Origin of the sequence: Marinobacter manganoxydans MnI7-9 (assembly GCF_000235625.1) — a bacterium.
Taxonomy (GTDB): domain Bacteria; phylum Pseudomonadota; class Gammaproteobacteria; order Pseudomonadales; family Oleiphilaceae; genus Marinobacter; species Marinobacter manganoxydans.
On record NZ_AGTR01000026.1, the window covers coordinates 112,177 to 169,847 of the forward strand.

The following is a 57,671-nucleotide window of genomic DNA, read 5'->3' on the forward strand; positions in this document are numbered from 1 at the left end:
ACGCCCGTAAATACATCCATGTAGGGCTCGGTCGCGCCATCCCTGGCGCTCCACGGTTTTGGGAGGCTCATCCCTCCATACTCCCCATGCGCTGCGGATATTGGCCACACTCTGGGGAGCGGGTTGGAGCAGCGTTTTCAAAACCGTAGAGGGCCAGGGATGGCCCGATTCGAGCCCACATGGACGTGCTTGTCGGCGTGTTTTGAAAACGCTGTTCCAACTCGGGACCTTCGGCCAAATTGAAAATCAGGAACGAATGCATGGATTCAAACGCATTAAAAGCTTTTCTGACCATTGTCGATCAGGGCTCCTTCTCAGAAGCCGCGGAAATCCTGCACCTGACACAGCCGGCCATCTCGAAACGTTTGGCTGCCCTGGAAAACCAGCTTGGCACCAGCCTGATCGATCGTAGCCACCGCCAGATTCGTCTGACTGATGCCGGCAGTCGTTTGCTTCCCCATGCACGTCGGATCCTCGATGAAATTCACAACGCCCGGGTGGCGTTGTCGCCGGACTCTGGACAAGTCCAGGGCGAGCTGCAAATCATCGCCAGCCATCACATCGGTCTGCATCATTTGCCAAATTGGCTACGACGGTTCAAACGGGAATACCCTCAGGTGTCCATCAACCTGCAGTTCATGGAATCCGATGCCGCCTACGAGCAGATGCGTAAACGTAATGCGGAGCTGGCATTCGTGACGCTGAGTGACAGCATGGAACCGAGCTTTCATGTGTTTGCCCAATGGCCGGACCAGATGGTGTTTGTGGTGGGCGCCGAGCACCCCCTGGCGTCACTCGAAAATCCGAGGCTTACAGACCTAGCAGACCACCCGGCACTATTGCCCGACACCAGCACCGCAACCTATCGGGTTGTGAGCCGGTTGTTTCTGGAGGCGAATCTGCACCTGAACCCGCAAATGCCAACCAACTACCTGGAAACCATCAAGATGATGACCAGTGTGGGCCTGGGCTGGAGTGTGCTGCCCCTGCGCATGATTGACGACAGCCTTAGGGTACTGGATGTGGGCAAGCCAGTTTCTCGTGTCCTCGGGGGGATCGGGTTATCCGGGCGGCAGCTCAGCAACGCGGCCAAAGCGTTACTCACCATCGTGCAGGAAGAGGAAAGCGCCTGAGGTTTAACCCTCGCCATGGGCTGGCGGCGGCCGAAGGCCTCGCCAGGTGATCACGATTGCGACGGCCATGGCGGCCGCACCACCCCAGAAAGCCGCCGAGGTACTGAACCCATCCACCAGGAACCCCGACAACCAGGCCCCAAGCGCACCGCCAGCACCGAAGGTGAGGCCGCTGTAGAGGGCCTGCCCCTGCCCGTGATGGTGCTTGCCAAAAAAGCCCTGGATGTACTGGACAGAGATTGCATGCAGCGCACCGTAAGATGCTGCATGCAGCAGCTGGGCGAACAGCAGGACGAGGACAACATCCGTCAGCTCCGCGATCAGTACCCATCGAATCATGGTGAGCGTAAGCGCGCCGATCGCAATCTGGCGAACCGTGAAATTGCGCGTTAACCGGTGCATCACCAGAAACAGTGCGATCTCCGCAAAAACACCCAGCGACCACAGCAAACCAATCGACAGCTTGCCGTACCCGTGCTGCTCCAGATGGATACTGAAGAACGTGTAATAAGCTCCGTGCGAAACCTGCAGCAGGAAATTCATCAGAAAAAACGTCACCACTGCCGGGTGCGTGACGATGGCCTTTAAACTGCCTTTCGGAGCCGGCGCCTTTCGCTCACCCCGCTCCGCAGGCACCAGAAATGCGGATACGGCAATGCCCGCAAACACCGGAAGCAACAACCACGGGAGATTCTGAATCGGCACCAGTTCCAGCAAACCGCCGACCAGCGCAACCGCTCCGATGAACCCCACCGAACCCCAGAGCCGAACCCGCCCGTATTTCTCTTTCTGCTCGCCCAGGGTTCGAAGCGTGATCACCTCATACAGCGGCAAGATCGCATTCCAGAAAAACGTGAACGCCAGCATGACCAGCAGCAGGCCATAGAACCCCGGCTCCATGAACACACCGGCAAAAAACAGCGAACCGGTAATGGCACCGAACCGCACCAAACGCACACGCTGGCCGGTTCTGTCCCCTAGCCAGCCCCAGACGCTGGGAGCAACGATTTTGGTGAGCTGAATGGTCGCCATGAGCGTGGCGATCTGGAGGTAGGAAAAGCCCTGGCCCTCAAGGTAGAGGGACCAATACGGCAAGAGCCCGCCAAGGAGGGCGAAGAACCAGAAATAGAGGTTAGAGAGGCGCCAGTAGATAGAAATACCCCGCAAGTCCGGCTGTTTTGGCGGGACTCACTGCCCAAAAATGTGGAGCGCCAAGGATGGCGCGACCAAGCCCTACAGGGAAGTATTCACGGGCGTTTTTTGGGCAGTGAGTGCCGCCGAAGCAGCTTCACCAAGCCTGACAAACAAAATCAGAGCTGCCCAATCACCGGCGTAGAAACAGAAACATCCGCATTCTGCCCACGATGCCGCAGGTAATGGTCCATCAACACAATGGCCATCATCGCCTCCGCAATCGGCGTCGCCCGGATACCGACACATGGATCGTGCCGCCCGGTGGTAATAACTTCACAGGGATCGCCGTTCACATCAATACTGCGACCCGACAAGCGCAAACTCGACGTGGGCTTCAATGCGATACTGGCCACGATCGGTTGCCCTGAGGAAATACCTCCAAGCACACCACCGGCATTATTCGAAAGGAACCCTTCCGGCGTCATCTCGTCACGATGCTCGGTGCCCTTCTGGTCGACGCAGTCAAAACCGGCGCCAATCTCGACGCCCTTCACCGCATTGATGCTCATCAGTGCATGAGCCAGATCCGCATCCAAGCGGTCAAAGATCGGCTCGCCGAGACCCGGTGGCACGCCTTCGGCAACCACGTTGATCCGGGCACCGATGGAATCACCCTCCTTGCGCAGGGCATCCATATAAGCTTCCATTTCGGGAACCTTGTCCGCATCCGGGCAGAAGAACGGGTTCTGGTGAACCTGATCCCAATCCAGTTTCTCGGCCTTGATGGGCCCCAGTTGCGACAGATAGCCGCGAATCCTGATACCCAGGCGCTGTTCTAGGAACTTTCTCGCAACAGCACCCGCAGCAACCCGCATAGCGGTCTCACGGGCAGACGAACGACCACCGCCGCGATAGTCGCGAACACCATACTTGTGCATGTAGGTGTAATCAGCGTGAGCCGGCCGAAACTGCTCGGAGATCTTTGAGTAATCCTTGGACCGCTGATCGGTGTTTTCAATCAGCAGGCCAATCGGCGTTCCGGTGGTCTTACCCTCGAAAACGCCTGACAGGATTCTCACCTCGTCGGCCTCACGACGCTGGGTTGTGTGCCGGGATGTGCCTGGCTTTCGGCGATCCAGGTCCCGCTGCATGTCCGCTTCCGAAAGCTCAAGTCCCGGAGGGCAGCCATCAATAATGCACCCCAGAGCAGGCCCGTGGCTCTCGCCGAATGAGGTAACCGTAAACAGTTTTCCGAAAGAGTTTCCCGACATAATTCAGTATCTTGTTCAGCTTTTATGAGAATTCAGTTTAACTGGAAGCCTGCCACTGACGCAGGTCCGTCTCGGTGATCAGAAAGACGCCATCGCCCCCATTCTCGAACTCCAGCCAGGTCAGTGGCAGATCCGGATACGCCTCATCCATTGCAACCCAGCTGTTACCGACTTCCACGACCAGTAGTCCACGAGGAGTAAGATGTTCGGCCGCTTTGGCAATGATTCTGTGAGCGATGTCGAGCCCGTCTTTACCGGCGGCAAGGCCCAGCTCAGGTTCGTGGCGGTACTCATCCGGCATGCTGGAGAGATCGTCTGCATCCACATAGGGCGGGTTGCTAACGATCACGTCGTAGCGACCTTCAATATTGTCAAAGACATCGGATTGTACGGTACGGACCCGCTCGCGGACTCCGTGCAGGTCGATATTGGATTCAGCCACTTCAAGTGCATCCGGAGAAATGTCCGACAGATCGACTTCCGCCTCGCCGAAAACAGATGCCGCACCAATGCCAATACACCCGCTCCCGGTGCAAAGATCAAGGATGCGTTCCACCGGCTTGTCTCCGAGCCACGGCTGAAAGCCATTCTCGATCAATTCACCAATGGGGGAGCGCGGTACCAACACCCGTTCGTCAACATGAAAGGGCATGCCCATAAACCAGGCTTCACCGAGCAGATACGCCAGAGGTACGCGCTCATCCACGCGCCGGGCGATTCTTTCCAGTACCAGCTCCCGCTCTTCCCGCGTTAGACGGGCATCCAGGAACAGAGTGTTGTTTTCAAGGGGAAGGTGCAGGCTACGCATAACCAGCTGAACAGCTTCATCCCAGACATTGTCCGTGCCATGCCCGAAAAACAGCGGCGAAGCAGCAAACCGGGAGGAGGCGTAGCGGAGGTAATCCCGAACGCTGTGAAGGTCGTCAATAGGGCTGGTCACTAACGTACATCCTGTGCAAGAGCGTGTTAGCGCGGGATTATACGCTGTTTACCCGCTCGACTGCAGCCCGCCCCCGCCAACAAATTGTTCAGATAGCCAGAGGTCCGGAGCTGTTCCGGCTTTCTTCAAAGCGATCCAGCGCAGCAGCCATCCGCTCACGGCCCAGCTGAATCAATTCCGGGGCCTTGTGATAATCGTAGCTCCGACAGGCATTCTTCGGGATATTCACCAGCAAATCCGGCGGGTAGCCCGCGATCTTGTACTGCACAAGCGCACTCTGCATGGTCTCGATGGTGAGGTTCATCACATCGAATTTGCCGATCCCGAGCTTGTCCCAGTCGATGGTTTCGTGCTCTTCCTGGCTCTTCTTGTAAGCCGGCTTCTTCTCCGTCTGCTTTTGATGCTCTTTCTTGTGCACTGCCCGGCTGATCTTTTCTTCCGGGCTGTCACCGTTGTCCGGCTTCCGGGCAGTCAGGGATTTCAGGGCATCCCAGTCAAACCAGCGCGAGGCCTTCTCACGGATGGTATCCACCCACTCGTCCATATCCGTGTTTTCAGCCTCGCCCGGAGTAAACGCAGCGTCCGGAATCCGTCGACGGCGGTCATCCTCGCCACTGAGATTGACCGCAACGATGATGTCAGCGTGGGAGGAAATGGTCGGGATGATTGGCAAAGGATTGAGCAAGGCACCGTCCACGAGGACTCTGCCATTGAGAACGAGAGGTGTGACAACACTTGGAATCGCCACCGAAGCGCGGATAGCCTGATCCAGAGGCCCTTCCTGAAACCAGATTTCCTTGTGGGCGAGCAGATCTGTCGCCACGGCCGTAAAGGCAATGGGCAGGTTTTCGATCCGGGTATCTCCCAGCATTTCCCTTACAACCGAAAAAATCTTCTCGCCTCGAATAGCGCCCACGGAATTGAACGTTACATCCAGGAGCTTGAGGACATCGAACTGGCCCAGACCGGTAACCCAGTCCTTGTAGTCCTGCATCTTGCCGGCTCCGAACATACCGCCGATCAGGGCCCCCATGGAACAGCCGGAGATAGCAACGATGTCGTAGCCACGCTCCACCAGAACTTCGATGGCGCCGATGTGGGCATACCCTCTGGCACCACCACTTCCCAGCGTCAGAGCCACGGTCTTGCGCGGTTTGTTCCGGTCTTTGCCTTTTTCCGGGTTTGCCGGAGCACGGGTAGCGGAGACATCAGAGCTGCTCAGGACCTTCGAGACGTTGTCCTGCGGATCTTTCTCTGAGGGCTTGTCCTTTGGATCCTGATCGTCATCCTTTGATGTGCCCATAATCATTACCTCGAGATCACCACCACTTCTACCCGGTCGCCCTGCCTGTCTGGATCACTGAAGACACCTGCCGGCCCCACAACGATTATCTCCTGTTGAGCCCGGGAGACACCCGTTTTGGACAGGACCTCCGACAACGATTCGGTAGCCAGGCGGGCACGCTCCATCGCATCACTGAAGGACTCATCAGTCTCCAATACAGAATAGCCCACCAGTGCAACCACCGTACCCTCTTCACGGGCCAGATCATTCACCCGCCTACGATCCGTTGCCTGCCAGTCGAACCGGTAGGTTACACCGCCTTGCCAGGGAACAATAATCGGCCCTTCAACGCGGTTGGCCATGGTGCCAAAGCCGGGAATGGTCGCGCCGGATTCGACCCGCAGGTGCTCCACCCACACATACTCCCGAAGGTTGCCGCGAGTCACCGTGTAAATGAGGGTCAGCCAACGGGCGCCGTCCTCGGCAACGGTGCCCGCCACCAGATAATCCTGGGTTGCATCACGGCCATAGAGAACCGCCTGATTAAAGATCTGGTTCGCCCATACGTTGCTTCTTCCACAACGGATACTGGAGCACTCGAACAGAATCTGGGCGTTTCTCTCGCGCAATAGAGCGAGGTAGTGGTCCCGCGCTTCCTCGCGACTTGAGTCTCGGGCAATCCGGTACAGGCGCCCTTCCCCAGTCACGGGCAAGCGGGCCAGCGTTTCGGAGCGAATCTCGTTATTGACTTCCCGCACGGGGCTGAACAATACCAGGTGTCCCGACGACTGAATCGAGACCGTATCTTCAAGCGTCGACTGTTGGTAGGCCTCGGGCATATCATCAGGAGCAGACTGCACACCGGAAGACAGTGCCAATAATCCGAGGATCGGAACCAAGAAACGTGTGAACAGTAATTTCAGCAAGCGATTACTCATTTTCCAGGAATTGTTTGATAGCTGTTGCCGCCGGCCCGGTCTCGCCATCCAGATGGCAATGGTGACCTCCCGGCACGTTTACGATCTGGAGGTTGGCGATAGCGTCAGCGCGTTTATCCAGATCCTTTCTGTACGAAAGAAGTCCTGCATCGGCTCTGACAAAAAGCACACGGGTTTCGATAGCAGACAGCGAAGCCAGCACCTGCTCTTCGGTCATCATCAATGGAGACGGGTGCCGTAACCTGGGATCGGTCTGCCAGACGTAGCCCTCTCCCTCGGGTTTCATATTGCGCGGAATGAGTGTCAGCGCGGCCTCGGGGCTGAGCGGGCTCAGCCCGCCCTCCCGTGCTTTGGCGGCCGTGGCGATATCCGGATAGACAACCTGGCGGCCAGAGCCGGCAATGCGTTTTTTCACAGCTTTCCGGAGCTGGGGAATGGTTTCCTTAACCGGACGGCTCAGTGCGCCCAGGCTGTCGATCATGACAAGGTTTCGAATTCGCTCCGGAAAGGCGGCCGCGTAGAGCGCTCCGACAATCCCCCCAAGCGAGTGCCCGACCAGGTTGATCCTGCCATCCGGTGTTTCCTGGAAATAGCGTTCAACCAGCTCGGCAAGATCCGCCACATAGTCCATCAAGAGGTAACTCTGCCCCTCTGGCCGGTGCCCGGAATGGCCATGCCCGGCGAAGTCCAGCGCGTAGACGGGCCCGAGTCGCGCCAGCTCCGGTGCGAGCTTCACAAAGGTAAGGCTGTTATCGAGCCAACCATGCAGCATTATGATCGGTGTATTATCTTGGGCATCAGTAGCGGCAGGCCAGCTAAGGCCGGCCAGGGTGATGTGCCGGAGTTTCCAATCGGACTCGCGGAACGACCGGGCGGGGTTTTCAATGCTCCCGTCCTTCACCTGGTTTCCGGGGGTGTCCGTGGGAAACGACATGTCGCTCATCCAGGCTCCGCCTTCACATTGTATGGGTGGGGCGATCGGAGCTCAGCGAGCCTGCCAGGTAGGATTCAATCTTGGTTCGGGCGGTCTCATCATCACCGTTGAACTGGACACCGATACCCGCGGCGCGGTTGCCCTGGGCACCTTTCGGCGTTATCCAGATTACCTTGCCGGCGACCGGAATTTTTTCAGGCTCGTCCATCAGGTTGAGAAGCAGGAAGACTTCGTCGCCCAACTGATATTGTTTCTGGGTCGGGATGAACAGACCGCCCTGGCGAATATACGGCATGTATGCCGCGTAGAGCACTGCTTTATCCTTGATTGTCAGGGTGAGTATGCCACTGCGCGCACCAAAACCTGGCCCCATAACTGACACCTTTCTCTTAGATCGTTTTGAACGGTTATCGGGATCCGAAAATCCCTTTCATTCCGGAATCATAGCAGTTGTTGCCCCCAAAGACGCAATTCTGCCGGGATATCCACTAGGCAGCAGGGCGTTTCACCGGCATCAGCTTTTGCCAGGCGATCAGAAGACGACTGGCTTCCAGCTCGGGGCTGGCGTTGTAGACACCCGCTGCGCGTGATTCCTTTACCATATCGAGCAACTCATGGGCCCGCCAGCCGGGCGTCGTTTTGGCAAGAAATCCGAGCATATCGGCCGCATCGGCGTCCCGAGCACTGCCCCCGACTATCAAGCGTGCCAGATCAGCCGCCCAGGTTTCGAACAACCAAAGCGTATCTTCCAGGCCCATGGACTTGAACGCCCTGGCGGCCTCACCGACCGGAATCCTGGACTTCATGAAATCCTTGAAGCGGTCGAGGGCCGTGTCCCGCAAACCGATGAAATCACCTGTTGCGTAGTCCAGTGCCAATCTGGGTGCATTACCCGCCAGCATCAAAGCTTTGGCCAGAACATCTGCAGAGGGTTGTGTATCTTCGGGAAGATTCTTTACCCGAGTGAGGAGCCACTGGTTCGCTTCGCTGTTACCGGGCACCGGAACCGTCAATGTCTGGCACCGGGACCGGATGGTAGGAAGCACCGGGCGACCGCTCTCCTGCAACAGAATCAAGGTTACGTCGGGCAGCGGCTCTTCAAGTGTTTTCAGCAATGCGTTCGCCGCATTGATGTTCAACTGATCCGCCCGGTCAATAATCGCCACTTTATGGTGGGCAACCTGCGGAGACGCCACCGCAAACGACGACAGAGCCCTGACCTGATCCACCTTGACCATACGGGACTTTTCCGGCGCATAAATCCGGATATCCGGGTGGCTGGCGGCGGCCAGAAGTTCACATTGTTTACAGCGGCCACAGGCAATTGGCTGGCCCGCTTCCCGGCCCAATGGCTGATCGCACAGTAGCAGCCCACCGACAGCCTCTGCCCAGGACCGCTTACCCACACCACACTCACCAACGAGTATGAGAGCGTGTGGTAGTCGGTCTTCTGCGACCCGGCTCTGAACCGTTTGCCAGGCACGGCGCAGCCAGGGCATATCTTGGGCAATATCAGTCACTGGATCTTCCTGTGCGGGTTCCGGATCTGCGCAGTTGGCGCTTCATGGTTGCAAGCAAGCGGCGCATTCGCTTCAACTGCTCAACGCCCTCGTCGTCTTTACCAGCGCTATAGTAATGGCTGTTCACCATCCGGGCAAAAAGCCTGGCAGAATCCCCTGCAGCCGGTTCAGCTTTTGCCAGCCTTGATGCAAGAACCGACGGCGTTTCACCATGCCGGACAGGCACGCCTGCACTCGCGCACAGACGGTGCCACGTATCCACGACCCTCCGGAACGCGTCTCGCCTTTCTCCACGTCGCATCTGCAACGCGGAAATGAGTCCAGCGATTAGCAAACCGGCACCAACGATACCCGCCGTCATGTATCCCAATTCACGCATGCCGAAACCACCGGGCAACCTGGACATCAGATCCATCTGGCTCTGGCCCTGGTAACCCACTACCCAGCGCTGCCACTGGTAGTTGATACGATCAAGCTGAAGGCTTGCCCACTGCACCAGGGCGACATCGGCGTAACGCTGAGGCGAGGCCCAGTTATCCTCCAGAAAGGATCCCTCTTCGGCAACGGCGTCCCGAAGACCGGACTCGATCCTGTCCGGCGCAATGGCCGCCGTAGGATCGATCCTTACCCACCCTCGCCCATCGATATAGGCTTCTACCCACGCATGGGCATCATACTGGCGCACAATCAGGTAATCGCCCCCCGCTCCGGTTTCGCCACCCTGGTAGCCGACCACAACCCGCGAGGGAATACCGGCAGCCCGTAAAACGAAGGTGGTTGCACCCGCGTAGTGGGCGCAGAAACCGCGTTTTGCATCAAACAACAGGGAATCAATGCCATCATCGGGCATGGCCGGTGGCCGCAGGGTGTAGAAGTATTCCTGCTCACGGAATCGTTGCAACAGAGCACGAATCACCTGCTCGTCGCCCATACTTCGACGAAGCTCCCGGGCCAACTCCCGGGCTCTCGGATTGCCTTCCCGGGGCAACTGAAGGTAACGCCGCAACTCGGCGGGGCTTTGTGTCTCAGCCGTCGAAGCCTCTCCCTCCAGGGCCAGCCGGTAACGGACCGGGCTGTCGGCAGGACGTCGAAATCTGAAAAGATCGGCACTGTCTTCAAATACGTTGTCCGAGACCGCCCTGGAGTTCTCAAGTGCGAACGCCCAGCGCTGATCGGTTGGCTCCAGAAGAACGTCATACTGGTTCGATTCCAGCTCTCCTATGCCCCCATCAATCGCAACCCGACCAAGAGGGCGAAAACCCTCGCGCTGGCCCTGGCGCCAGGTCTCCCCATCCAGATAATCGAGAATCAGACCCCGCCAGTACCGGTCGCGGTAGGCAGGCATCTCGCCTCCGAACGTTACCCGGAAGGCTCGCTCACTGCTCTGGGCAAGATTGGAAATATCGCCGGGTCGCATGGTGTCGCTGATGCCCGTACGAGCCTCACCCGATACCAGCGGCACGCTCCACAAAGGCGACATCCGCGGGAAAAACACAAACAACAGAACCACAATCGGCAGTGTCTTCAGAAACATCCCACCCAGCCTGCGCCAGCCAGAGGTCATTCCCCCGGGTAATTCCGGCGCATTCAGCACCTGTAACCCCACCAGCAATAGCGCTATGCCGGCGAAATTCACCAGGGCCCAGAGAATCTCCTGATGGAACAGAAAATTGACCGTTGCCAGATAGACAAGGATAAAAAACAGAACATAGAAGTCCCTGACTGACCGGGTCTCCAGCCATTTGAGACCCACCGCGAGAACAAAAAACGAGGCGGCAGTGTCCACCGTAAACCGCCCCTGAACCGTTGCGACATAAACACCAATCAGCACCAGCATGATCCCGGTGCGTAACAAGCGGCCGGGAAGCCTTACCCGCCCGTACTGCGCCAGCCATCGCCACGCGGCCAACACGGCACAGGCGGCGATCAGCCACAGGGGCAGACGGTCCCACTGGGGCGACAGTAACAGGGCAAAACTGGCAATCAGCCAGAGCAAAGCCCGGGAAGGCAGATTAGTCGTTGTCCCTTCATCCGACTCATTGCCTCTAAGGCGGTCCATCAAACTCAAGCCTGCCCCTCCGTAACCCACTGGGAGGTTGTCTCTCTTTGTTTCTTTCGCGTTCCATGGGGCTCAGCCATCGCATCCCGCGGCCGCTCCTCACCCCAGGTTGCCAATACCCGGAGGCACCGGGCCGCATGGGCCGGTCCGGAATCAGGCTCGATGATCTGCCCCGGAAGATTCAATCCAAACCGCACACCACTGCGGCCTCGTTCGTTTACCAGATACGCCAGGTAACTCAGCCGCAATTCATAATCCGCGCCCGGATAGGCATTAAAATCCAGCCAGTAGGGACTACCCTGCTCACCCTCCCAGTCGGCAACCACCATCTGCCCGGTTCGGGCAAACCGCTTCCAAAGCACCCGCTGGCTCAGATCACCTTCCCGCCAGGGCCGGATATCGGCATGATCGTTCCCTTCAACGGACCGTACCTCTGCAGACTCCTCGCCGTCCTCAACGGTGCTGAACGCCTCCGGCGCGGGCACCTGCCTGGGGAAGACAACACCGGCGGACACCGGCCGGATCCAGGACCAGGCCTTCAGCAAGCCAAACGGAAACCGGGTTTCTATACGGATCCTGTCCGGGCGCAGGTATCCCCGGTGAGCGGAATGAACTGGCAGGCTGACGTCCTGCGCCTGCCCGCAATGGACATGCACCGGGGCATGGCCCGATTCCTCACAGGAAAGCAGGATGGCAATGGCATCGTCCCGGCCCGCCCTGAGCCGGAACCGGAAGGGAATATCATCGCCGGCAAAGCCCTCTCCCGGCTGGATCAGGGTGAGTTCAACACCAGACAGATTCCGATGGGTCTGGTGCATGGCGCCGACAAAAACGGCACCCAGGAGGAACGTGCCCAGATAAATCAGGCTGTTCTGATAATTGATGCCGGTTAACAGCATGATGACCAACAAGAGGCCAAACACGACCCCTGCGCCGGTGGGCAGAATGAAGATGTTTTTCTGACTGAAGGTCTGGAGATCGGACCGCGGAATCCGTCGGTTAATCCAGCGACGAAATCGGTTTCTGAACGGATTTTTCATAGTGTCACTGAGGCCCTGCAACGCCAAAAAAGTTCATGGTATTCGACCATGATTTTGCTGTGATTAGTAACAGTACCGAAAAATCAAAGATTCTGATCACAATCCCGGATCTTCAAGCTTGAATTCCTGTCCTACAAACCGAATACTCGACTCAGGGAGCGTATTTTTTAAACAACAAGGGTCCAGATTATGAAACGCCGACACCTGCTCACCAGCGCCATCAGCAGTCTGGTTGTTGCTTTACCTGCCTATGCTGGCGTTCAGACTATGACCTCAGACGAAATGGTGGAAACCTATGTGAAGGATTCCGCCGTTATTGTTGTACCCAAAGAGCGGAAGAAATCCGACGCCGACCGGCAACGCATCCTGCGCTCCCTCACCATTTCCCCCGGCGAACCGGTGCTGACCGAAGCGGAAGAAGAAGCCTACCGGGACGCCCTGCAACGATACGTTGATGAAGGCAAGACCGATGCGCTGGAAAACGCCGAAGAGGAATTTCTACGGCGCGCCCTGCTCCTGCCCCAGGAAGAAATCGCCCGGGCACAGCCGCCGGCCGAGTTTACGCCAACGATTCCACCGATAATCTTCGGACAGCAGGCACAGATTCCGGAAGAGCCTTTTACACAGACGTTTCTTAACGATCAACTGGGGATTGGGTTCGATGGGCAGAATGTGAATTTCAGCATTGGTAACCCGCCGGGGATTGACCAGATCCAGGTTCCACAAGCAATTAATGAAGGGCCGGTTACCTTGACGCCAAGGCCTGGTGGTGGGTTTGATCTTTCTATTGCGGTGCCGGATCAGTAACGAAGAATTCGTTGGTTCGATTTGAAAACGGCAGCCAGGATTGGCTGCCGTTTTTTTATTGGCCCGAGTTTTCTTCTAGCCAATAAAAACGCCCCGCAGAGCGGGGCGTATCACCAATCTCTTGGCGTCAGGTAAGATTACTTACCGTAAACAGCAAGCGTGGTGTCAGAGATATGCAGGTTATCAATACCAATGGTACCGATATTAGTTCCACCGATACGAGTCTCTTGGATGTTTACGTCCATCAGAACATCGTCGACGTCTACCCGCAAGACATCTGAACGGGTTCCATCGAGATTGTCACCTTTGTATATATCAAGGCGGGCAACCGCGAACGATTTGTTGGCGCCGTTATTGCCAGAAGCTAGCGCCGCAAGGGTGCCCTCAAGTACCGGATCTTCGCCGTTCGGATCGTTCAGAAGGGCTGAAATTTCGGCGTCAGTGTAGGTTTGACCACCAGCGTTCGCACCTTTAATGCTCAGGCCGGTAATACCCACTGCCAGGAAATCCACTTCGAAGTCCATCTGCTCGACAGTAAATGCTGCATCCAGATTCAAGGTGCCCGTGTTAGGGCCAGCTGCAACATCGGTGGTATCAACCCGAATATCCAGAGCGCCTAACAAACCCCACGCTTTCATTCCTGAAATCAGTGTGGTGTTTTCCGTCGCAGAAGAAGCATCCACATTGTCACGTAAGCTCATCTCACCAACCTGCATACCCCAGTCGATGGGCGCACCAGTGTTTGAGCCAACATGAATAACTGCGTCGCCATCTGCGGCAACATCAATATCGATCTTCAGGTCATCCAGCAGATTGCTTTGAGTTGCCAAACCCGGCACAGCAACGGGGTCACCAGTGTTTGGGTCTGTAGCAATCAGACCACTAGCGTTCGCACCGCCGATTTCGATGTCAGAGACCGCGAATGTACCTTCATCGGTGTAGGTGAACTCTCCGATGGAAACGCGGGTTTCCAATTCGATAGTTACACCTGCCTGACCAGTTACGTTCCCCATTGCGCTATCATCCAACGCCTTGAGGTCTGCATTTGCTGCGAAAGGGGCAGCAGCGACTGCTGTAGCAAGAGCAAGTTTCTTCAGGCCTTTCATTATTATCTCCTTGAGTAAACTCTTTTTGATTGTTTTCCGAGTTTTATTTTTGTGAAGTTCTGTAACCTCACACCTCCATTTAAGATTGTTTTACAGTCGGAGTCCGTGAATGAACGCACAGTTCCGGAACACTAAGCTACAGCTTGCGCCTGACACTCAGGCACCCTTTTTCTTCTGGTCATAAAAGATCTGAAATGACTTTTCCTGCGACATAGCAGCTCCAAATGAGACATCCCCTTCGTCTAACTCAAGAGGAATCAATTTCAAGCCTGAGATGCCCAGTCGATGTTCATGCTCTACTACTACAACCCTCTGCTTCTCACCTTCTTTGGTTATGGTGCCTGGATAAACAATTAACGCGGCATCAATTTTATTGTGCCGGGCTAAAGACCGCAGGCTAGCCCTGAAAACTTGCAGCTTCGCTGAAGGAGGTGCACTCTCCGCTGCCTCATCGAGCCTCACTTTTTTGAGTTTCCGATCTTTTAAAACCATCCATGCACCCGGCCCGAAAATCCCCGAATTCTCTACTTCTTCCTCTACAACGGACATTGAGGCTTTCAGCATTGAAGTGAGATCTTTTTCCGCCGTTAACATGGCTGCAGCCAGCTCCTTTTTTGTGAGCTTGCCGTCAGATAAAACACTGGAACCTTCACTCTGGTGTTCCTGAGAGGTCGCTGTCGCGGAGAAGCAGACAAGTGAAAGAATCAAAAAAAGGACCTTTAAATAACCAAATCGCAAGGTATTCATAGAAACTCCATGTGCAAAGGACTGCCCTTGCCTCTCGGGACAAGCGCTTCCATTTAGTTTTTTTATACTGGGGACGCCCTACCAACTCGGATAGAATGCCGATCAACCGTATAATCAGCAGTTGAATAAAGCGTTAGTTAATTAGATCAGCGCATCCATAAAAGTCACAACGCCGATTTTGTGTGCTGTTTATCATTTTTTGAACATTCCGGAGGAACCTTGAACCCGGCAACCATGCGTGAACTCAATCAGGAGGGCTACCATCGCCTGCTAAGCTATGCCTGCCGGGAAGCGGATTTCGCCTATATTGGGAGTGTCGGTCACGGCCCCGCCCGAGGAGTCTTCAGCGGTTTTTCTGCCAGAGCTCGCGCCACCGAAGTGCTCCAATACCCTGTGCCTCCGGATTTCTGCTCCGATCAGCTTGCCCAGAGCATGGAAAGCCTCGTCCGTCAGTTCCAGATCGAACAGGAACCCAACCCGGAATGTCTGTCCGGCGGGTGGATTGGATTCCTCGGTTATGAGCTCGGGTATGTCAGGGAAAGCCGTCTCAGGCAGCTCTGTCCATCTGTGGATGCTCCCCTTATGTCTGCAGGATTTTATCTTTGGACGGCAAGTCACAATCGCAAGACAGATCAATATTGGCTCTGGATTCATCCGAAGTGCCCTGGTGAGACACGGGATCTGCTGGAGCAGTGGCTGGGCTCGGACGAACCCGCAGCCACCACCGGATGGTCTATGTTTTCCCGATTTCAGCCCAGGCAAACACCGAGTGCCTTCAGGGCCAGCGTAGAAAGGGTTCGCCAATACATTGAGGCCGGAGATTGTTATCAGGCGAATCTCTCCCAGGAATTTTCCGGCCATTTCACGGGGGATCCCTGGCAAGCATTCCAGGCGCTTTCGGATGCTAACCCTACGCCCTACAGCGGCTTCATCCGCGCCGGCGAGGCATCCATTCTGTCAGTTTCCCCCGAGCGTTTTCTTGAAATTCACGATCGCACCGTCACCACCAGCCCCATCAAGGGTACGCGGCCGAGGGGCGGCACTCCGGAGAGCGATTCAGCCTACGCCACAGAACTGGAGGGCTCTGAAAAGGATCTTGCCGAAAACCTGATGATCGTCGACTTACTTCGCAACGATCTGAGCCTGAACGCAAAGCCGGGCAGTGTGAAAGTCGACAAATTGTTTGCACTGGAGTCCTACCGGAATGTTCATCATCTGGTCAGCCACATCCGCGCCGAGCTTGCCGAGGCTGTAACACCCATGAAGGCCCTTTTTGACGCCTTCCCGGGTGGATCAATCACTGGCGCACCGAAGATACGAGCCATGGAAATCATCCGGGAGCTTGAGCCCCACTGGCGTGGTCCCTACTGCGGCTCGATTTTCTATCGCGGACTGGATGGCACTCTGGACAGCAATATTGCGATTCGAACCATGCTGTGTGATGGCGAGGGCACCATTCGGTGCTGGGGTGGTGGCGGTATTGTTGCGGACTCAGATCCCGAGGCTGAATATCAGGAGACGCTCGCAAAAGTCGGCTCTTTAATGCGGTTTCTGGAAGAGTTGGTGATCGACTGAAGTGAGTTCGGGTGAACATGGGGGCAGAAGAGAGCGTTCTTCTGACCCCAATTTCAGTCCTCCAATCAGGGGTTATGGATCTCGCTGGCCTTGAGAAACTCCTGCCTCAGATCCTCGAAGTTATGCACTGCAGGGAACTGCGGGAACTCGTCGATTACGTTTTGCGGCGCATGGAACAGGATACCGGCTTCGGCCTGGCCCAGCATGGTAGTGTCATTGTAGGAATCACCGGCAGCAATCACGCGGTAATTCAGCAACTGGAATGCCCTCACGGACTGTCGCTTAGGGTCGCGCTGGCGCAGCAGGTAGTTGGTGATCTGGCCGTCGTCTGCAACTTCCAGCTTGTGACAAAGCAGTGCCGGATAACCCAGCTTCTTCATCAGGGGCATCGCGAATTCGTAGAAGGTGTCGGACAGAATCACAACCTGAAAACGCTCGCGCAGCCAATCCAGAAACTCCCGGGCGCCGGGCAGCGGGTCCAGCTCGCCAATCACTTCCTGGATTTGCGGAAGGCCATAGCCGTGCTGGTCCAGCAGCTTGAGGCGCTGCTTCATCAACACGTCATAATCCGGAATATCGCGGGTGGTCGCCTTGAGCTCTTCAATGCCGGTCTTTTCGGCGAACGCGATCCAGATCTCCGGGATCAATACTCCTTCAAGGTCAAGGCATGCCAGTTCCACAACGATCTCCTGCTTCAATTGGTTAAGGGCAACGTCGGTTTGTCCGTCTGTGCCGCTATTCGGAGCGTATGATAAGAAAAACCGGGCGGGATTGCATCGTAGAAGTGTAACCCCTGACTTTTAAGCGCGGAATAACCATATAGATCGTCATTCCTTCAGGATATGAGGCATTTAATGGTAGCCTTTTCGCACGTTTAGATCCTTTTGCACATCAAGATAAGGCAATCCCGGGCCATGACCGATATTCAAACCTTGCGGGAGGAGCTCGAAGGCCAGAGCCCCCGTTCGATTCTCAAGGCCGCCCTGAAACAGTACGACAACATCGCGATCTCCTTCAGCGGTGCGGAAGATGTGGTACTGATTGAGATGGCGCACAAGCTCACCGACAACCTGCGGGTATTCACCCTGGATACCGGGCGTCTGCATCCGGAAACCTATGAGTTTGTCGAGCGCGTGCGGAAGCATTACGGCATCGAGATCGAAGTTCTGTTTCCGGATGCTCACGAAGTTCAGGATCTGGTGAACAAAAAGGGCCTGTTCAGCTTCTATGAAGATGGGCACGGTGAGTGTTGCGGCATTCGCAAGGTCAACCCCCTTCGCCGCAAGCTGGCGACCGTGGACGCCTGGATCACTGGACAGCGGAAAGACCAGAGCCCCGGAACTCGCAATGACGTCCCGGTTATCCAGGAAGATACCGCCTTCTCGACCAATGAAAAGACACTGGTAAAGTTCAACCCACTTGCAAACTGGACATCAAAAGAGGTGTGGGATTACATCCGTATGTCCGAGGCGCCTTACAACAAACTGCATGAGAAAGGCTTTGTCAGCATCGGCTGCCAGCCCTGCACCCGTCCTGTCCTGCCTGGTCAACATGAACGTGAAGGCCGCTGGTGGTGGGAAGAAGCCACCCAGAAAGAATGCGGCCTCCATGCCGGCAACCTGATCGCCCGGGAATAACCCGGGCGCCTCTTGCCCATTCACCTTTTAGTGAGTGGGCAGCTCGACATCCTTGAACAGTTCTTCGATTTCAGACCGGCTGCCCTGATGGGAAACCGCCTCGTCCACCTTTTCTTTGGTGAGATGGGGCGCGAAACGGTGAATGAAGTCATACATATAGCCCCGTAGGAAAGTCCCCTTTCGGAACCCGAGTCGTGTGACGCTGGGACGGAAAAGCTTGCGGGCGTCGAGCGCAACCAGGTCGGTGTCCGTTTTTGGATCGAATGCCATGCTCGCGACAATTCCAACACCGAGCCCCAACCTGACGTAGGTCTTGATCACGTCTGCATCTGCTGCCGTAAATACCACTTTCGGTGTCAGTCCCTGGGACTGGAACGCCTCATCCAGTTTCGAGCGCCCCGTAAAGCCGAACACGTAAGTCACGAGCGGGTATTCTGCCAGCTCCGGAAGTGTCAGTTCCGGCAGTTTCGCCAGTGGATGATCCTTCGGCACGATGACGCTCCGGTTCCATTTGTAGCATGGCATCATGATCAGGTCGTTAAACAGCTCCATGCCCTCGGTCGCAATGGCAAAATCGACCGCCCCGCTGGCTGCCATTTCGGAGATCTGCATTGGCGTCCCCTGATGCATATGCAGGGAGACGTCCGGGTACTCCTCTATAAAACCACTGATAATCGGGGGCAGTGCATAACGGGCCTGGGTATGCGTGGTGGCGATGCTGAGATCACCCTTTCGCTGGTTACTGAATTCCTGGGCAATCTTCTTGATGCCCTCAACCCGCCGCAGGATTTCGCCGGCCTCGCGAATAATGATCTCGCCGCCCGGTGTGATTCTGGTGAGATGCTTGCCGCTGCGGGCAAATACTTCAAGCCCCAGCTCGTCCTCCAGCAGGCGGATCTGTTTGGAGATACCCGGCTGGGACGTGAACAGACTCTGGGCGGTTGCTGAGACATTCAGGTCGTGATGCGCAACTTCCCAGATATAGCGCAACTGTTGTAGTTTCATTGAATCTGCTGCTCCCTGGAGATCGAAGGACCTTGTTGAAGAATACGCATAAAAATACAGATTTTCATTCTTTTTTAATATAGGCAACTGCTTTTACACAGTTTAGACCAAAATCGCATTTGCGCAGCCCCTGATAAAACCCTGAGGCTATGAAAAGCCCCTCCAACCCTTGACTTGGCCAATACAAAGGACACAATCCGTAATGCCTTGTCTGGGCACATCAACACTCCAGTTCTCAGGGAACCCATGCTGCTCACCACAAAGTTTCTTCGGCCAACGTCAGACTCGCGCGCGGTTAAACGTGAGCGGCTGAGTGCCTTGCTTGAGTCCCGGGCTCCGAAAAGACTTAATCTGGTGATTGCGCCGGCCGGGTTTGGCAAGACCACTCTGGTTTCGCAATGGTGTTCTAGAGTTTCCTCCCCTAGCGCCTGGCTCTCTCTGGATGAACACGACGATGAGCCCCGGCGATTCTGGCAGTACCTGATAGGAGCTTTTGAGCAAGCCGGGCTGACCGGCGCGTCCGATTTGCGCAAACAACTGGCTCACCACTCAGATGACACGTTTACCGAGGCCATTACCGGCCTGATCAACACACTGGCTCATGATGACAGCCCGTGGTCGCTGGTGCTGGACGATTTCCACTTCATTGGCAACCCTGCCATTCACAGGCAGTTCGCCTATTTCATTGATTATCTTCCGCCGGGTGTTCTGATAACCCTGGCGTCCAGAACCGAACCGCCACTGCCCCTGGCCCGCTGGCGCGTCCGTCGGTGGATCCAGGACATCCACCCTGGCCTGTTGGCCTTTTCTGAAGACGAATGCCGTCAGTTCTTTCACGACACCATGGGCCTTGATATCGCCGACGAGGATGTCCACGCGATTTACCGCAAAACCGAAGGCTGGGTCGCTGCCATGCAGCTTTCCGCATTGTCCGGAAAGGACGCCAGCACGAGTGGAAACCAGATAAATCTGGATGAGCGCCACATCAGCGATTATGTGCTGAGCGAAGTACTTGAGCAGCAACCCCGGGAGCTGTCGGACTTTCTGCTTGAAACGGCCTGTTGCCCCCGGCTCTGTGCGTCCCTCTGTGATTCGATCCGTGGGTCCGATAACAGCCAGGAGCTGCTTGAAAAACTTCTCAGCCAGAATCTTTTCCTGATCCCGCTGGATACCCGGAACGAGTGGTTCCGCTATCACGACCTGTTTCGGGATGCGCTGCAACTCAGGGTAAGTCACCAAGATCCTGACTCGGCCGCGCGACTCTGGCACCGGACGGTGGACTGGTTATTGGCCCATGGCCACGTGCAGGAAGCCATTGCCCAGATCGTCCGACAGGAGGACTGGTCCCGGCTTGCCCGGGTGCTCGCCGAGCACGGCAACAACCTGATCCATGGCGGATATCACCTCCCCGTGCTGGACTGGATTGATGCCCTGCCACAGGACCTTGTCATCGACAATCCGCAACTCCAGATGCTCCGGATCTGGGGGCTGTTCTTTGCCAACCGAATGGATAGTCTGGAGCCGCTGCTGTCCGGCCTGGAGGATCTTCTGGACCGGCAGGTGGCGGACTCCCATCCGGATGCCGAAGGGGCCCTCGGGCTGCAAAGTGAGATCTCGCTGATGCGCTCCTATCTGGCTCGCACCCGGAGTGACGACAAGAGCGCCGCAGATCTCACAAGACAGGTGCTCAGGGAGATTGATCACACTCGCATACCGCTAAAGTCGGTGACCTATTACGGCCTGGGCCTGGATTACTACGGCAAGGGTGAACTCACCGAAGCCGAAGACGCGCTCCAATCGGCAGTCCGCTACGGACAGGTCGAACATAAACCCAGTACGGTTCTTTCCAGTGGCGGCCTGCTGGCGTGGATTCAGTACAATCGCGGCGATATCGATCTGGCTTTGGAAACCTGCACCGAGATAAGGCAATGGGTGGACAAACACTATGCGGACCCAACCCAGCCAAGACTCATCTCATGCTGGCAGAACAGTACACTCTGCGAGATTCATCGCGAACGAAATCACCCCCAGCTAGCAGCCACGCACCTGAAACCGTTGCTCGAACATGTTGAGCGGGGCACCGAACCGGGCCAGCACGTGATCATTCAGTACGTGCGTGGTCACCTGGCTTTCAGCGAGGGCAGGCTCCAGGACGCGATTGACGCGCTCGAAGACGCATCCCAGACCGCCCGCAAGCGGCGAGAGCAAATCGTGTTCGAGCCACCCGCAAGCACAGCCCTTCTGGCCCGGTGCTACCTTGCCGCCGGTCACCCGGAAAAAGCCCGGGCCTGCCTGGATTCCCGAGCCGATACCGAGTTCACCAATCCGCTTCATCTTGAACAAAGCCGTATTAGCGAGGCGCGAGTGCTGGTTGCACTGGATCAGCCCGAGCGGGCCCAGGAAATACTCAGCGCTCTTTTGCAACCGGCTGAACGCAACGCCCACAACAGACACCTGGTGGAAATTCTGTTGGTCTATGGCGAGGCCCTGGCGAAGCAGGAACGGACCGGTGAATCGGAGCAAATGCTGACCCGCGCGATAGAACTGGCCAGCGAAGCCGGATTCTTGAGGCTCTTTGCAGAGGAAAGCCCGGATCTGCGTGCCCTGCTCCTCGGTTTGCCAGCACTGGATGAACCGGGAAGCTGGAACGCCAGCGTCAGGAAAATGCTTCTCGATCAACGCCAGTCCGGCGAGGGCCATTCTGAAGCAAAACCTAGTGCCATTTCTGGTGAGCGCGGTCGTACGACACTCAACGCCGAAACACTGCCTGAACCTCTCAGCCAGCGAGAACTTGAAGTGCTTGCGCTCATTCATGCGGGCCACGCCAACAAGGAAATTGCCGCAAAAATGGACGTTGCCCCGGCTACGGTGAAGGCCCACATTCGCAACCTTTATGGAAAGCTCGGCGTGGGCCGCAGAACCGAGGCTCTGGCCAGGGCCCGGGAACTGGGGTTGCTGCAAGGCTGATTTCGAGCCCAAAAACGTGATGCACCTCACACTTTGCACCAACAACTTTAACCCGCTACGCCCTTTGGACGATCCGGCTACGCCCTCTAATCCCCTATTATATTTTCAACGGTGAGGGAAACCTCACCAGGAATTCTGAAACTTCAGGCCTTCATATTTCTTGTTCCGCGTTGTTTCGACGCCCGGGTTCGAAAGAACCCCTTGATGAGAGCCAACCCCCAAAGGGGCTGGCTCTTTTTTATGGCTGAACGGTTCTGGTGGGATTCAGTGTTCGATGATCCGGCGGAAGGGTGGCAACGCATCCAGCAACAGCTGACCATACCGGCGGGCAATAATGCGGCGATCCAGAATCGTCACTCTTCCAGTATCCTGCTCGGTCCGCAGCAGCCGACCAACCGCCTGGACGAGTTTGATGGACGCGTCCGGAACGGTGATTTCCATAAACGGATTGCCGCCCCGCTGCGTCACCCACTCGGCCAGGCTCGCCTCAATGGGATCATCCGGCACCGAAAATGGCAAACGGGTAATCACGACGTGGTGCAAGTACTTGCCTGGAAGGTCGATACCCTCTGCAAAACTGGCAACGCCGAACAGGACACTCGGCCGGCCTTCATCCACCCTGCTGCAATGCTGCCTCAGCACTTCGCCCTTGGCCATATCGTCCTGCGTAATAATCAGGTCCGGGTAATCCGGGGCCAACGCGTCTCGCACTTGCTGCATTTGACGACGGGACGTAAACAGTACCAGTGTCGCCTTCTCGCCTGCCCAGAGGTCCGGTAGTCGTTTTACAAGCTCATCGGCGAAGCCGTCATCCGTCGGCATGGCGGACATCGCAGGCACCTCTACCGTTGCCATTTCGCCGTAATGGAAAGAGCTGGGAACCACGAGGAAGCGGCTGCCCTGGGGCAATCCAGCCCGCGCGTTCAGGCGATCGAATCGACCAAGTGCGGTCAGGGTGGCACTGGTGAGCACGGCGCCGTATGCGCGAGACCAAAGCCTCGAGTACAACAGGTTGTCTGCCAGTACCGGTGAACTGTAAAGAGTGATGTCCTCGGCGTGGTCCCAGCGCTGGCGTACTGCCCATCGGGCTGGGGGCGGGCTTTTCTGCGTTTTCGGCCTGGCTTCAGGCTCATCACCTGTCTCGCTGTTGGTATCAGCTTCCACGGGGGGACTGGCATTGCCCGGGTCGCACCAGGCTGTCCAGAGCCGCAACTGGTCCTCTGCCCGGGCGTGAAAGGAGCCTATCACCGGATACCAGGCTTCGGCGGTTTCCCGGTCGATTTCATGCTCCTTGCGCTCGTCAAAGGCGCCCTGCAACTCGTCCGCCAGAACGCCCAGTTGCCGGACCATGTTAGCGGTAGCAATCCGGCTTTCGGCTGCAAGCTCGGCCATCGCCTCCGGCAATTCACCTTCCGGATAACGCCACTGCGCCGTCCGTCGCTCCTCATTGAACTCCCAGCCGGTATTCTGCTCGGCTTCTTCGTAAACCCGGTTGAGGACCAGGTCTACCTCTCTCGACGCAGAACTGATGCGATCCAGGGACTTGGCGGCCTGGGTGCCGGCTGCCAGATAAGGCTGCATTTTCACAAGCGCCTGGGAAAGCTGCTTCAGCCATTGCCGGGTAGCATTGAGTGGCAGCGACGCGGCAAAGTGATTCAGGGCCTTGTCCGGAAGGTGATGAGCCTCGTCGAAAATATAGAGGGCGTTCTCCGGCTCCGGCAGAATGGCACCGCCGCCCAGGGCAAGGTCGGCCAGAACCAGATCATGGTTAGCCACCACGATATCGGCATCATCAAGGTCTTTACGGGCATCAAAAAACGCGCAACTGTCGAAATAGCTGCAGTGGCGGTTTGTGCACTGCCGGTGGTCGGTTGTTACCTGTCGCCAGACGTCGTCCGGTATCTGTTCCGGCCAGTGGTCGCGGTCACCGTCCCACTCGCGGGAGCCATAACTGGCGAGCATTTCCTCGAAAAAGGCCCGGGTGCCCGGTTCTTCATTTTTCGGCCCATCCAAAAGGAACAGGGGCATGGTGTCGCTGTCGGTATTGCCTTCATCGTGCAGGCGGGCTTCCAACCGGGACATGCAGAGGTAGCGCCCCCGCCCTTTGGCCAGAGTCCAGTTGAAATCCATCTTGCTGTGCTTTTTCAGGTCCGGGAGATCTTTGAGCACAATCTGGTCCTGAAGGGCCACGGTTGCGGTGGAGATAACCAGGGTTTTGCCGAGGGCTTTGGCCACGGGGATGGCAGCGATCAGATAGGCCAGGGTTTTGCCTGTCCCGGTCCCGGCTTCGACCACACAGGCAGAGGCCGGGGACGTTCGTTGGCCATCGTTCTCGGTGATATCGCCCATGTATCTGGCGATTTCCGCAATCATCAGGCGCTGCCCATAGCGCGCCCGAATATCCTTCCCTGCCAGCACATCCCGATATCCCTGCTGGATCGATTGCTTGATTTCGTCGGTCAGCGCCATCAGCGAGGGCTCACCCAGTCCCTGACAACGCCAACCCGGAAGCGGCGACCGTCACGACTCAGCACCACACCCTCTTCGGTGATGTCGTCCACCCGCAGGCCCTCAAAGGTATCGCCCACTCTCAGGTAGGTGTTGTTGATCATCACCCGACTCGATGCAGGAGAGGAAGAGTATATATGACTGTTAAAGGTCAAATCGGGAACGCTCTTCTGGAATGAAAGCGGCAACTCTACCAGATGAGGCACACGGCCCGCCTGCTCCTGTTCCGCCTGTGGCACTGCCGTTTCGGATATTGCGGATGAGGGCACAATAACCGTGGCCCGCTCCCGGTTCTCAGTCGCGGCAGGTTCCGCTGCTACGGGCGCAGGCGTTGAATCGGCGTTGTCGGGCTCAGGGATTTCGCCTGTCTCCGCGACCGGGTCTTCCGGTGTTGCGCCTGGTTCGCTCGCCGGTGTCACCGGTAACGGTGCCGGCTCAGACGTGTTCTCCGTTGTATCGGCAACCGTTGGCAACTCAGTTTGACCCGCCGGAGCCCACGGCAAGGGCGTGCCGGGCCAGAATAGAAAGGCCAGAACGCCCGCGTTGAGGATCAGCGCGAGGGCTACCCACACGGCCGGTGACACCCGTTTTTTCTTCGGCCGGTGAATCAACTGCACCTGTTGGCCGAGGTCCGGAACGCGACCCTGGCGGCGCTCGGTTTCGGATTTTCGCAAGGCGTCCAGAATATAAGACATGATTATTCTCGACCCTCCGACTGAAGGGGGTTGAGGCGAGGGATTGAAGCCTCCAGATCGTTGTTAATCTGGATGATGGTCATGGCACCGGCAATTCCGTCCACGGTGAGCCCCCGCAATGCCTGGTACCAGCGAATCTGTTCTTCGGCTTCCATGCGCTTCACCCGATCACTCTCTGACCGGGAGCCGCTGTGCCGGTCCGCAAGATCCATCATTCGCGCACCAATCCAGAGTTGTTCGCCACCACCATTGCTGTAGAAGCCATCGCCCGTCATGTATTCCGGAAGGCGCCATAAAACCCGGTATTCACCGAACCAGTGGCGCTCTATGCTGGTAAAGGAAACGCTCTGAGTACCAGACGGCATGGCAACCTCTGCTGTATTGCCGTCCAGATGGCGGAGAACGACAAATCCGGTGTTACCTGCCTCATCCTGGAGCTGAAGCATTGCCGGGCGATCGAGAAACTCCAGGCTTCGGCGACTACCCTGTCGATTCAGGCACCCCAGTCCGTTCTCTCTCGCCCAATCACAGGCCACGGGTGCTTCTGCGGGTTGATAGTCCCGCCCCCAGATCCCGAACAACACCTGGAACGCCGAGACCGAATCCAAAAGTTGGTCCGGAATGGCCAGGTCATCTGGTCCAGGCGGCTTTTCAGGCCCGGTTTCCTTAGCGCTCTCCACCCGAGCGCTCTCCACCTGAGCCCCCTCCACCTGCTCCGGTTCCGGTGCCTCCATCCGCTCAACCTCACCCTTGAGCGGTTCTGCCGACGGCTGCCCGGTAAGAACCTCACCGTCAGGGGACCACCGCTCGAACAGCCAGGCGGTGCCGATGATAGCCACCAGAATCGAAGCGGCAACAATCAGGTACTGGGACCTGTCCGGCGACCGGGATGATCGTGAAGGTGCGGGACCAATCGAATGTCCGCGCACTTCCTTTGCCGCATGGCGGATATGATCAGCCGTGATTTCATGCTCGCCTTCCGCGTACGCTCCCAACAGGGCCCGGTCACTGATCAGGTTGATCAGGCGGGGAATACCCTGGCTTTCTCGGTAAAGACGGTTCATCGCCCGCTGCGAGAAAATATCGCCCCGCATTCCTGCCACGCTGAGGCGGTAGCGAAGGTAGGCCGGCAGCTCTTCCCGACCAATGGCATCCAGATGGTAGCGCGCGGTAACGCGCTGGTTCAGCTGGCGCAACTCCGGAAGTGCCAGCATTTCCTGCAGTTCGGGCTGCCCGAGCAGGACAATCTGAAGCAGCTTCTTCTCCGCCGTCTCCAGGTTGGTCAGAAGGCGGAGCTGCTCCAATACCTCGGCAGACAGATTCTGGGCCTCATCGATCATCAGAACCTTGTGTCGCCCGGCCGCATGGGCCTTCAGCAGGTCCTGGTTAATCAGGTCCACCAGTTCCTTGATGGTGGCACTTATCTCGTGGGGGATTTCCAGCTCATCACAAATGGAGGAGAGCAATTCCCGGGCAGAGAGCCTTGGATTCAGGATCAGCGCGATATCCACATTATCCGGAACATTCTCGATAAAGCAGCGGGAAACCGTTGTTTTCCCGGTTCCCACTTCACCGGTAATTACGATGAAGCCGCCCTGCCCCTGAACCCCATACATCAGGTGCGCCAGCGCCTCCTTGTGGCGATCGCTCAGATACAGGTAACGAGGGTCTGGCGCAATGGAAAACGGCGGTTCCCGAAAGCCGAAAAAGTCGTAATACATATCAGGACGTACCGGAATCCGCGTTGCTGATCAGTCTGAGCTCGGCGGTGCGCCGATTCTGGTGCTTGAGTCTCCGTACGCACCGCTCCAGGGTTTTCGAGATGCGGGCGTGGGAGCGGATCATGGAGATTTTTGGCCAGGTGGCCCGTTCGCCGGCCAGAATCATCTGCCGTATGAAGGCCGGATCGGGGTTTGCCAGCATCCTGCTGTAATCCTTGAACGAATATGAGGGCGCAATGGTAACGTCTCCCGAGTAGCGCTGGGCCATAATGGTGTACAACTGACCGGACATCTGCCGCATAAGTTCCGGCCGAAGCCTTTTCCGCAAGTAATCAAACACCCCCTGGCCATGGAACTGAATTTCAGATTTCAGCAGGTGCATCGGCAGATTGCCAAGGGACAGCTTTTCATCCCGGCCGCGCTGGCTCAGGAACGGCACCACATGGGGATTGGTCTGGCTCACGATGGTGTAGTTCACATCGTACAGATGCATCAACCGCTCAATAGGCAGGTCGCTCACAACCGAGCCATCCACAAACTTCAGGCGCGGCATATAGGGTAGCGTGTTGCCCTGAATGTCCTTTTTCATCAGGGTAACCGGCGGGAAAATACCGGGAACCGCGGCGCTGGCCAAAACCGCACTCCAGACCATCAGATAAGGCGAGGTGTATCCACACAGCAAGCGAGCCTTCTGGTGGGCCTGCACTGGTGAAACACTCACATTGATCGAACGGCCGGTACGCTGGTAAGCCTCTTCAAAAGTATATTCACCGATATTGCCACGCAGGCAATTGCGCAGCTCTTCCTGATCCATGAGTCCGTCCCCACGCACCGCACTGAGCAGCCCCCGCCATTTCCAGGCTTTCAGGTTATGGTTCTCGGGCACCAGCATTTCCGGGATTTCCGCGTCTGTGTGTACTCCAAGAATGCCCGCGATAACCGCGCCGATACTTGAACCAGCGATGACCTGGGGCAGAAGCCCCTTTTCCCAGAGAGCCTTGATGACGCCAAAGTGGAAAACGCCCAGGGTAGCGCCGCCACTGAGCAAAAGCGCCGGGCGGCCAAAGCTTGTAAGCGTGTCGCGGAAGAACTGAAGTTTGTCGGCAACGGGAAAACCGGGCACCGGTTCATCACAGAGGTAATCCAGCGATTCACAGACCTGGGTAATGTATTCCTCGATCAGATGTTTGGTGCCAACCCGGGATCGGGTATAAAGCGCCGGGTTGCCCATATTCCCCAGATCATGGTGGAGCCCCTCCCGAAGGGCCCGCTTGAGCCGCTCTACATCATTCTGCTGACGATACTGTTTGAGATTGCTCAGCCGGTCGTAGATGACTTCGTAGTGGTAGAGATCGGAGGCAAAATCCTCTTTCCACTCGGCATTGCCCTCCAGGAAGTCCAACTCCAGGGCCGCGGCCTTCCACACTTCGTAGTTTGGCGCCTCGGCCAACATTTTCCGGAATTTGGCTATTCTTGGATCCTTGAGCACCGCTGACCTCCTTTCAAACCAGAACGCTCAGAAATCCTCGAGCATCAGATCTTCATCGTCGCCACTGGCAAACGGATCGTTGACCACTTTCCCGTCGTTAATCAGGAATTCCCGACGTTGCAGAAAAGCGTTTCGAACAAACGTGTAGCTGTCGCCCGAGATAAAGCTTTCAGCGGGAATGAGATCTGCCCGACGGTCCACTATCTGCAGCGCACGGGCATAGTAAACTTCAGGGCTGTCAACTTCATCCCAGGCCGACGGTAGCGCAAAGCCGTCGGTCATGAACCCGGTAAAATGCCGGGGGGTTGAAGGCCCCAGAAAAGGCAGCATGAGGTAGGGTCCTGAACCCACGCCCCAGTAACCCAGTGTCTGACCAAAATCTTCCGGCCGCTCCGGGAGGTCAAAGGCGGTTGCCACGTCAATCAGACCACCCAGACCGAAGGTCGTGTTGTAGGTAAAGCGCCCTACCGCAACCACGGCCGACTCCCCTTTCAGCTGCAGTACGCTGTTGGTGAAGTTTCGGAGTTCGGTCAGGTTATTGAAGAAATTGGTAATGCCACGGTCAACAATCTGCGGGGTGAAGTCTCTGTAGGCCTGTGCCACCGGCTTCAGGAACCAGCGATCAATGGTCTCGTTGAAGGTGTACACCTTGCGGTTCCAGTTCTCCCAGGGGTCTTTCGGGTCAACCGGAACAGAGCCTTCTGGCGCAGGTTCCTGCATAGTCTGTGCGGTGGCCTGGCCCACTGGCAGGAATACAGCCAGGAATAACAACATGATGAGCGTAATCAGCCGGCGCCGGATAAAAATGTGTTTCATTATCTGCTCTTGGGTTGTTTAATTCGTTTCAATTCGTCGAAAATACCGGCGCTATTCTTTTTATTATTAAACCATTGTTCCGGAGAAACCGATGTCAGTACCGGGAAATCTTGTAAACACGATTACCATGCCGCTCCGCTGGGGCGACATGGATGCATACGGCCACGCCAATAATACAGTCTACTTCCGATTCTTTGAGGAAGCGCGCATTGTCTGGCTGGCCTCACTGGAGCTCGGCGGTCCCGAAGAGCCAACCGGCCCGGTCATTATAAAGACCAGTGCCACCTTTCTAAAGGAATTGAACCACCCGGCAACGGTTGAGGTGAAAACATACGCTGACAAAGCAGGTAACACCAGCCTCGACACCTATCATTTGCTGACAGATGTCGATACTGGCGCGGTTTATGCGGAAGGCTATGCGAAAATCGTGTGGTTCGACCGGGAAACGCGCGCCTCGGCCCCGCTGCCAGATACCCTTCGGGCTCTGGCAACGACTTGAACCGGAAGACTCCTACCGGCGGCGTACCACCACGCTGCCGATGGAATAACCTGCCCCGAACGAACAGATTACCCCGAGATCGCCACTGACAAAGTCATCCTTGTGCTTGTGAAAGGCGATGATCGAACCGGCGGAGCTGGTGTTGGCGTATTCATCCAGAATCACCGGTGCCTCTTCCTCAGTGGCATCGCGACCCAGCACCTTGCGGGCAATCAGCTGATTCATATTCAGGTTGGCCTGGTGCAGCCACATGCGACGGAGATCATCCGGCGAGAGGGACAGGCTTTGCAGCTGTTTCTGGATGGTCTCGGCAACCAGCGGCGACACCTCCTTGAACACCTTGCGACCCTGCTGAACGAAGAGCTTGTCGGGTTTACCAACACCGGAATCATCGGCGCGGTTCAGAAAACCGAAATTGTTCCGGATGTTGTTGGAAAACTTGGTTTTCAGGCTGGTACCAAGAATCTCGAACCCCTGCCCCTCACGGGTATCTTCTTCGCGCTCAACCAGAATGGCTGTGCAGGCGTCACCAAAAATAAAGTGACTGTCCCGGTCCCGGAAATTCAGGTGGCCCGAACAGATTTCCGGGCTGACCACCAGAACGGAACGGGCACTGCCATTCTCGACGGAATTGACGGCCGCCTGAAGGCCGAACGTAGCGGAGCTGCACGCCACGTTCATATCGTAGGCAAACCCGTCGATACCCAGCGCTTCCTGAACTTCGATAGAAACTGCCGGATAGGCCCGTTGCAGGTTGGAACAGGCAACGATCACGGCATCGACATCCTGTGCCGACTTACCCGCCTGCTCAAGGGCCTCACGGCAAGCAGTCACAGCCATTTCGCATTGCACCGAGGGCTCCTCGTTGCTGCGATCGGGAATATAGGGCTTCATGCGTTTGGGATCGAGAATGCCATCCTTGTCGATCACATGTCGGCGCTTGATGCCGGACGCTTTCTCGATAAACGAGGAGGACGATGGCTGCAGCGGCGTCACATCGCCATTGGCGATGGCGTCTGCGTTCTCCGCGTTGAACAGTTCAACGTACTGGTTGAAGGCTTCGACCAGTTCGTCATTATCAATGGTTGCTGGCGGTGTGTAGAGACCGGTCCCGCTAATAACGGCTTTAATCACGCTAACCCCACGTCATGATTGTGAAAACGGGATGACTGGCGTCCCGTCTGATTCGTTCATTGACCTACTGCCAGAAATACTAACACAGTATCGGGGTTTTGCCCGTCGGCTATCAGTCAGTAGCACCGGATTGGTGCAGTCTGCCTTTCTCAGACTCTGGTTTTTTCCCACTGCCGGTCCAGACGTTTCACCGACACGGTCATCACCGTGCCCAGTTGCTGGGCAAAGAACGACACCCGGAACTCCTCCAGCATCCAGCGGTACAACACCAATTCAGGATCCCGGGTCCCCTGCCGCTGTTGTTCGTCCCGCTTCACCGCGTAGCGGGACCAGAGCGGCTCAATGGTGTGAAGAAACTCCCGCTCCCGGCCCATTTCCCGGGACATTTTCTCCAGCCGAATCAGAGCCGCCTCGAAGTAACGCCCGAATTCCGCCAGCCACTCAGGCGGTGTTTCCATCAGAAATCCGGGATAGACAAGGTTCTGTAGCTGAAATTTCAGATCGGCCATGCTGTTGGCGAGGGCCAGATTGATTTTGCCTTTCAACTGCTTCGCCACTTTCTGGTAACCGGACATGGCCTGATACAACCGCTCGTCTGCCTGCTCCAGAGCCGGGATGAAGTCGCCCCGGTGAGCGTCAAACACACGGTCGAAGTCCTCTGCTGTCCTCGGAACACCCTCCGGGAGAAAGTGCTGCATGGCCGTTGCCAGCAACAGGTCATCCAGCAACACTTTCGACTGGCCTACAGGAGCAAACATCAGCGCAGACTGTTTAAACCGGGGAAGCTTCCGCTCCAGGTCATCGAGCGTCCTGCCGAACCGGTTCAGAATCAGGCGGGCGATAGCCTTCCGGGTGGTATCTTCAGCAGTCAGCCGATCAAGACAACGTATCTGGCGCACCTGCTTACCCAGATCCTCCAGCGCGGGATAGACGGTCACCTGCATGCCGCCCTTTTCGGTCTGGACCTGTTCGGGCAACGCTCCGAACCGCCAGTCGGTGTACTCGCCAACCGGTTCCGCCCGCGAATCATCTTTTGTCGCCGACTCCAGCGCCTGCTCCGCCTGACCCTCAAGTTGATGCTGCAAATCGGTCGTCTCGCGACTCTCGGCAATGGTTCGACCGCCGTCACCCATGACACGCAGGTTCATCCTGAGGTGCTTTGGCAATTCCGATTCCGACCAGGCCTCCGGATCAATCTGTACACCGGTCATCCGTCGCAACTGCTCGCCCAGTTGAAGCGTTAACGGTTCGTTGGAGGGCTGCAGGTTCTCGAGGGCCGCGTCTACAAAATCAGGCACAGGAACAAAGTTACGGCGCAACGCCTTGGGCAGGGACTTTACCAGGGCAATGCATTTCTCCCTCAGCAGACCCGGCACCAACCATTCCAGACGACGAGACGGAATCTGTTTGAGGGCCATCAGGGGAACCTGCAGCGTGACGCCATCTTTTTCACTGGTGGGCTCGAACTCGTAGCTCAGCGGGTAGCGAACGCCCTGCCACTCCAGAAAATCGGGATACAGGTCAGCGGCCTGGGCATCCACCGGTCGCTGAAGAATGTCGGCCTCGGTGAGCTCCAGTTCCTTCAGTTGCTCCGCCGAGAGCCCCTTCCACCAGGTCTCGAAATGCCGGCCACTGATGATGTCTGCAGGCAGGCGTTCATCGTAGAAGGCCACCAGCACTTCATCGTCAACGAGCAGATCACGCCGCCGGGTCTTCTTCTCAAGATTCTCAACCGTGTCGAGCATCTCCCGGTTACGGGCGATAAAGGGCGCCTTTGACCGGTAATCCCCCTCCACCAGCGCTCGCCGGATAAACAGATTCCGGCATTCCGCCGGATCCACCTTGGCGTAAGGAATGCGGCGCTTGGCGACAATATCCAGGCCGTAAAGGGTGACCTTTTCGTAACCCATCACCTGGGCCCGCTTCTGCTCCCAATGGGGCTCAAAATAATGATGTTTGACGATATGGCCGGCCAGGGGCTCAATCCATTCCGGTTGAATGGACGCCACCACCCGGGCAAATACCCGACTGGTCTCCACAATCTCGGTGGCAACGATCCATTTCGGACCGGCCTTGGCTACCTTGGAGCCGGGAAAGATCAGCACCTTCCGGTTCCTTGTCGCCAGGTATTCCTTCTTTTCTACCTTTACGGCGACCTGACCCAGAAGACCGGCCAGTATCGCCTTGTGCAGCGATTCGTAACTGGCGGCATCCTTGTTGACCGCCAGCTTCTGTTCACGACAGATCAACGTCAGCTGGCGATGGATATCCCGCCATTCCCGCATTCGCATCCAGCTCAGGAAGTTCTTCTGGCAAACCTTCTTGAGCTGATTCTGGGAAAGCTCCTGGCGTTGCTCTTCATAGAAATTCCACACGTTCAGCAGGGTGACGAAATCCGATTCCTTGTCATTGAACGGTGCGTGGGCCTGATCCGCCGCCTGCTGTTTGTCCTGGGGCCGCTCCCGGGGGTCCTGAATACTCAACCCGGCAATGATGACCAAGGTTTCCGCCAGACTGCCAAGCTCCGCCGCGGTGACCAGCATCCTGGCCAGGCGAGGATCGAGGGGCAGCCGAGACATGGTTCGACCAAGCCGGGTGACGCGGCGCTTGTCATCCACCGCACCCAATTCTTCAAGGAGCTTATAGCCATCGTTGACCTGACGCTTATCCGGCGCCTCCAGGAACGGGAACTGCCGAATTTCCCCAAGGCCCGACGTCGCCATTTGCAGAATGACCGACGCCAGGTTGGTGCGCAGTATTTCCGGATCGGTGTATTCCGGGCGGTTGATAAAATCCGTCTCGTCGTAAAGCCGGAAACAGATACCCGGGGCCACCCGGCCACAACGTCCTGCCCGCTGATTGGCGCTGGCCTGGGAAATCGGTTCCACCGGCAAGCGCTGGATCTTCGAGCGCACACTGTAGCGGCTGATCCGGGCAACCCCGGTATCGATCACGTAACGAATGCCCGGCACCGTCAACGAGGTTTCCGCCACGTTCGTCGAGAGCACGATCCGTCGACCCTTGTGGGACTGGAACACCCGGTTCTGCTCGGCATTGCTCAACCGGGAATACAACGGCAGCACTTCGGTGTGCCGCAGATCAACATGACGCAGTACCTTGCTGAGATTGCGGATCTCCCGCTCTCCTGGCAGGAACACCAGGACGTCACCGGGTGGCTGCTTCTGGCTGCGCTCATGTTGTTCGATTTCATCAAGGGCGCCCAGCACCCCATCGGTCCAACCCTGATCCCGGTCGTCCTCATCTCCAGTCAACGGGCGGTAACGCACGTCCACCGGATAGGTTCGACCGCTCACCTCAATCACCGGCGCCTTGTCGAAAAATTCGCTGAACCGTTCAACCTCAATGGTGGCCGACGTAATGATGATCTTCAGATCCGGTCGCTTGGGCAGGAGCTGACGCAGATACCCGAGCAGGAAGTCGATGTTGAGACTACGCTCGTGGGCTTCGTCGATGATGATCGTATCGTAGCGATCCAGAAAGCGGTCGTGCTGAACCTCCGCCAGCAGGATGCCGTCGGTCATCACCTTCACCCGTGACTGCTCGGAGGTGTTGTCGGTGAAACGAACCTGATAGCCGATCTGCTGGCCAGTCTGTTCACCGATTTCCTCGGCAATGCGAGCGGCAACACTGCGAGCGGCAATCCGACGGGGCTGGGTATGACCTATCAGGCCCCGGATACCCCGACCACTGTTCATGCAGATTTTGGGAATCTGGGTGGTTTTACCGGAACCGGTTTCCCCGGCAATGATCACCACCTGATGGTTTTCGATGGCCTCACGGATATCATCCACGCGCTCGGAAACCGGCAAGCCTTCGGGGAAACTGGCCGGTTTGTGCAGGGCATGGCGCTGCTGAACCTTTTCAAGCCCACGATCCAGCCACTTGGCCATTTTCTCCAGGTCTTTCTGGCCAGGTTTTCCCTTGGTTCGGGCAACCGTTTTAACGATTCGGGCCGCTTCCTGCTGATTACAGGCGTCCAGCTGCTCCATCATCGCTTTGACGGCCGCCTCGGCATCAGGTTTTGGAGTCGGTGTGCTCGAAGCCACTTACTTGTTGTTCGCCTCGTCCCGCAGTTCGCGGCGCAGGATCTTGCCCACATTGGTCTTGGGCAGTTCGTCCCGGAACTCAAACTTCTTGGGTACCTTATAGGCGGTGAGCCGTTCGCGACAGAATTCCTTGAGCTCGTTTTCTGTCACGCCCTCCGCCGTGGGCACCAGGTAAACCTTGACTGCCTCGCCGCTCTTGCTATCGGGTACGCCAACGGCGGCACACTCGACCACCTTCGGATGGCTGCTGACCACATCTTCAATCTCGTTCGGGAATACGTTGAATCCCGAAACAATGATCATGTCTTTCTTCCGATCGACAATGCGGATGTAGCCGTCTTCCTGGATCAGGGCGATATCCCCGGTACGCAGGTAGCCGTCCTCGGTGAAGGATTTCTGGGTGTCTTCCGGGCGCTGCCAGTAACCGCGCATGACCTGCGGGCCTTTGACACACAGTTCTCCGGGCTCACCCAGGGGCGTTTCGTTGCCCTCGTCGTCCAGGGTTTTTACCAGAGTGGACGGAATCGGGAGGCCGATGGTACCAATCTGAATCGCGCTATGGGGGTTAAAAGTGACCACCGGAGAGGTTTCGGTCATCCCGAAGCCTTCGCAGATCTCGCAGCCGGTAACCCGCTCCCACATCTTGGCGGTGTCACTGGTCAGCGCCATACCGCCAGAGGAGGTCAGCTTCAGGCCACTGAAGTCCAGAGCCTGGAACTCTTCGTTGTTGCAAAGCGCAACAAACAGCGTGTTCAGGCCGAGGAAGGCAGTGAACTTGTGGTTCTTCAGTTCTTTTACAAAGCCCGGGATATCCCGCGGATTCGGAATCAAGACGTTGTGGGCGCCCGCCTCAAGCATGATGCCGCAGTTCAGGGTAAAGGAATAAATGTGGTAGAGCGGCAGCGGCGCGATAACAACCTCCTGACCTTCAACCACCATGTCTTCCATCATAGGCCGGGTCTGCAGCAGGTTGGCTACCAGGTTACCGTGGGTCAGCATTGCGCCTTTGGCCACACCGGTCGTCCCGCCGGTGTACTGAAGCACGGCAATGTCATCCTGCTTGCACTCTACCGGGGTGAATTTTTCACGGGCGCCGGCACTCAGAACGGCAGGCAGCTTGTGGGCCTGGGGCAGATTGAACGGCGGCACCATCTTTTTGACATGCTTGACCACGGCATTCATCAGCGTGCGCTTGATTGGCGAGTGCATATCCGCGATTTCGGTAACAATCACGTGCTCGATGCCAGTGTGTGGCAACACCTTCTCGGCGTTCTCGGCCATGTTCGCGAGAACCACCAGCGCCTTGGCTCCGGAATCGTTGAACTGATGTTCCATTTCCCGCGTGGTATAAAGCGGGTTGGTATTCACTACAATCAGGCCAGCTCGCATTGCGCCAAACACAACGACCGGGTACTGGCTGACGTTCGGCATCTGCACCGCGATGCGGTCGCCAGGTTTCAGGTCTGTCTTGTTTTGCAGCCAGGCTGCAAAGTTGCGGCTCTGGGTGTCGAGGTCACGGTAAGTGAGAGTTGCACCAACAGCACTGAATGCGGGACGGTCGGCAAACTTTTTGACCGACTGCTCGAATACATCCACCATGCTTTTGTACTTGTTCAGGTCCACCTCGCGGGGCACGCCGGCGGGGTATTTATCCCGATAGAACTGCTCAAAATCCATCACCATCTCCTGTTTGGCGCTTTTGATTGTAATGATTTACCGATGTCAGGTTGATCAGAAAATCAACCCTACAAAGGTATCAGCCTCAAAAAAGTGGGGAGAGAATAGCAGTTTTGTAACCGATGAGGTAGTTTTCGAGACTCTTACCCGAACACCTGTACTCAAATGACAACAGTGCGGAGCACGCGATGAGCGATACCCTTGATACCCTGGAAAATATCACCTACGACGAGCTGAACGAGGGCGACACCGCCACCTTTACGCGCACCCTCACCGAGGACGAACTGGTGCTGTTTGCGGCGGTCTCCGGTGATGTAAACCCGGTACACCTGGACTCCGAATTTGCAGCCGGCTCCATGTTCAAGGATCGGATTGCCCATGGTATGTGGAGCGGCTCCCTGATCTCGGCGGCGTTGGCAACGGTCATGCCGGGCCCCGGTACCATCTACCTGGACCAGAGCCTGTCTTTCAAGCGGCCGGTGAAACTGGACGACACCCTCACCGTTCAGTTGAAAATCCTCCGCAAGGAACCGAAAGGCCGGGTCGTGGTCGAGTGCGACGTACGTAATCAGAACGATCAGAAGGTGGTCATCGGGGAAGCGAAGGTCATCGCGCCATCGGAGAAAGTGTGTCTGCACAAACCCCGGTTGCCGAAAATCACCATCGAAAACTAAGCTCGCCGTGTCGGGCAGTCCCTCGCTGGCTGCCCGATCAAGTTATCAGCCGGGCAGGAAATCAATCGGAAATCTGACCTTCCGGGCCTCAACATTGTCAGCCCCGAAATTGAACAGCCGCACGCGCATGGCAATCCGCTGTTCCAGCGTGGGGTGCTCGAGCTCTGAGCTGACCACCTCACAGGCAGACACCGAGCCATCCGGTTCGATTACCAGCTCCAACAACACCTTGCCCTTGAGGGTCGGATCCTGCCGAAGCTCCCGCCGGTACATGGAATAGAGTGCCGTTTTCTGGGCATCGAATACTTGCCGGATATTACTCATTGCCCGTTCGCCAACCGATGGCTCGACCTTTGCCGGCCTGGCGGCCACTTTTCGGGATTCTTCCTCGGGCGCATCAACCGTTTTGACCTCATGCTCAGCCACAGCGACAGTGGTTTCCGGCGCCGGAGCGTCCTCCACACCACCGCTTCCACTGAGGACTTGCTGAGAATCCTCGCGCGATTTCGTTGCTTCGGCCGCCTCCGACTGTGTGTTGACCGCAAACTCACGGGCTGGTGTGGGTTCAGGCGACCTGAGTGAAGCCAGCTTGTCTCTCATGGCCAGCAGCCCGGAGCGGGACGCTTTTTCCCTGGCTTGCTCGGTGGTCTGCTTGGGCTTCGGCTCGGATACGGCCTGAGGTTCGGATTCTGGTTTTGGGGCAGGCACAGGGTCGGGTTCAACCCTGGCAACTTTCGGTTCCGGCTGCTTTGGTTTTTCTTTCTTCGCTTCCTTCACTTCCGGTTCTGGCTCAGGTTCTGGCTCGGGCTGAACTGGCTCCGGTGGCACAATCGGTTTAGGCTTCTCCACCAGCCGCGCCAGCCGGGGAGGAACCTTCTCGGCCTCGCTGCGCTCAACCTCCGGTACATCCAGCATTGGGATCAGGAACGCCGGTGGCAAAAACAGCGCCAGCATCAACAATACAATACCCGTAAATCTTCGACTCTCGCCGAGATCACGACTCCATGGCAGCCCCGAACCCGTCGCAGGGGAATATCCGTTATCAGCCATTACGGACCTCCCCTTCCACTGCGAGGCGCACCTGTCGATATTGTTCATCAACACAGGTCTGCATGACCTTGCGAAGCAATCGGTAATCGGTATCCCGGCCCGCCATTATGGTTACCTCAAGCCCCTCCTCGGGAATTTCAGCCCAGCGGTTGCGGCGCCAGGAAAGTTCTTCCGACAGACCGGCGATATAGGTGTCAGCGTTCTCTATGCCATCCAGTCTTGCCACTTCGCTGCCCTGGACCAGAATGGCATTGCCCGTTACCTGAACTGTCAGGCTCTCAACTGCCTCCTGTTGAGCCGTGGACTTTGGCAAAGGCACGTCTGCGGTGTTCTGCATCACCTTCACATCCGAGGAATTCACCATCAGGAAAAAGACCAGGATGGTGAAGATGTCCATCAGCGACACCAGGTTCAGGCCCCCGGGCTTGTGCATCCGGCCGTAATGCCGACGAATTCTTTTCGCCTTTCGGGACGTTCTCATGCGCCCTCCCCTGATTCGGCACTGGCGTTTGCGGCAAGCTTCCGGTCTTCAGGTGCATCCATCAGCGAAACATCGGGAAACAGCTCCCCCTCAACCACGCTGGCCGCGACGACCGCCGGATAAGAGCGGACGGTATCCATGGCCGTGACCAGCGTCTGATAATCGATGTCCGGTCCGACTTCCAACACCACGTCAGTTTTATCCGGCACACGGGTTTTTATCTGCCGTAGTACCTGACGAAGGTTCGCAAAATCCTGCCCCTCCTGGCCCACGGGCAGCACCCGGATCAGGCCGCGGTCACTGTCGGCGATCTCGATACCTTCCGGAATCAGAGTAACCACGAGCCGGAACTCTTTAGCATCCGGCGCCTGCCCGGCATCCATTCCCGGAAAATTCAGCTCGATCATCCGGACCTGGCTGAACACCATGCCAAGCAACAGAACGGGTACCAGCACAATCATGAGATTGAGAAAGGCGGTGATATCCAGCTCCGGCGAACTACTTAACCTGCGGTGACGGCGTTTCATGGTTCAGACACAATGTTCAGCAACTTCACCCCGGCCATTTCGAAACTGTCCACAATCTCGTTGGTGCGGGTCTGCAGTACCGCGTGGAACATGAGCAACGGGATCGCCGACATCAGGCCGAAGGCCGTCGTGTTCATGGCACGGAGATACTTTCTGACAGCAGGGTTGCCTTCTGGGAGGGATCTGCCGCCGCCACGGCGGTAAACGCAGCAATAAGACCAATAATGGTTCCCAAAAGGCCGAGCAGCGTGGCGATATTGGCCAGGGTCGCGAGGTACTGGGTGCGTTTTTCCAGGCGCGGCAGCACTTCCATCAGGCCCTCTTCCATGGCGTACTCGATATCCTCTCGCCGGCTGTTGCTGAGCAACCGGCCAATGCCGGCGCCCATGATCGAGGCAATAGCGCTGTCGGAGTTGGTGGCAGCTTTCATCGCCCGCTGATAGTCCCGTTTTCTCAGCAGCGGCAGGATGCCTCGCTCAAAGGCAACCCGGTTACGCCGCCGCACCGCCGAAAGATAAAAGAACCGTTCCAGAGTGATGGCCAGCCCCAACGCCAGTACGATGGCAATGGGGTACATGAAGGGCCCGCCTTCCTGGAAAAAACGTACGATAGTGTCCAGCATGCTTGTTCTCCCGTTATTACTTCGCAGTCACTGCTGAGTCTCCGAGGGGACTCAGGATCAGAGGGTTGAGGTTTTCGCGAAACAGACGGTGCCGCTCCAGGGCGACCGGGTCAGCCGGACGGACCAGTTCCGGCGCCTCGTCATTCAGGTTCGCCCTTGGTCGTTTTGGCAGGCTCGGCGCCTGCCAGGGCAATATGTAAAGTACCCGGGGCTCGTCTTCGCCAAGACTTGCAGACAGGCCCTCAACACTGAGCCTGAGAGTGTCATCCTGATCCGCCTGCGCCTGGTTGACGAACAACACCTGAAGGCCTGCCAACAGCAGCGCGTTAAAGAGGTTTTTAGAGGTTTTCCGGCTACCAATCATTTATTCCAGCCTCCTTTCCAGGTCCGCAATCCACCCGGCCACCTCCTGGTCGTCTGCTTTGGTCAGTTCCCGGTACCGGTTGTAGTGCGTGAGGGCTGTTTTCAGATCCAGCAGATAGAGTTCGGCAATCACCGCCAGATTGAAATGCAGCTCCGCTACATCCGGTGAATGGGAAATGCCTGTTTCCAGTAATTTCACGGCTTCGGCGAACCGGTACTGATCCTTCAGGACCAGCGCCAGATTGTTCACGGTCACGGCATTGGTGGGGTCCAATTCCACGGCTTTCTGCCAGGCTTTCGCCGCTGCACCTTTGCGACCTTCTTCGAAGGCCTTGCGCCCTTCCTTTTCAAAGCTTGCCGCCATTTCCGGATCGGCTTTGACCGGCTCCTGTGGCTGCCGGACTTCCTGACCGGCACAACCGGTGAGAAACACCAGCAGCAGGAATGCCCAACGCAGCCCTTCTTTACGTAACGGATTACACCCCATCGTTAGACTCCATGTTCCAGCTGAGCCATTTGACACTCCGCTCGTAGCGTCCCGGGTGCAGTTCCGCAAGAACGCCAAGGCTTCGACCTATCCAGGCGTCATAGCCCTCCGATGTAATCCGGCGGTGGTTTTCCGTGTGCAGTTGAATGGCCTTCTCTTCGAAGGGATACGCTTCTTCTTCAAGCAGCATCTGGTACTGCATGGCCTCAAGCTCATTCAGGTCCGAAGGTACGGCTGACGTCATCAGGTCTTTGGCCAGGCCCCGGTAGAGCTCTGCCCGGCGAAACAACGATTCAGACAGAACGCGCTCGCCGCCGAGGGCTTCGGCGTCCAGGAATCGCTGTCGAGCGGTTTCCAGTGCCTTCTGCTTGCGCGCCAGAGATTGTTCCAGAGGCTTACTCAGGCTGATGCTGGTAAACGCGGCAGCCGCACGGGCGCCAAGCACCAGAGAAGACCGGGATGCCCACTCAAGGGTGTCGGCACTGTGCCAGGCGCTGCCCAGTTCTGACTGCACCAGTGCTTCTCGCCAGTGATCCGGATCGTCACCAGTTTCTGTCAGGCGATAACGGAAGGTCTGCAGGCGCTCATGTTCAGATCCGTCGCCAGCCTTCGGGCCGGTAGCAAGATAGTCCCTGTACAGGGCATTCCGCTCCGCTACATTGCCGGCCTCATTCAGCAATTCCGAAGCCCGCAGCCGCAATTGCCAGGGGTTGGCATGATTTTCAGCGGCCTGCAGCAATTCGGATGCCGCCCGGGTGGGTTTATCGGACTGAATCCAGGCGTGTACCAGCTTTTCACTGATACCCGCAGTCAGATCATGTTGCGGGTGGTCGGTGCGGAACTCTTGCAGGTCGACAACAGCGGCTGTCCAGTCCGATGCCTTGAGCAAGGTATTGGCGGCGTCGTAACGGGCCCGGATGGCGATTTCCGAGCCGGGTAACACTGAATCAACCCGCCGGAAATGACCCACAGCCTCTCCGAGCCTGCCCTGGAATGCTGCCACTTCCCCCTGGCGATAGACAGCTGTCGCCAGTTGCCTGCGAATCGCCGCCAGCTGGTCGCCAGTCACATCCTTGAGCTGATCGCTCTCGGCAAGATCCAGCGCCTGATTCCAGGCACGTTCCGCCAGTCCATAATCGCCCTCTTTCTGGCGGATCCGGGCCGTTACCTGCCAAGCAGCGTATTGCTCTGCCGGCGATGCCCCGGGGGCGGTAAGAACCTGCGAAGCATAGTGCAACCCCCGCTCATGCTCGCCGGCAGCAAGCCAACGGGCAGCCAGATCCGCCATCAGGCCGGAAACCCTGTTATCACCCGCGTATCGCTCGTTAAAACGATCGGCTTCGTCTGAAAGATCCTCCAGACCAGGCCTGAACGCTGCAGCCCCGTACTGCTGGTCGATGCCGTCTCGCAACAGAGTGACGGCGGCCCAGGCAGCATCTGCTGCCTCACTGTAACCGGGCGCCTCATAGGCAGCCTTGCGAAAGTTCGCCAGCGCCTTCGGAAAGTGGCCCGCCTGCAATCGGGCATCCCCGGCAAGGCGCAAGACCTCACCGCTCTGGGCAACCCGGGGCGCCAATCCTTCATAGTAAGTGGCAGCCTGTGCAAAGGCAGACTCAGAGTTTGCAACCTGCCCCTGTTCCGCCGAGCGGGCGCCCAAATCATAGTGATAGTCCGCCAGCCGTCTGCTGAAGCTCCGCCACTTGTCCTGCTGGCTCCCATTCAGCCCGGCAAAGGCGGAATCCAGGCTATAGCTGTGGACGAATCGGGCCCGGGCCGTACGAACCCGCTCCGCGTCACCCCCCCCTTGCCAGACATCCACCACCTGCAACCGAAAGGCGGGAACGGAATGGTGATTCGGGGAAGACTCGATGAAGGCCCGGTTAGCGGCAACACTGGCCCTGGTCTCGCCCTGGATGGCGTAATAATCCGCGAGCCGGTCGAACAACAGGTGTTCCCAGGGGCGCGGCTGGGCCTTATCCAGCCACGCAATGAGGGTGTCCGGCCCACCCTTTCGGGCCGCCATCAATGCCAGCACCCGGAAGGTATCGTCGATGGTATCAACACTGGATTCACTGACCGACGCAAGGCTCTGTTCCTGCGGCAGAAACTCGTCCAGAACCTCGACAAACGTGCCTGCGGCCCTGTTCCATGCAGACGGGCCCTGTTTGAACTGGCTCCAGCCAAGCATGTATCGGGCCTTGGTGCTGAACTCTTCGCTGTCGCCGGATTCAATCAATTGCCGGTAGCCGCTTTCTGCCTCAGCGTACTGGCCAGCACCAAAGGCGGATTCCGCTAACCGGAACCGGGCCTCCGGTACCAGAGGCGAATCAGGGTAGAGCCCCACCAGCTGTTTCAGCCTCTGGATCGACGCATCCTGCTGTCCCGTCAGGGCATGGGCCTTGGCCATCTGGTAAAGCAGTTCATCCAGCCGCCCACCATAGGAGCCGCGCGCCAGAATGGACTCGTAGCTGCTGATCGCTTCGCTGTAGACCCTTTCCTCTTCGGCCGGAGAAAACCCTATGTCTTCACCTGAACGGTCCCGGATATTGCTCAGGCGGTTTAGGGCATCAATCCGGACCTCTGGTTCGTCGGATGTGCGGAACAGGCGATGGTAACGGCGGGCAACTTCCGAAGGCGAGATTGCCGGCATGGGCCGGCTTTCAAAGGTCAGGAACACCGGGCGCATATCCCCGATGGTCTCGCCGTCCCGGCCCAGTTCCACACGGAAAGATTCCTGGGCCACAACCGGCGCAACCATAAGTAAGGAAAGGCAGAAGCTCTGAAACGGCCGGATCATGGCTGGGTCTCCTCCAGGTTCTGAAGGGCGAGGTATTCATACAGGTGAGCAATCTGCTGTTCGGTTTTGTCCAGTGCGAAGGCCATCTGCTGGTCCCTCGCTTCGACATAGTCGAGAGCCAAATCGTCCAACGCCGTTTCAGATGCTTCAAGCAACTGACGAACCGCCAGCAACAGCGCTTCGTTGCGCTCTGTCAGTGCTTCGGCTGAGCGACGTAACCGTTCCAGGATTTCCGGTTGCCCCGATGCCTTGCTCTGGACCTGGCTCAATCGGGTCTGGGCATCCGACAGGGTTTTCCGAAGAGCCTCGATACGGGCTTGCTGGCCGGGACCGGCGCTATCCGCGAGGCGCAGCAGCCGTGCACCGAGCTCCGCCCCCCGCGCATTAAGATCAGCGGTGCTTTGCCTGGATTCCTGCTGATGGATGCCGACCAGCTGTTCTTTCAGAGCGCCCTGAAACACCTCCAAATCGTGACCGTGGCGTTCAAGTTTTACCGCCATCGAACGAAGGGCTGCCACCCGCCCTGCGGCCCTCTGGACGCCAGGGTCCTCCATGAAGCCAAGAAGATAGGCCATTCGCGGTTGAGTCAAGGTGCGGCTGTCGGCAAGAAACCAGTCAACCCCGGTCTCCCTGGCATCTTCCACCAGGGTTTTGTAGGCGCCCTGTTCGCGAATCTTGCCGGCAAGTTTACGAAGCGTGACCCGTTCACTCTCGAACGCAGCGTTGGCCGCAAGGTAGGCTTCTCCAGCCTGCCCGAGATAGCCGGAGAGATCGTAGCCGCGCCCCATCCCTATCCATGCGTCGGCAACTCCCGGGTAGGCCAAAGGATATTTCCTCGCTCGATGCCAGCTCTGCATAGCGGCCCGGTGATTGCCTTTTTCTGTCAGCGCCAAGCCGTGCAGGTAAAGGGCCCGCGGCGTGTTGAAACTGTCGAGATCGACCTTCTCCAGAAAGCCGATCGCTTTATCGAATTCGCCGTGCTGGTAGGCAAGGTAGCCCGCACGTACCAACAGATTATTCTCCAGATGCTGGCTACGCTCGGAATCGGCGTCACCATCGGACATGGCTAACGCAACCCGCAGAGCAACCAGCGCTCTGGCCGGGTTAAGATCGGATTTCGCGTAATCACTGGCAAGATTGAGGTATCCCAGAGCCGCCCAGTAGCCCTCTTTCATACCGGCCAGGATGCGCCCGGCCTCATCGGTGCGGCCTTCGGCTCGTGCCTTCTCAGCATCTTCATAGAGCGCTTGCTGTCGTCTGTCCCCAAGATCGACGCCGACTTCTCCCGCCTGCCGGAATTGCTTGAGACCAGAAAGGACATCATCCGGCATTACCGGCGTGGCCGCCCCGGAAAAGCCGGAAACAGTCAGAGGTAACACAAACAGGAGGACCCGGAGCATCATGGCGCCCTACTCCCACTCCACGAAAGAAACCCGAGGTTCGTAATCGGGCGCCCGGGCTTCCAGACTCATCTGCAAACGGAGTACGCCGGGGCGTTTTCTGAACTTATGGGTGGATTCCCGCCGCACGAAATCATCATCGGCAGAGCGAGCGGTTATCACCGTTTTCAACTCATGCTCGCCGTTTTCCAGGTTCCCGGTGAACAACTGCTGGATTCCGCCGCGTTCAAGCGATGTCCGCTCTCTATCGGAATACAGGTGGGAAGCGACAGGTTGGCCATTCAGGAAGAGCTCGACGGAATCAAGATCGAGCGCATCCCGGCTTTGAAGTGTCAGGAAAACTGCCAGTCTGGTATTGGCTGGATGCAGGACTTTCTGCTCAAGGGCGAATACGCGCTCGGAATGGCTGGCGATTTCAGCATTCAGGCGTTCGAGTTCCTCGTCAAGCCCGTCGGCGGCTGCAGCAGAGGCAGCCAGCAATGCCATAACCAGAGCCCCGATGCGCACTAACCTTTGGTGTTCTATCCGGCGCCTTTGTGATTGTTGTGAGCCGAACATAAGCCTCCTGCCTTTGTAGCTTCTGTAACTCATGCAAACTTCTGTAACAGATCGGCAGAAAGCGTAACACTTGGTAACCGCCAAGAACGGTATACAGATCACCAAATGGAAAACGTACAGCGAAAGCTTAAGCGGTCGGAAGAATGGGAAGAGTGTCGAGTTATTTGACAGAGTCAGGAGGGAAATCGGGGCGCCAGGAAGGCTCAGAGGATAAGTTGAATTTTAAACGACTGTTTTAGCAGCTTTTAAGTCAAGTGGCCCTGTATTTGCTCACTGGAAAGCGGCGGGAGTGCCTTCAGGCAAACCCGCTTGATATGCCGAGCTTTGCCGATGCCCTCAACCGCATCGGCTTTTTTTATTTACTCAGCTGCTTCATGGCCGACTCAAGGCCTTCAACCGTTAACGGGTACATGTGATCGTTAACGAGCTGCCTGGTCATACCCAACGAACCACCGCTACCCCAGTAACTCTCCGGGAGCGGATTGATCCAGACGACCTTACGGAAGTGCTCGGTGATGCGCTGGAACCAGGTGGCGCCTGCTTCCTCGTTCCAGTGCTCAATCGAGCCACCTGGATGGGAAATTTCATAGGGTGCCATGGTCGCGTCGCCGACAAAGATCACTTTGTAGTCGGGCGTGTACTTGTGAAGAATATCCCAGGTGCTGGTGGTTTCGTTCATCCGGCGGATATTGTTCTTCCAGACACTCTCATAAATGAAATTGTGGAAGTAAAAATATTCCATGTGCTTGAACTCAAGCCGGGCGGCCGAGAACAGCTCCTCGCACACGCGAACGTGAGGGTCCATGGACCCGCCCACATCGAAGAAGATCAGCACTTTTACCGCGTTATGCCGTTCGGGCACCATCTTCAGGTCCAGGTATCCGGCATTGCGGGCCGTTGAACGAATGGTATCGTCCATATCCAGCTGATCTGCTGCGCCCTGTCGGGCGAATTTACGCAGCCGCCTCAGCGCCACCTTGATGTTGCGAATGCCGAGGGTCACGCTGTCGTCCAGATCCTTGAACTCGCGCTTTTCCCAGACTTTCACGGCCCTGCCGTGGCGGCCTTTTTTCTGGCCAATCCGGAAGCCTTCCGGGTTGTAGCCGTTGGCCCCGAATGGCGAGGTGCCGCCAGTGCCGATCCACTTGTTGCCGCCGGCGTGGCGCTCCTCCTGCTCTTCCATCCGTTTCTTGAAGGTTTCGATCAGCTCCTCAAGGCCGCCGAGAGAATCGATCTTGGCCTTCTCTTCCTCAGAAAGGTGCTTCTCGAATTCCGCCCGCAACCAGTCGTCCGGAATCAGGGCTTCCAGCAGGTCGTCGAGATTCTCGATACCTTCAAAATAGGCCTGGAAGGCACGGTCAAACTTGTCGAAGTGGCGCTCGTCCTTCACCAGGCAAAGACGGGACAGGTAATAGAATTCCTCCATGTCCGCAAAGGCGAGCCGCTTCTGCAGGGCTTCCAGAAGATCCAGAAACTCCCTCAGACTGGCAGGCACCCGTGCGCGCCGGACTTCAAGAAAAAAATCAATCAACATAAAACGTGACTCTTGCCAATGATCTTGCCGAGAATCAGCTGCGGCGACGGGCCATGAAGGCGAGCTTCTGCAACAGGTGCACATCCTGCTCGTTCTTCACCAGGGCACCGTACAGAGGCGGCAACGCCGAGCTGGTATCCTTCTCCTGCAACATTTTTGCCGACAGCTCGTCGGCCATCAGCAGTTTCAGCCAGTCAATCAGCTCCGAGGTGGACGGCTTCTTCTTCAGGCCCGGGACCTTGCGCACATCGAAGAAGACTTCCAGGGCATCGCGAACGATTTGTTGCTGCAAGCCCGGGAAATGCACATCCACGATATTCTGCATGGTGTCATGATCCGGGAAGCTGATGTAGTGGAAGAAACAGCGACGCAGGAACGCATCCGGCAGTTCCTTCTCGTTGTTACTGGTGATCACCACGATCGGGCGTTTCTTTGCCTTAACCAACTTCTGAGTCTCATAGACAAAGAACTCCATACGGTCGAGTTCCAGCAAGAGGTCGTTAGGGAATTCGATATCCGCTTTGTCGATTTCATCAATCAGCAACACAACCTGCTCATCAGCCTCAAAGGCCTCCCAAAGCTTGCCCTTTACGATGTAGTTGCTGATGTCCTTGACCTTTTCATCACCCAACTGGGAGTCCCGCAGACGGGAAACCGCATCGTACTCGTACAGGCCCTGCTGAGCCTTGGTGGTGGACTTGATGTGCCAGGGAATCAGTCTCATCCCGAGGGCGGCGGCCATTTCCTCGGCCAGCAGGGTTTTCCCGGTGCCCGGCTCGCCCTTGATCAACAGCGGGCGCTGAAGCGCAATCGCTGCGTTGACGGCCATTTGCAGGTCATCGGTGGCTACGTACTTCTCGGTACCGGTAAACTTCATGGTCTGGTTCCTGTTGGTTACTTTTTCTGGTCTTTCTGGTCAGGTTTTTTCTTCGAGTCGTCCTCGGGCAATCCGGACTCGTCCTGATCATAATCGGGTAAATCGTCGAATTCGGACAGATCGAAATCTTCAAGCCCGAACTCCTCCTCATCATCATCTTCCGGCCCATCAGCGTCGGACGGATCGGCAATATCCTCCAGCTCCGGGATATCCTCATCCAACTCGCCAGGCTCTTCCTCCACCGGGGTATCCGCTACCGGGATGTCCTCTTCCAGTTCGTCGGTCGGTTCAATCTCTGGTTCCGTAAGCGCTTCATCTTCCGACTTCAGAGCGGCCTCATGTTCATCAATGACGGCCTCCAGCTCAGACATATCGTCCTCAAATGCTTCCTCGGTTACCTCAGGGATTTCCTCGGCTTCGACGTCCTCTTCCGGCTCTGAGACTGCCTCCGGCTCGGGTTCGGGTTCTAATTCGGTCTCGTCCTGCAGATCCTCAAGTGTTTCGCGCTCTGATGCTGCTTTCTCTTGCGCCTGCTGATCCTGTTTACGCTTACGGATGGCAAACCAGACCAGACCGCCAATGAAGAGAAGCCCACCGCCGGCTGCGCCGACCATCCACAAAGGCACGGCAAAAGCAGGTTCCGCGTCTTCCGGCTCCTCAGGGGCCGGTTCCGGCTCCTGGACCGCTGGCGCCTCTGGCTCCTCCACCTCGCTTACGTCGATGGGCGATGTAATCGCCGGTTCCGGCCCGGATTGCTCCGGCTCAGACACCGGCGGCTCCGGTTCAGACTGCTCAGGAGCGAGCGCCGGTTCTGTCACCTCCGACTCCGGCGATTCAGCCGGCTCAGCCCCTTCAGGCATCGTAAACCCGACGGTGGCGCTGAACTTGCGGCTGAAGGTCTGGCCATCGGCCACCACGTCAAAGGTGTAGAGGCCCGCGGCTGGCAAACGACTTACCGTATCCCGGTAAGTGCCGTCTTCCGGCGGCTGCTCTCCCGACAATACCTTGGTTCCACTTCTGCCATCCTCGGAGGTGATACTGAGGCTGACCTCAATCACACCCAGAAAATCGGGATTAGTGATTTTCTCCCCTTCTTCGAAAAAGCCGACCCGGAGCTTGAGGGGCTCCTGCAATGTGAATGATGGAGGCAGAGGATTGACCACCATCCTCAGATCGCTAACGACCGTAACCCGGCTGCCCTCTCCGAGTTCGCCATTAATGCGCCACTGCCCTGCCAACGGCTCATTGACCGTAATAAGATCGTAACCGGCTTCCCTGGCCCACCGGACGTTGTCGGGAAACTCCGAAAGATTAACGACCCGATCGTCCGGGCGCACGAGGGCAAGCTCCCGGGTGGCAGAGGTTTCAGACTCGCCCCAGAAAATCAGGGCGGTAAACTCACGAACGCCCTCGTCCACAGTAAAGCCATTGCCCTCAATGGGAATCTGCTCCTGTGGGACCGCGGTATTCAATGCCTGAAGAAATGCCAGGTTCAGCGCATCTGCTGTATCCGCCACCTGGAAACGACCGCCGGAGTCTGTCGCCAACGCTTTCAGAAAGTCGGTATCGGCGGCCTCAGAGAGAGCTACGGGGTGAAAGGTAGCGCCCCTTTCGATGAGATCAGCGACAATCGTATCCAGAATACGAGTTTCCTCTGCGGTATTCTTTGCAGGATCGTCGGAGATATCGACCTTGCCGTCGGTCAGCAGTATGAAGTGGGTCCGGCTCAGATCGCCGTCTGTGAAATAATCATCGCTGGCTGTCTCAATAGCCGCGCCAAGGTTTGTTCTGAGTGCGACCGAGTTAATCTGAGCTGAGCGCTGAATGGCCATTTCCCGCCATGCGTTGGTCACCTCACGGTGCGGCACCAGCATGTTGACATATTGCCCGAAGGTCCAGACACCCGCGGAGGCCCCCTCTGGCAACAGCCGGGCCAGCAGACGCACGGCGGGCTGTCGCAGGTTCTCCGGATCGGTGTCTTTCATGGAGCCCGAGATGTCGACTATGATCCGGACGTCCGACTGCTCCGGCAGTTGAACATCGTCGCTCTCCTGGGCATTCAGCCCGGCTGGCAGACTGAGCACGAAGCAAATTGCAACCAGCCCAAACCATCTCGATGTCATCTCTCTCAAGGCATCCATCCTTATCTTTTTTCTTTTTCGCGCTATTTACGAACAAGACGGTAGCGAACCAGATCCAACACCCAGACCAGCAGCATGACCAAGCCGGCGAGCCCCAGGTTAAACACGGCCCGACCTGAAGCGTCGGCGTCGCCAAGAATCATTTCATAGCCGCCGAACAGCCAGGCCGGAATCCACCAACCGGCCAGATCGGGTGATTCAACCGGCGTGAGCAGCAAGGCCACCAGGGCGGCGAGAATCAGGGTCCGCACTCCATAAAAAGGTAGAAAACGGATCAGGCTCTTCATCATGTAAAAGAACACGACAAAGGCTATAGCGTAGGCGGCCCAGAAAATCCCGTAGGCCATTTGTGCATCGGTATCAATCATTACAGGATCCAGTGAATGATATGTTCTTCCCAGTCTTCTTCCGGCACGCGGTCTTCTGAAATCACCTTGTGACGGATCGAAACGCCTGCTTCGTGCACCGAATCCGGATCCCCGCTTCGCAAGGGATGCCAATCGGCCAGCGGCCGGTCTTCAGCCAGGGTGCGGTAAGCGCAGGTGTACGGCAACCAATGGTAGTCGTTGACGGTACCGGGTGTCAGTACCGTGCAACCCGGCACCTTCTGAAGCCGCTCTTCGTAAACGGAACACTGGCAGGTTTCTTCGTTCATATAACGACACACCAGATCGGTGTGGTAGACCTCGCCGGTGTCTTCGTCTTCCAATTTGTTCAGGCAGCACTTTCCGCAACCGTCGCAAAGAGACTCCCATTCTTCAGGCGTCATCTCATGCAGGCGCTTGCGTTGCCAGAACGGCACCTGGGCAATCATGGATTGCGCTGATCCAGTTTGCGCTTGAAGTCCACCACGTACCCTTCCTGCTCTTCCGGCATTTGCAGAAAAAAGTCTTTCTCGCCAATGGCTTCCAGAACCTGCTTTCCGGTAGTTCTCGCAAGCTTGCGGTCGGGCGTCAGAACCAGATCCATGGAATGAACCGGCTGACCGAAAATACCCCGGAGGCTCTCGGGAAGCTCCTCCCACTTCTGTCCGCGCCGAACAAAAAGGTAGGTATCCTTCTTTTTGCTGCTCCGGAACACAGAGACAAATTCCCGCTCTTTCATGACTTCAGTAATTCCTCGATATCAGCGCGAACCGGAGCAAGAATCTGCGCCCGCCAGCCCTGGAAAAAATCGTGTTGCGCGAGGTCCGGTTGCTGTACAACTTTTTCCAAACGCTTTCTCGGCGCCAACAATTCCATTGGAATATCAGAATCTTCTGCCGCATTCCTGAAAAGACGCTTTAACTGTTTAAAGAATCCCTGCTGATCCCGGGACAACGGTGGCGCAATCCTCTCAAGGGACGAATTATCCGCGGTCGATCCCTGGCTAACAAGTTCAATCAGGGTATCGCCATACCGACGGACTGCGCCGGATGGTACTCCCTGAATGTTAGAAAGTTCCTTCAGGGACGCTGGCAGCCTTTCCGCGATCGCAATCAACAGTGCATCTGCCAGCACACGGTTCCTTGGCCGGTCCCGCCGCTGGCACTCCCTCTCACGCCAGCGCACCAGTTCCTTGAGAACACCCTGTTGCTGAGCCGAGAGGGTCCATCCGGCCCGCAGTTTCAGGTAATGGTTGTCGGGATCCTCCTGCCCTGCCAGTTCATTGGCAAAGCGCGCCGATTCCTCAACCAGAGCCGCTTCCAGACCGCGATCGCGAAGTAAAGCACTGACCCACTGGTACATCGGCTCCAGAAAACGGATATCGTCAATCGCGTAGCGTTGCTGAGCATCGCTCAGCGGTCTCGCCAGCCAGTCAGAGCGGGTGGCGGACTTGTCCAGAGTCTCACCGAACAGGGTTTCCACCAGCCTCGCGTAACCCAGGGAGAACCCTGCTCCGGCCATTGCGGCCCCGATTTGAAGATCAATGACACCGGCAGGTTGAAGATTCAGCCACTGGCGAAAAAGTTCCAGATCTTCGCTCATGGCGTAAAGAAGCTTTGGAGTGTCCGGGTCCGCCAGGACTTCCCGAAATCGTCCGGACTGCTCGGCAACGGAAGGGTCCACCAGGCAAAACTCGCCGTCGAGGCCCAACTGAACCAACCCCGGTATCGGGTAAAAGGTGTTTACCCGCTCAAATTCGGTGTCCAGCGCCAGGGGCTTGCCCGGTGCCCGATCCAGCCATTTGTCCAGTGCTTGCGGTTCCCGGATCCAGTCAATCCTGGTCGGAGCCGGGGGTACCTCAACTGCCACAGCGGCCTGGGCGGAAATATCCATAAACGTGCCTGGTAGGTTTATTCGGTCAGATTCAATCGGACAGTGGTTTGCGACCGCGGAATGCGTGAGTCAGGGTAAAGCCATCGACGTAACCGAGCTCTCCACCCACCGGTATGCCATGGGCCAGACGGGTTATCAGGATGCCCTGGCCATCAAGGCGATCGGCGATGTAGTGAGCCGTAGCCTCACCTTCCACCGTCGGGTTGGTCGCCAGAATCAGCTCAGTCACGCCTTCGTCGCGGATCCGCTTCAGCAGGCGTTCAATGCCGATTTCCTCCGGTCCAACGCCATCAATTGGTGAGAGATGCCCCATCAGCACGAAATAGCCGCCGCGATAGTCACCCGCCTGCTCAATGGCCAGAAGATCTGAAGGGCTTTCCACTACGCACAGGGTGCCCGTGCGCCGCTGGGGATTTTCACAGATCCCGCAGATCTCGGTGTCAGCAAAGTTCTGGCAGCTTTCACACCGCCGGACACCGCTCATGGCCTGGCTCAGCGCCTCAGAAAGTCGGGTGCCGCCGGAACGACCACGCTCCAGCAGATGGAAAGCCATGCGCTGGGCCGTTTTCTGGCCGACTCCGGGAAGACAACGAAGGGATTCTACAAGCTCATCAACCAGCGGGCTGAATGCCATGAAAGGTCCTCGAACGGCTGCAGGATGGAATTCAGAACGGCATCTTGAAACCGGGCGGCAGGCCCATGCCGGACATCATACCGGACATTTTCTCTTTCTGGTTTTCCTCGACGCGCCGCACGGCATCGTTCACCGCAGCGGCAAGAAGGTCTTCCAGAATATCTTTTTCCTCAGTCATCAGGGACGAGTCTATGTCCACTTTACGAACGTCGTGACGGCCGTTCATGGTGACTTTGACAAGGCCGGCTCCGGCTTCGCCAGTCACTTCGGCCTTGGCGATTTCTTCCTGGGCCTTCTGCATCTCTTCCTGCATCTTCTGGGCTTTTTTCATCATGTCGCCCATATTATTCATCATAGCTTATCTCCTGCTTGTCTCTGCCGGCCGGATACTGTCTTCCACTACCCGCGCCTCGAATCGTTCAACAATAGACTTTACGACCGGATCCCTGCGAATGGACGCCTCTGCGGCTTCCTGCCGCGCCTTTCTCTGGCGTTCCTCATAAGCCGCAGGGGTGTCTGGCCCGGGATTGCCCTGCTCTGTACGTAACTGAATGGAGTCGCCAAAGCAGTTTCTCAAGGCAGCCAGAATCTTTTCCTCGTGCCTGCTGTTCAACAGCCGGGCGTGCCCCTCATCAATGGTCAGCGTAATCACATCGCCATCTCGGGACATGGCGCCGTGACTGGCAAGATTACCGGGCATGCCCACAATGCCAAGACTCCGGAAATCACGGTGCCAGACGAATTCGCCCTCAGGCTCAGGCGCCTGCTCAACTGCAGGTTCTATCGCTGGATCGGGCTCCACAAACGCGGGTTCCGGAGCCGGGGCCGCCTGTTCAACAGGCTCCGCGGCAACTGCAGTTGCTGGCTCTTCGGTAACTGGAGCTTCGTCGCTTAAAGGATAGCTCTCTTCATACTCTCCAGCGGCCTCGGCCTGGGCATCCAGACTGGCCAGCCAGGATGCATCCTCATCCGCAACGGGTGGAGCGGCCGGCATCTCGGGTTCAGGCTCAGGCGTGGGTTCGGGCTGCGGTTCCGGCTGTTTTTGCTCTACCTGCGGAGTCGGCGCCGGGTCGGGCTCATCCCGTGGCTCGGAGGCCGCAGACTGACCGCCGGAGCTTATGGCCGGCGGCTCGCGCCGGTCAGCCCCGGGGCGGAAGGCAAGCATCCGGAGCAGGGTCATTTCGAACCCCATCCGGGCATCCGGCGTAATGGTAAGGTCTTTCCTCCCGATCAGCGCAGACTGGTAAAAAAGCTGGGCATCCTCGGCACTGAGCTTGCGAGCCAGCGCCTGGACCTGCTCGGCATCACCGAGGGCGTTATCGGCACTGCCCGGAACCACCTGTTCCATGGTCACCCGGTGAAAGAGCGATAGCAGATCGGCGAGGATCACACTGTAATCCGGTGCAAAGTCCGAAATCCGGCTGATTTCCGCCAGCAAGGCCGGGCCGTCGCCTTCAACGAGTGCATTCACAATGCGTTCAATATCCCGCTGATCAATCGTCCCCAGCATATTACTGACATCACTGGCGGACAGCTTCTGGTTGCCAAAGGCGATAGCCTGATCGGTGAGGCTCAAGGCATCGCGCATACTGCCGTCGGCCGCCCGGGCCAGGAGCCACAGGGCCGGTTCCTCAAATGGAATTTCCTCGGCACCCAGTACATGACGCAGATGGCCTGCGATGTGCTCCGGCGTCATGCGTTTGAGATTAAACTGCAGGCACCGGGACAGCACTGTGACCGGTAGTTTCTGGGGATCGGTCGTTGCCAGCAGGAACTTGACGTGTTCCGGCGGTTCTTCAAGGGTCTTCAGGAAAGCGTTGAACGATTGATTCGTCAGCATGTGCACCTCGTCAATGAGGTACACCTTGTAGCGGCCACGCGTGGGCGCATATTGGACGTTATCCGTCAGCTCACGCATATCATCAACGCCGGTCCGGGACGCGGCGTCGATTTCAATCAGATCCACAAACCGGCCTTCCTGAATCTCCTGGCAGCTCGAGCATTCACCGCAGGGGTTCGGGGTTACGCCGGTTTCGCAGTTGAGGCAGCGTGCAAGCAGACGCCCAATGGTGGTCTTGCCTACCCCACGGGTCCCCGTGAACAGATAAGCATGATGAAGACGCTGGCTTTCCAGGGCGTGAATCAACGCCTGGAGCACGTGTTCCTGGCCCACCATATCATCGAAAGTGCGTGGGCGCCATTTACGGGCAAGTACCTGGTAGCTCATGTTCCGCCAACTGCAGTGAAAAACGGGTTTAACCTTAGCACGGACAAAGATCCAGAAGAAGCAGACTTGATCCCGGAAACGCACGCACAAGTGCCGCACATAAGCTCATGGCTATCAAGGATAATCAGAAGAAAAAACAGGAGAGGAAAGAAAACTGGGGGTGACTCCATCAGCGACACCCCGGCACACAATTCCACCGCTGCGGCTGCTCCCTTCCGGGCCTGACCGGGTTCACGGTTTCATGTTGCGGAGGCACCAATGGAGCCACCATAACGGCGTTCCGGGACAATTCCCCGAAAGCGGCGCGCATATTAGCAAAAGGGTTTGCACACTACAATGACAAATCAGCACGCCCGCTACCATCATCCTTGTAAAGGCAGCGGCACTTCATCCTGGCGGAACCAGCAGGCCAGGCTGTAGCGAGTGCGGTTTGCCGGTAACACCTCGTGAGGCACTTCCTCGCTCATGAACAGGGCCATTCGTCCTGCCTCGGGCAACACGGTTCCGCACACTTCCTGATCATTGTCTCGGTTGAAAACCTCAAGGGCGCCACCGTCAGTTGCCTGCCAATCTTCATTCAGATAAAGCACCAGACTCACCACCCGGGATGCCCTGCCCTTGAAACTGTCCAGATGCTGTTTGTAGAAATCACCTGAATGGTAGGTAGCATAATGAGTCTCGAATCGCTTCAGCCCCAGAAACAGCCTTTGATTCAGACCCTGGCGAATGGATTCGAAAAACTCGAACAGCGCGGCCTGAGGAGCTGTAATGCCTTGCAGCCAGGCAATCTTGTCACGCCGCACCGACCGGTCTCGCACCAGATCACGCCCGCGCCCGATGCCGGCTTTTTTCATGGCATCGGTACGGTCCAGAATCTGCACTTCCTGTTTCAGCGCCGCCAACAGGTTGGCGCCCAGCCGCGCCCTCACATCCAGCGACATCCAGCCGTGCTCGCTCAGCCCCGAAGCCAGTTCATCCAGCCAGTCCTCAGACACCGGCGCCTGTTGGTCCGGCGTGAGATGCATCAACTGCACATCACTGCCCGCCACCGCATCCTGGGCGCTGTGCAAAGGTGTGATAAGGGGATCATTGATCGGAATGATTACCGGCGTTTCCATCGGCAGGCCTCGTACTGAATTTGAACGTATTTTAGGCGCAATTCTCGCCGCAGCGGCAGTTTTAATTTACTCTCTGTGTAGGCAAATACACTTAACCGGTTTCACTCAGTAGCTAACCATGTCAGAAAGCAGTAACAGGCCACCGCTCTCACTTTCGCCGGGCCAGTGGTCCTTCACGCGCTGGAAAACGATCGGGCAACTGGAAGCTCTTGAGGTCCACCATCCTTTGTTCCAGGCCACCGTGTTTATTCAGGGCGCTCATCTGGCAAGCTTCAAACCTCAGAACGAATCTGACTGGCTCTGGATGAGCCCAGCGGCCCGGTACGAACCCGGTCGAGCCATCCGCGGCGGCATCCCCCTGTGCTGGCCCTGGTTTGGCCATCCGGCCCGCAACGCGCCGGAAGTGCGGAAACGCATCCAGACCGACCAAGCCCACGGGTTTGCCCGTACCGCGCTCTGGAAGCTGGAAGATGTCCGGGAGAACGCCCACGAGGTGGAAATCAGCCTGTCCCTGGATGCCAATGAAGATTTCAGTGATGTCTGGATTGGGCATGCGCTCGCCCTGCTCACCTTCAGCTTCTCCATCCGCGGATGCCAACTGGCTTTGACGACCACGAACCTGGGGAACGATCCGCTGGCCTTTACCCAGGCGCTCCATACTTATTTGCCGACCAGCGACATAACCCGCACTCGAGTGCTGGGCCTCGGAAACAGCCAGTACATCGACACCCTGGATAACTGGGAATACCGCAACCAGGAAGGCCCTGTGTATTTCGACGGCGAAACCGACCGCATCTACGAGAGCGGCGAACCCCTTACGGTTGTGACACCCCGAACTGGCCGCAAGCTCTCAGCCGTAGGCAGTGACTCAACGGTGGTCTGGAACCCCGGCCCAGCCAAGGCGGCCAAGCTATCGGATTTTCCCGAGTCGGCCTGGCAGTCCATGCTGTGCGTCGAAACCGCCAATGCAGCCAGCGATTATCGGGTGCTTAATAACGGGCAAAGCCACACATTAGGCGTATTCATTGGAAGGAAATCATGAGCCTGGCATCGTTTCTGAAATCCCGACTCGTTCCCGCGGAACTGGATCAACATATCAATCGCATCCGCAAACCCATCGGGAGCCTGGGTTACGACCCCTGGGGTTACAACAACGAAGCCATGAAGTACGGGCTTTCGCTCACCAAACAGATTTACGAAAAGTACTTCCGGGTACAAG

The 57,671-nt window shown here is 57.2% G+C and carries 50 protein-coding genes, 1 other RNA gene and 1 pseudogene (1 of these 52 running past the window's edge); 9 read left to right on the forward strand and 43 right to left on the reverse strand.

The features are described from left to right. The first annotated feature begins 260 nt into the window (after positions 1-260). Positions 261-1,133, forward strand: a complete 873-nt coding sequence (locus tag KYE_RS06895) for a LysR family transcriptional regulator (protein WP_008171762.1) — start codon at positions 261-263, stop codon at positions 1,131-1,133. Between the two features lie 3 nt (positions 1,134-1,136). Here the strand turns inward: KYE_RS06895 and KYE_RS06900 are convergent, their stop codons facing one another. The 10 genes from KYE_RS06900 to KYE_RS06945 all read right to left on the reverse strand — a co-directional run bounded on the left by KYE_RS06900 (position 1,137) and on the right by KYE_RS06945 (position 12,254). Next, the gene (locus tag KYE_RS06900; RefSeq protein ID WP_008171764.1) at positions 1,137-2,300 is read right to left on the reverse strand and encodes an MFS transporter; all 1,164 of its coding nucleotides are present in this window, start codon (positions 2,298-2,300) and stop codon (positions 1,137-1,139) included. A 143-nt stretch (positions 2,301-2,443) separates the two neighbouring features. Beyond that, on the reverse strand, positions 2,444-3,538 hold the full coding sequence (gene aroC, locus KYE_RS06905) for a chorismate synthase (protein ID WP_008171766.1): 1,095 nt from the start codon (positions 3,536-3,538) through the stop codon (positions 2,444-2,446). A 37-nt stretch (positions 3,539-3,575) separates the two neighbouring features. Then, on the reverse strand, positions 3,576-4,478 hold the full coding sequence (gene prmB / locus KYE_RS06910; protein ID WP_008171767.1) for a 50S ribosomal protein L3 N(5)-glutamine methyltransferase: 903 nt from the start codon (positions 4,476-4,478) through the stop codon (positions 3,576-3,578). An 88-nt stretch (positions 4,479-4,566) separates the two neighbouring features. Further along, positions 4,567-5,781 (reverse strand): patatin-like phospholipase family protein, encoded by a 1,215-nt coding sequence (locus tag KYE_RS06915; RefSeq protein ID WP_039881905.1) that lies wholly within the window; start codon positions 5,779-5,781, stop codon positions 4,567-4,569. Between the two features lie 5 nt (positions 5,782-5,786). Further along, complete coding sequence (locus tag KYE_RS06920) at positions 5,787-6,701, reverse strand: DUF4892 domain-containing protein (RefSeq protein WP_050898270.1); 915 nt, start codon at positions 6,699-6,701, stop codon at positions 5,787-5,789. After that, entirely contained in the window at positions 6,694-7,644 is a 951-nt protein-coding gene (locus KYE_RS06925; RefSeq protein ID WP_008171773.1) for an alpha/beta fold hydrolase, read from the reverse strand. The genes KYE_RS06920 and KYE_RS06925 overlap by 8 nt, the downstream gene beginning before the upstream one ends. Positions 7,645-7,657: 13 nt before the next feature. Then, the gene (locus tag KYE_RS06930; RefSeq protein ID WP_008171779.1) at positions 7,658-8,008 is read right to left on the reverse strand and encodes a PilZ domain-containing protein; all 351 of its coding nucleotides are present in this window, start codon (positions 8,006-8,008) and stop codon (positions 7,658-7,660) included. Positions 8,009-8,123: 115 nt separating this feature from the next. Next, on the reverse strand, positions 8,124-9,155 hold the full coding sequence (locus KYE_RS06935; protein WP_008171781.1) for a DNA polymerase III subunit delta': 1,032 nt from the start codon (positions 9,153-9,155) through the stop codon (positions 8,124-8,126). Beyond that, positions 9,148-11,214, reverse strand: coding sequence for a DUF3488 and DUF4129 domain-containing transglutaminase family protein (locus KYE_RS06940; RefSeq protein WP_008171782.1), 2,067 nt, complete (start codon positions 11,212-11,214; stop codon positions 9,148-9,150). The genes KYE_RS06935 and KYE_RS06940 overlap by 8 nt, the downstream gene beginning before the upstream one ends. 5 nt (positions 11,215-11,219) lie before the next feature. Beyond that, complete coding sequence (locus KYE_RS06945; protein ID WP_008171785.1) at positions 11,220-12,254, reverse strand: DUF58 domain-containing protein; 1,035 nt, start codon at positions 12,252-12,254, stop codon at positions 11,220-11,222. 189 nt (positions 12,255-12,443) lie between these two features. On the opposite strand from KYE_RS06945, the gene KYE_RS06950 reads away from it, so the two are divergent. Next, a complete protein-coding gene (locus KYE_RS06950; RefSeq protein WP_008171787.1) occupies positions 12,444-13,061 on the forward strand; it encodes a hypothetical protein in 618 nt (205 codons plus the stop codon). Between the two features lie 137 nt (positions 13,062-13,198). Here KYE_RS06950 and KYE_RS06955 read toward each other — a convergent pair whose 3' ends face one another. Both KYE_RS06955 and KYE_RS06960 read right to left on the reverse strand, forming a co-directional pair. Continuing rightward, positions 13,199-14,167, reverse strand: coding sequence for a DUF6160 family protein (locus KYE_RS06955; RefSeq protein ID WP_008171789.1), 969 nt, complete (start codon positions 14,165-14,167; stop codon positions 13,199-13,201). 156 nt (positions 14,168-14,323) lie between these two features. Further along, on the reverse strand, positions 14,324-14,914 hold the full coding sequence (locus tag KYE_RS06960) for a hypothetical protein (protein ID WP_008171791.1): 591 nt from the start codon (positions 14,912-14,914) through the stop codon (positions 14,324-14,326). Between the two features lie 234 nt (positions 14,915-15,148). Here KYE_RS06960 and pabB point away from each other — a divergent pair, with 234 nt between their 5' ends. Continuing rightward, a complete protein-coding gene (gene pabB / locus KYE_RS06965; RefSeq protein WP_008171793.1) occupies positions 15,149-16,489 on the forward strand; it encodes an aminodeoxychorismate synthase component I in 1,341 nt (446 codons plus the stop codon). A gap of 65 nt (positions 16,490-16,554) precedes the next feature. On the opposite strand, the gene thrH is transcribed toward pabB, so the two are convergent. After that, on the reverse strand, positions 16,555-17,169 hold the full coding sequence (thrH, locus tag KYE_RS06970; protein ID WP_008171796.1) for a bifunctional phosphoserine phosphatase/homoserine phosphotransferase ThrH: 615 nt from the start codon (positions 17,167-17,169) through the stop codon (positions 16,555-16,557). Between the two features lie 216 nt (positions 17,170-17,385). On the opposite strand from thrH, the gene KYE_RS06975 reads away from it, so the two are divergent. Next, positions 17,386-18,126: a phosphoadenylyl-sulfate reductase gene (locus KYE_RS06975; RefSeq protein ID WP_264622573.1), complete on the forward strand. Its 741-nt coding sequence runs from the start codon at positions 17,386-17,388 to the stop codon at positions 18,124-18,126. Between the two features lie 27 nt (positions 18,127-18,153). On the opposite strand, the gene cysB is transcribed toward KYE_RS06975, so the two are convergent. Continuing rightward, positions 18,154-19,131 (reverse strand): HTH-type transcriptional regulator CysB, encoded by a 978-nt coding sequence (cysB, locus tag KYE_RS06980; RefSeq protein ID WP_008171800.1) that lies wholly within the window; start codon positions 19,129-19,131, stop codon positions 18,154-18,156. 246 nt (positions 19,132-19,377) lie between these two features. Here cysB and KYE_RS22145 point away from each other — a divergent pair, with 246 nt between their 5' ends. Continuing rightward, complete coding sequence (locus KYE_RS22145) at positions 19,378-22,098, forward strand: LuxR C-terminal-related transcriptional regulator (protein ID WP_008171801.1); 2,721 nt, start codon at positions 19,378-19,380, stop codon at positions 22,096-22,098. A gap of 264 nt (positions 22,099-22,362) precedes the next feature. Here KYE_RS22145 and dinG read toward each other — a convergent pair whose 3' ends face one another. From dinG to KYE_RS07010, 5 genes are read right to left on the reverse strand one after another with little or no spacing between them, the layout of a single operon-like run. Then, on the reverse strand, positions 22,363-24,567 hold the full coding sequence (gene dinG, locus KYE_RS06990) for an ATP-dependent DNA helicase DinG (protein WP_008171804.1): 2,205 nt from the start codon (positions 24,565-24,567) through the stop codon (positions 22,363-22,365). Beyond that, positions 24,567-25,301, reverse strand: a complete 735-nt coding sequence (locus KYE_RS06995) for a general secretion pathway protein GspB (protein ID WP_008171805.1) — start codon at positions 25,299-25,301, stop codon at positions 24,567-24,569. Before KYE_RS06995 ends, dinG begins: the two co-directional genes overlap by 1 nt. Before the next feature lie 2 nt (positions 25,302-25,303). Beyond that, the gene (locus KYE_RS07000; protein ID WP_008171807.1) at positions 25,304-27,022 is read right to left on the reverse strand and encodes an ExeA family protein; all 1,719 of its coding nucleotides are present in this window, start codon (positions 27,020-27,022) and stop codon (positions 25,304-25,306) included. Position 27,023: 1 nt separating this feature from the next. Then, positions 27,024-28,511 (reverse strand): DUF3336 domain-containing protein, encoded by a 1,488-nt coding sequence (locus tag KYE_RS07005; protein WP_008171809.1) that lies wholly within the window; start codon positions 28,509-28,511, stop codon positions 27,024-27,026. Positions 28,512-28,538: 27 nt separating this feature from the next. Beyond that, positions 28,539-29,327 (reverse strand): VacJ family lipoprotein, encoded by a 789-nt coding sequence (locus tag KYE_RS07010; protein WP_008171811.1) that lies wholly within the window; start codon positions 29,325-29,327, stop codon positions 28,539-28,541. Positions 29,328-29,418: 91 nt separating this feature from the next. Between KYE_RS07010 and KYE_RS07015 the strand changes: the two genes are divergently transcribed. Beyond that, positions 29,419-29,826, forward strand: coding sequence for an acyl-CoA thioesterase (locus KYE_RS07015; RefSeq protein ID WP_008171813.1), 408 nt, complete (start codon positions 29,419-29,421; stop codon positions 29,824-29,826). 12 nt (positions 29,827-29,838) lie between these two features. Here the strand turns inward: KYE_RS07015 and KYE_RS07020 are convergent, their stop codons facing one another. The 3 genes from KYE_RS07020 to KYE_RS21315 all read right to left on the reverse strand — a co-directional run bounded on the left by KYE_RS07020 (position 29,839) and on the right by KYE_RS21315 (position 36,704). Further along, positions 29,839-30,960, reverse strand: coding sequence for a beta-ketoacyl-ACP synthase III (locus KYE_RS07020; protein WP_008171815.1), 1,122 nt, complete (start codon positions 30,958-30,960; stop codon positions 29,839-29,841). A 149-nt stretch (positions 30,961-31,109) separates the two neighbouring features. Further along, a complete protein-coding gene (hrpA, locus tag KYE_RS07025) occupies positions 31,110-34,973 on the reverse strand; it encodes an ATP-dependent RNA helicase HrpA (RefSeq protein WP_008171817.1) in 3,864 nt (1,287 codons plus the stop codon). 54 nt (positions 34,974-35,027) lie between these two features. Continuing rightward, positions 35,028-36,704 carry a long-chain fatty acid--CoA ligase gene (locus tag KYE_RS21315; RefSeq protein WP_008171819.1) on the reverse strand — a complete coding sequence of 559 codons (1,677 nt, stop codon included), beginning with the start codon at positions 36,702-36,704 and terminating at the stop codon, positions 35,028-35,030. 188 nt (positions 36,705-36,892) lie between these two features. Here KYE_RS21315 and KYE_RS07035 point away from each other — a divergent pair, with 188 nt between their 5' ends. Beyond that, the gene (locus KYE_RS07035) at positions 36,893-37,378 is read left to right on the forward strand and encodes a MaoC/PaaZ C-terminal domain-containing protein (RefSeq protein ID WP_008171821.1); all 486 of its coding nucleotides are present in this window, start codon (positions 36,893-36,895) and stop codon (positions 37,376-37,378) included. Between the two features lie 45 nt (positions 37,379-37,423). Here KYE_RS07035 and KYE_RS07040 read toward each other — a convergent pair whose 3' ends face one another. The 21 genes and pseudogenes from KYE_RS07040 to KYE_RS07135 all read right to left on the reverse strand — a co-directional run bounded on the left by KYE_RS07040 (position 37,424) and on the right by KYE_RS07135 (position 56,452). Continuing rightward, positions 37,424-38,428 carry an AgmX/PglI C-terminal domain-containing protein gene (locus KYE_RS07040; protein ID WP_039881893.1) on the reverse strand — a complete coding sequence of 335 codons (1,005 nt, stop codon included), beginning with the start codon at positions 38,426-38,428 and terminating at the stop codon, positions 37,424-37,426. Then, positions 38,421-38,909 (reverse strand): ExbD/TolR family protein, encoded by a 489-nt coding sequence (locus tag KYE_RS07045; protein WP_008171825.1) that lies wholly within the window; start codon positions 38,907-38,909, stop codon positions 38,421-38,423. Before KYE_RS07045 ends, KYE_RS07040 begins: the two co-directional genes overlap by 8 nt. Further along, positions 38,906-39,436: an ExbD/TolR family protein gene (locus tag KYE_RS07050; RefSeq protein WP_008171827.1), complete on the reverse strand. Its 531-nt coding sequence runs from the start codon at positions 39,434-39,436 to the stop codon at positions 38,906-38,908. The genes KYE_RS07045 and KYE_RS07050 overlap by 4 nt, the downstream gene beginning before the upstream one ends. Further along, positions 39,433-40,058, reverse strand: a pseudogene (locus KYE_RS07055) (MotA/TolQ/ExbB proton channel family protein). Before KYE_RS07055 ends, KYE_RS07050 begins: the two are co-directional and overlap by 4 nt. A gap of 16 nt (positions 40,059-40,074) precedes the next feature. Then, on the reverse strand, positions 40,075-40,422 hold the full coding sequence (locus KYE_RS07060; protein ID WP_008171829.1) for a hypothetical protein: 348 nt from the start codon (positions 40,420-40,422) through the stop codon (positions 40,075-40,077). After that, a complete protein-coding gene (locus tag KYE_RS07065) occupies positions 40,423-40,908 on the reverse strand; it encodes a tetratricopeptide repeat protein (protein WP_008171831.1) in 486 nt (161 codons plus the stop codon). After that, a complete protein-coding gene (locus KYE_RS07070) occupies positions 40,898-43,705 on the reverse strand; it encodes a tetratricopeptide repeat protein (RefSeq protein WP_008171833.1) in 2,808 nt (935 codons plus the stop codon). The genes KYE_RS07065 and KYE_RS07070 overlap by 11 nt, the downstream gene beginning before the upstream one ends. Next, positions 43,702-45,108 (reverse strand): hypothetical protein, encoded by a 1,407-nt coding sequence (locus tag KYE_RS07075; RefSeq protein ID WP_008171834.1) that lies wholly within the window; start codon positions 45,106-45,108, stop codon positions 43,702-43,704. The genes KYE_RS07070 and KYE_RS07075 overlap by 4 nt, the downstream gene beginning before the upstream one ends. A gap of 6 nt (positions 45,109-45,114) precedes the next feature. Beyond that, positions 45,115-45,591 carry a hypothetical protein gene (locus KYE_RS07080; RefSeq protein WP_008171835.1) on the reverse strand — a complete coding sequence of 159 codons (477 nt, stop codon included), beginning with the start codon at positions 45,589-45,591 and terminating at the stop codon, positions 45,115-45,117. Positions 45,592-46,018: 427 nt separating this feature from the next. Beyond that, positions 46,019-47,197, reverse strand: coding sequence for a vWA domain-containing protein (locus KYE_RS07085; RefSeq protein ID WP_008171836.1), 1,179 nt, complete (start codon positions 47,195-47,197; stop codon positions 46,019-46,021). Positions 47,198-47,231: 34 nt separating this feature from the next. Further along, positions 47,232-48,074 (reverse strand): AAA family ATPase, encoded by an 843-nt coding sequence (locus tag KYE_RS07090; protein ID WP_008171837.1) that lies wholly within the window; start codon positions 48,072-48,074, stop codon positions 47,232-47,234. A 17-nt stretch (positions 48,075-48,091) separates the two neighbouring features. After that, positions 48,092-50,197, reverse strand: a complete 2,106-nt coding sequence (locus KYE_RS07095; protein WP_100169469.1) for a VWA domain-containing protein — start codon at positions 50,195-50,197, stop codon at positions 48,092-48,094. Between the two features lie 41 nt (positions 50,198-50,238). Beyond that, positions 50,239-50,583, reverse strand: a complete 345-nt coding sequence (locus tag KYE_RS07100) for a hypothetical protein (RefSeq protein WP_008171839.1) — start codon at positions 50,581-50,583, stop codon at positions 50,239-50,241. Further along, complete coding sequence (locus tag KYE_RS07105) at positions 50,583-51,029, reverse strand: YcgN family cysteine cluster protein (RefSeq protein ID WP_008171840.1); 447 nt, start codon at positions 51,027-51,029, stop codon at positions 50,583-50,585. Before KYE_RS07105 ends, KYE_RS07100 begins: the two co-directional genes overlap by 1 nt. Beyond that, complete coding sequence (locus tag KYE_RS07110) at positions 51,026-51,319, reverse strand: YcgL domain-containing protein (protein WP_008171841.1); 294 nt, start codon at positions 51,317-51,319, stop codon at positions 51,026-51,028. Before KYE_RS07110 ends, KYE_RS07105 begins: the two co-directional genes overlap by 4 nt. Next, the gene (gene rnd, locus KYE_RS07115) at positions 51,316-52,473 is read right to left on the reverse strand and encodes a ribonuclease D (protein WP_008171843.1); all 1,158 of its coding nucleotides are present in this window, start codon (positions 52,471-52,473) and stop codon (positions 51,316-51,318) included. The genes KYE_RS07110 and rnd overlap by 4 nt, the downstream gene beginning before the upstream one ends. Before the next feature lie 31 nt (positions 52,474-52,504). Continuing rightward, the gene (recR, locus tag KYE_RS07120; RefSeq protein WP_008171846.1) at positions 52,505-53,107 is read right to left on the reverse strand and encodes a recombination mediator RecR; all 603 of its coding nucleotides are present in this window, start codon (positions 53,105-53,107) and stop codon (positions 52,505-52,507) included. Positions 53,108-53,138: 31 nt separating this feature from the next. Next, positions 53,139-53,462, reverse strand: a complete 324-nt coding sequence (locus tag KYE_RS07125; protein WP_008171847.1) for a YbaB/EbfC family nucleoid-associated protein — start codon at positions 53,460-53,462, stop codon at positions 53,139-53,141. Positions 53,463-53,465: 3 nt separating this feature from the next. Then, positions 53,466-55,334 carry a DNA polymerase III subunit gamma/tau gene (gene dnaX, locus KYE_RS07130; protein ID WP_008171849.1) on the reverse strand — a complete coding sequence of 623 codons (1,869 nt, stop codon included), beginning with the start codon at positions 55,332-55,334 and terminating at the stop codon, positions 53,466-53,468. Between the two features lie 164 nt (positions 55,335-55,498). Then, an RNA gene (gene ffs, locus KYE_RS21075) (signal recognition particle sRNA small type) lies at positions 55,499-55,595 on the reverse strand. A gap of 101 nt (positions 55,596-55,696) precedes the next feature. Further along, the gene (locus KYE_RS07135) at positions 55,697-56,452 is read right to left on the reverse strand and encodes a 2OG-Fe(II) oxygenase (protein ID WP_008171851.1); all 756 of its coding nucleotides are present in this window, start codon (positions 56,450-56,452) and stop codon (positions 55,697-55,699) included. A gap of 118 nt (positions 56,453-56,570) precedes the next feature. Here KYE_RS07135 and KYE_RS07140 point away from each other — a divergent pair, with 118 nt between their 5' ends. After that, a complete protein-coding gene (locus tag KYE_RS07140; protein ID WP_008171854.1) occupies positions 56,571-57,494 on the forward strand; it encodes a D-hexose-6-phosphate mutarotase in 924 nt (307 codons plus the stop codon). Then, positions 57,491-57,671, forward strand: the 5' end (the start) of a protein-coding gene (locus tag KYE_RS07145) for a lysophospholipid acyltransferase family protein (RefSeq protein WP_008171856.1). Its footprint extends 635 nt past the window's final position; only the first 181 of its 816 coding nucleotides appear in the window; the start codon lies at positions 57,491-57,493; its stop codon lies off the right edge, out of view. Before KYE_RS07140 ends, KYE_RS07145 begins: the two co-directional genes overlap by 4 nt.

Coding starts and splice junctions, on each gene's coding strand:
- KYE_RS06895 (WP_008171762.1), top strand. CDS start 261: ATGGATTCAAACGCATTAAAAGCTTTTCTGACCATTGTCGATCAGGGC.
- aroC (WP_008171766.1), bottom strand. CDS start 3,538: ATGTCGGGAAACTCTTTCGGAAAACTGTTTACGGTTACCTCATTCGGC.
- KYE_RS06915 (WP_039881905.1), bottom strand. CDS start 5,781: ATGGGCACATCAAAGGATGACGATCAGGATCCAAAGGACAAGCCCTCA.
- KYE_RS06920 (WP_050898270.1), bottom strand. CDS start 6,701: ATGAGTAATCGCTTGCTGAAATTACTGTTCACACGTTTCTTGGTTCCG.
- KYE_RS06925 (WP_008171773.1), bottom strand. CDS start 7,644: ATGAGCGACATGTCGTTTCCCACGGACACCCCCGGAAACCAGGTGAAG.
- KYE_RS06930 (WP_008171779.1), bottom strand. CDS start 8,008: ATGGGGCCAGGTTTTGGTGCGCGCAGTGGCATACTCACCCTGACAATC.
- KYE_RS06940 (WP_008171782.1), bottom strand. CDS start 11,214: ATGGACCGCCTTAGAGGCAATGAGTCGGATGAAGGGACAACGACTAAT.
- KYE_RS06945 (WP_008171785.1), bottom strand. CDS start 12,254: ATGAAAAATCCGTTCAGAAACCGATTTCGTCGCTGGATTAACCGACGG.
- KYE_RS06950 (WP_008171787.1), top strand. CDS start 12,444: ATGAAACGCCGACACCTGCTCACCAGCGCCATCAGCAGTCTGGTTGTT.
- KYE_RS06955 (WP_008171789.1), bottom strand. CDS start 14,167: ATGAAAGGCCTGAAGAAACTTGCTCTTGCTACAGCAGTCGCTGCTGCC.
- KYE_RS06960 (WP_008171791.1), bottom strand. CDS start 14,914: ATGAATACCTTGCGATTTGGTTATTTAAAGGTCCTTTTTTTGATTCTT.
- pabB (WP_008171793.1), top strand. CDS start 15,149: ATGCGTGAACTCAATCAGGAGGGCTACCATCGCCTGCTAAGCTATGCC.
- cysB (WP_008171800.1), bottom strand. CDS start 19,131: ATGAAACTACAACAGTTGCGCTATATCTGGGAAGTTGCGCATCACGAC.
- KYE_RS22145 (WP_008171801.1), top strand. CDS start 19,378: ATGCTGCTCACCACAAAGTTTCTTCGGCCAACGTCAGACTCGCGCGCG.
- dinG (WP_008171804.1), bottom strand. CDS start 24,567: ATGGCGCTGACCGACGAAATCAAGCAATCGATCCAGCAGGGATATCGG.
- KYE_RS06995 (WP_008171805.1), bottom strand. CDS start 25,301: ATGTCTTATATTCTGGACGCCTTGCGAAAATCCGAAACCGAGCGCCGC.
- KYE_RS07000 (WP_008171807.1), bottom strand. CDS start 27,022: ATGTATTACGACTTTTTCGGCTTTCGGGAACCGCCGTTTTCCATTGCG.
- KYE_RS07010 (WP_008171811.1), bottom strand. CDS start 29,327: ATGAAACACATTTTTATCCGGCGCCGGCTGATTACGCTCATCATGTTG.
- KYE_RS07015 (WP_008171813.1), top strand. CDS start 29,419: ATGTCAGTACCGGGAAATCTTGTAAACACGATTACCATGCCGCTCCGC.
- hrpA (WP_008171817.1), bottom strand. CDS start 34,973: ATGATGGAGCAGCTGGACGCCTGTAATCAGCAGGAAGCGGCCCGAATC.
- KYE_RS21315 (WP_008171819.1), bottom strand. CDS start 36,704: ATGGATTTTGAGCAGTTCTATCGGGATAAATACCCCGCCGGCGTGCCC.
- KYE_RS07035 (WP_008171821.1), top strand. CDS start 36,893: ATGAGCGATACCCTTGATACCCTGGAAAATATCACCTACGACGAGCTG.
- KYE_RS07040 (WP_039881893.1), bottom strand. CDS start 38,428: ATGGCTGATAACGGATATTCCCCTGCGACGGGTTCGGGGCTGCCATGG.
- KYE_RS07045 (WP_008171825.1), bottom strand. CDS start 38,909: ATGAGAACGTCCCGAAAGGCGAAAAGAATTCGTCGGCATTACGGCCGG.
- KYE_RS07050 (WP_008171827.1), bottom strand. CDS start 39,436: ATGAAACGCCGTCACCGCAGGTTAAGTAGTTCGCCGGAGCTGGATATC.
- KYE_RS07060 (WP_008171829.1), bottom strand. CDS start 40,422: ATGATTGGTAGCCGGAAAACCTCTAAAAACCTCTTTAACGCGCTGCTG.
- KYE_RS07065 (WP_008171831.1), bottom strand. CDS start 40,908: ATGGGGTGTAATCCGTTACGTAAAGAAGGGCTGCGTTGGGCATTCCTG.
- KYE_RS07070 (WP_008171833.1), bottom strand. CDS start 43,705: ATGATCCGGCCGTTTCAGAGCTTCTGCCTTTCCTTACTTATGGTTGCG.
- KYE_RS07075 (WP_008171834.1), bottom strand. CDS start 45,108: ATGATGCTCCGGGTCCTCCTGTTTGTGTTACCTCTGACTGTTTCCGGC.
- KYE_RS07080 (WP_008171835.1), bottom strand. CDS start 45,591: ATGGCATTGCTGGCTGCCTCTGCTGCAGCCGCCGACGGGCTTGACGAG.
- KYE_RS07085 (WP_008171836.1), bottom strand. CDS start 47,197: ATGTTGATTGATTTTTTTCTTGAAGTCCGGCGCGCACGGGTGCCTGCC.
- KYE_RS07090 (WP_008171837.1), bottom strand. CDS start 48,074: ATGAAGTTTACCGGTACCGAGAAGTACGTAGCCACCGATGACCTGCAA.
- KYE_RS07095 (WP_100169469.1), bottom strand. CDS start 50,197: ATGACATCGAGATGGTTTGGGCTGGTTGCAATTTGCTTCGTGCTCAGT.
- KYE_RS07100 (WP_008171839.1), bottom strand. CDS start 50,583: ATGATTGATACCGATGCACAAATGGCCTACGGGATTTTCTGGGCCGCC.
- KYE_RS07105 (WP_008171840.1), bottom strand. CDS start 51,029: ATGATTGCCCAGGTGCCGTTCTGGCAACGCAAGCGCCTGCATGAGATG.
- KYE_RS07110 (WP_008171841.1), bottom strand. CDS start 51,319: ATGAAAGAGCGGGAATTTGTCTCTGTGTTCCGGAGCAGCAAAAAGAAG.
- rnd (WP_008171843.1), bottom strand. CDS start 52,473: ATGGATATTTCCGCCCAGGCCGCTGTGGCAGTTGAGGTACCCCCGGCT.
- recR (WP_008171846.1), bottom strand. CDS start 53,107: ATGGCATTCAGCCCGCTGGTTGATGAGCTTGTAGAATCCCTTCGTTGT.
- KYE_RS07125 (WP_008171847.1), bottom strand. CDS start 53,462: ATGATGAATAATATGGGCGACATGATGAAAAAAGCCCAGAAGATGCAG.
- dnaX (WP_008171849.1), bottom strand. CDS start 55,334: ATGAGCTACCAGGTACTTGCCCGTAAATGGCGCCCACGCACTTTCGAT.
- KYE_RS07135 (WP_008171851.1), bottom strand. CDS start 56,452: ATGGAAACGCCGGTAATCATTCCGATCAATGATCCCCTTATCACACCT.
- KYE_RS07140 (WP_008171854.1), top strand. CDS start 56,571: ATGTCAGAAAGCAGTAACAGGCCACCGCTCTCACTTTCGCCGGGCCAG.